Origin of the sequence: Janthinobacterium sp. OK676, from assembly GCF_900103595.1 — a bacterium.
In the GTDB taxonomy this organism is placed as follows: domain Bacteria; phylum Pseudomonadota; class Gammaproteobacteria; order Burkholderiales; family Burkholderiaceae_D; genus Janthinobacterium.
In genome coordinates this window covers 1-56,377 of record NZ_FNHA01000018.1, presented here as the reverse complement: position 1 = coordinate 56,377, position 56,377 = coordinate 1, and the positions used below count along the sequence as shown (strand labels likewise).

The window sequence follows — 56,377 nt, the reverse complement described above, 5'->3', positions numbered from 1 at the left end:
ATGCTGGCGCAGATGCGCCATCAGTTCGTCCATCTGCTTTTCGCTCAGGTAAGTGGGCGTGCCGCCGCCGAAGTGCAATTGCTCGATCTGGTTCATGCCGGCAAACAGCTTGCCCTGCATGGCGATTTCCTGCTTCAGATAGCTGAGATAAGTGGCGGCCTTGCTGCGGTCTTTCGTGATGATCTTGTTGCAGGCGCAGTAGTAGCACAGGGTGTCGCAGAACGGCACGTGCACGTACAGCGACAGCGGACGGCGGCCGCCGCGCATGCGCAGGGCGGCCAGCGCTTCGAGGAAGTTGCCGTACCCAAAGTCCCCGTTGAAACGGTCGGCGGTCGGATAGGACGTGTAGCGCGGGCCGGACTGGCTCATCTTGCCGATGATGACCGGGTCGAATTCGACGACCGCATCCAGTTCGGCGGAAGCACTGCTGAGTAGTGTAGGCATGATGTGTATGAAGTCTTGAAAGGTTTAGGCGGCCAGGCGTTTCAGGGCGGTGGGCTTGCCGGCGTTCGCGGCGCCGCCCTTGCCGCCGGGCATGGCGACGCGGCGCGGTGGCGGCATCTTGCCGAAATTGAACAGGCTCACGGCTTGCGACAGGCTGGCCGCTTCTTCCGCCAGGCGGGTGGCCGCCGCGGCGGCTTCTTCCACCAGGGCCGCGTTCTGCTGCGTCACCTGGTCCATGTGGGCGATGGCCTGGTTGACCTGGTCGACGCCGATGCTCTGTTCGCGCGAGGCGATCGAGATTTCCTGCATGATGGCCGTCACCTGCTTGACGGAGCTGACCACCTGCTCCATGGTGGCGCCGGCGCGGTTCACCTGCAGCATGCCGGCGCCCACCTTGCCGACGGAAATTTCAATCAGTTGCTTGATGTCCTTGGCCGCCACGGACGAGCGCTGCGCCAGGTTGCGCACTTCGCCCGCCACGACGGCAAAGCCCCTGCCCTGCTCGCCGGCGCGGGCCGCTTCCACGGCCGCGTTCAGGGCCAGGATGTTGGTCTGGAAGGCGATGCCTTCAATCAGGCCGATGATGTCGACGATTTTCTTCGACGAGGTATTGATGTCGTCCATGGTGGTGATCACTTCGGAGACGATCTCGCCGCCCTGCACGGCCACTTTCGAGGCGGCCACGGCCAGCTCGTTCGCCTGCACGGAATTGTCCGCGTTCTGTTTCACGGTCGACGAGAATTCCTCGATGCTCGAAGCCGTCTCTTCCAGGCTGGCCGCCTGCGATTCCGTGCGGCCCGAGAGGTCCATATTGCCGACGGCGATCTGCTTGGTGGCCACGGCCATGGTTTCCACGTTGATGCGCACGTCGCGGATGGTGGCGATCAGGTTGCTGTTCATCTGTTGCAGCGCGCGCAGCAATTGCCCCATTTCATCCGTGCTGTCCGTCTCGAAACTGCCCGACAGGTCGCCGGCGGCAATCGCCCGCGCGCCGTTCAGGGCCTTGCCCAGCGGCTTGAGCACGGACATGCGCAAGGTGTACCAGAGGAAAACGTTGATCAGGAAGCCGAACAGGGTGGCGCCGAAGATGGCGTAATTGGTGATCTTGCCGCCGCTGGCGAACAGGCTGATGACGCACACCAGCAACTGCAAGCAGTTGACGATGGAGGTGGCGGCCCAGATGCGCAGGTTGAGCGACATGTGCGTCAGGTTGTGCAGCAGGTGCGCCAGGCCCGGGCGCACGATCTGGCCGTGCTTGATGACGATGTTGCCGCCTTCCTTGTTGCGGATGGCCGCGTAGGCTTCCTCGGCCGCTTTTACCTGGTCCTTGTCCGCTTTCACGCGCACGGACATGTAGCCGATGGTCTTGCCCGCTTCGCGGATGGGCGTGACGTTGGCGCGCACCCAGTAAAAGTCGCCGTTCTTGCAGCGGTTCTTGACCAGGCCCGTCCACGGTGTGCCGGCCTGGACCGAGGCCCACAGGTCGGCGAACGCTTCGGCCGGCATGTCCGGGTGGCGCACGATGTTCTGGGGCGAACCGAGCAGCTCGGCCTCGCTGAAGCCGCTGACCTGGCTGAAGTACGGATTCACATACACGATATTGCCGTTCATATCCGTTTTCGACACGATGGCCTGGTCGTCCAGGACGAGGACTTCACGGTTAGTCACTGGCAAATTTTGTCGCATGGTCGCGGCTTCCTGATCAGTTGAATAGCTAATTGGTGAGTAAGACTTGCACGATTGCAAGAATGGAGATCAGTGTAAGGAGTCGCCTGCGCAAATTTATTGATGTAGATCAAAATCCTCCAGATTGGTCGTGCTTGTACGCATTTAGCGATAGCAATGCGGCATTGTTGTAACGCTACTGGTTGCCAGCGGCGGCTAATCCACGCCCGCCGTCAGCGGCCGCAAACTGCCCACGGCGTAGCCTTGCGCGTAGTCGATGCCCAGCTCGCGGATGACGGCCAGGGTGGCATCGTCTTCCACGTATTCGGCCACCGTTTTCAAGCCCATCACGTGGCCCACTTCATTGATGGCCTTGACCATGGCGCGGTTGATGGCGTTGCTGGCGATGTCGCGCACGAAGACGCCGTCGATCTTCAGATAGTCGACGGGTAGCGCCTTCAGGTAGCCGAACGAGGAAAAGCCGCTGCCGAAGTCGTCGAGCGAGAAGCGGCAACCCATGGCCTTGAGCTGGCGCATGAATACTTGCGCCTTGGGCAGGTTGGCGATGACGGCCGTTTCCGTGATTTCAAAGCAGATTTGCTCGGGCGCAACGGCAAATTGCACGAACTGTTCGGTGATGTAGTCGTGCAAGCCCGTGTCGGCCAGCGACATGCCCGACAGGTTGACGGAATACAGGGCTGGGGCGCGGCGCCGGCTTTCCGCCATCGCTTCCATCGGCGGCAGGCTGTCGCGCACGCTCTCGATATGCGCGCAGACGGCGCGGATGACCCAGCGGTCGATGGACAGCATCATGTCGTAGCGTTCGGCGGCCGGGATGAAGGCGCCCGGCAAGATCAGGTCGCCCTTGCTGTTGCGGATGCGGATCAACACTTCGTCGTGGTGTTCCTGGCCGTCGTGCAGGTGCACGATGGGCATGGCGTACAGGCGGAAATAATCGTGGGCGAACGCTTCGTTCAGACGCGAAATCCACAGCATTTCGCCATGCCGCTGCGCCAGCATGACGTCGGACTCCTGGTAGACATGGATGCGGTTGCGGCCCTGCTCCTTGGCCAGGTAGCAGGCCTGGTCGGCCGCGCTCAGCAGCTCGCTCATGGACTTGCTGTCCTGGCTGATTTCCACCATGCCGATGCTCACGCCCAGCTCGAAGTTGCGGCTATCCCAGGCGAAGCGGAAATCGCGGATGGACTGGCGCAGCTGTTCGCCGATCACGCGCGCGTGATCGAGCGGGCAGTGCGGCAGCAGCACGCCCAGTTCGTCGCCACCGAGGCGGGCCAGGATGTCGCTGTCGCGCATTTGCGCCTGCAGCATTTTCGCCAGCAGCTGCAGCAGCACGTCGCCTGCGCCGTGGCCGCAGGTGTCGTTGATGACCTTGAACTGGTCCAGGTCCAGGTACAGCAGCGCATGCACGTGGCCCTCTTCCTTGGCCGTGTGCAGGGCGCCGGCCACCAGGTGTTCGAATTCGCGCCGGTTGATCAGGCCCGTCAGGGTGTCGTGCGTGGCGTGCCACGACAGTTGCTGGCTCAGCTTGCGCTCGTGGCTGACGTCGCGGAACACGACGACGGCGCCGAGGATGTTTCCGTCGTGCGACCAGATGGGCGCGGCCGACTCCTCGACGGCAATGCGCCGCCCGTCGCGCGTGACCAGCTGCGCATGCGTGGAAATGCCGATGGCCTGGCGCTGGCGCAGACACTTGATGGCCACGTGTTCGAGCGGCTCGCCCGTGTGTTCATCGATGAGGTTCAGGGTTTGCCAGATGTCGAGACCCTGGGCCAGTTCGTTGCTCCAGCCCGTCAATTGCTCGGCCACCCGGTTCAGGTAGCGTGTCTTGCCTTGCGGATCGGTGGTGATCACGCCGTCGCCGATGGAGCTGAGCGTCACTTCCGCCAGTTCCTTGCTTTCGGCGATCATCAGATCGCGCAAGGTGTGCTCGGTGATATCCCAGATGATGCCCAGGGTGCGGTCGGGGAGACCGTCGGCATTCGTGAACACTTGCGCCTTGGCCGCCAGCCAGCGTTCGCTGCCGTCGGGCCAGACGACGCGGTACTGCAATTCATAGCCGTCGTGCTGGCGCACGGCTTCCTGCATCACCTCGAGTACCTTGCTCTGGTCATCGACGTGGACGAAGCCGAGAAAGGCACGGAACGGCTGCGTCAGCGGCCGCTCTTCCAGGCCCAGCAGGGCCGCGCCGTTGGCCGACCAGCTGACCGTGCCGTCGATGATCTGGCCATCGACGATGCGCGAATCCCAGATCGCCATGTGCGCCGCATCCAGTGCCATCTGCAAACGTTTTTGCTGGTCGCTCATCGCCGCCCCCTCACGTGGATATACAGGTAGACGCGCTGGCGCGATTTAGGTTCCCGGCACCTCCGCCGGCGTTGCGGCCGAGGCGCGCGCCACGTCGCGCACATTCTTTTGCACGGCCACGGCGGCAAACAGGCTGAGCAGGAATGCCATGGCGTAGAAACCCTTTTCGCTGTTTTGCAGGGTGGCGTTCCACAGGCCGACCGTCAGCAGCAGCAAGGCCAGCAGCACGGAAATCCAGCACAGGCCAAAATAAATGCCCGTCACGGCGATGCCTTCGGCGCGGTCGCGCACGGATTTTTGCAGCGAGATGGCGGCGAACAGGCCGTACATGAGGATGGTGAAGTAATAGCCCTTCTCGTTGAGCGCCATGCTGGCGTTCCACAGGCCGGACAGGTAGGTGATGGCGCCGATCAGCAGGGCCGCCCAGGAGGCGCCGATGAAGGCGCTGCTGGGACGTTGGATGGGGGAAGTCTGCATAGGGTCTCCATGGACGGGCTGGCGCCGCGGCATGGCCGGGGCGGCAGGCACGGATGCGCCTGCCGCCCCATCAGACCAGAAAGTTTATTTGGCTGGCTTGACCATGCGCAACAAAGCCGACACGGCCGTGACGCCGGCCAGCACCAGGCCCCCGGCGATGACGCCGGCCACCGCGTTGATCAGGCTGGGCGTGACGGCTGCCAGCACGGGGCCGATGCCGGCCACGCTGCCGACGGCTTCTTCCGCGTGGTGCAGCATGCCGCTGGCCCACGGCCAGCCGTGCGTCAGAATGCCGCCGCCCACCATGAACATGGCCAGGGTACCCACGACGGACAGAAATTTCATCAGTTTCGGCGCCGCCGACACGAGCATGCGGCCAAAGCCGCGCACGCCGTCCATCAGCGCGCCCGCGCCCTTGCGCGCGGACAAATAAAAGCCCGCGTCGTCGAGCTTGACGATGCCCGCCACCAGGCCGTACACGCCCACCGTCATGATGATGGCGATGCCGACGACGACGGCCACCTGCTCGGCGAAGGTGGCCGCAGCCACCGTACCGAGGGCGATGACGATGATTTCCGCCGACAAAATGAAATCGGTGCGGATGGCGCCCTTGATCTTGTCCTTTTCCAGGGCGACGAGGTCGACCTGCGGGTCGCGCAGCGCCTGGGCCAGCTCGGCCTTGTGGCTGTCGTCCGGGTGCAGGTATTTGTGCGCGATCTTCTCGAAGCCTTCGAAGCACAGGTAGGCGCCGCCCACCATCAGGAGCGGCGTGATGGCCCACGGCGCAAACGCGCTGATGGCCAGCGCTGCGGGCACGAGGATGGCCTTGTTCTTCAGCGAACCGACGGCGACGGCCCAGACAACCGGCAGTTCGCGCTCGGCGCGCACGCCGGCCACTTGCTGCGCGTTCAGGGCCAGGTCGTCACCGAGCACGCCGGCCGTCTTCTTGGCGGCCACCTTGGTCATCAGGGAAACGTCGTCGAGAATGCTGGCGATGTCGTCGAGCAGGGCCAGCAGGCTGGAGCCGGCCATCTCAGCGCGCTCCCATGGCGGTGGCAGGGAATCGTGGAGCGAGGAAAGTGTTGTTTTTCATGATGTTATTCTTGGTTGTACGGCAAGGAGTGAGGTCGGTAAGACACGACCGCGATCTTACCCCAGGGATGGCCGGCAGGGCCGCACTGACCGGGGTAAAATTGCTCTTCATTACCATTTTTTGGGAAACCGCATGCCATTCGCCACCTGGATCACCTTTGTCATCGCCGCCTCCATCATCGCCGTCTCGCCCGGCTCGGGCGCCGTGCTGTCGATGTCGCACGGCCTGTCGTACGGGGTGAAAAAGGCCAGCGCCACGATTCTCGGCCTGCAACTGGGCTTGCTGGTGGTGCTGGGCATCGCGGGCGCCGGGGTGGGTTCCCTGCTGCTGGCCTCCGAAGTGGCGTTCAATATCGTCAAGACGGTGGGCGCCCTGTACCTGATCTACCTGGGCCTGTCGCAGTGGCGCGCCAAGGTGGCCGTGACGGGCGACCTGCACGCCGACGCCGTCGTGCCGTCCTGGCGCCGGCGCGTGCTGACGGGTTTTCTCACCAACGTGACGAATCCGAAAGGCATCATCTTCATGGTGGCGGTGTTGCCGCAATTCATCAGCCCGACCGCGCCCCTGCTGCCGCAACTGCTGATCCTGGCCGTCACCATGTGCACGATCGACCAGATCGTCATGCACAGCTATGCCTTCCTCGCTTCGTCAATGCAGCGCTTTTTCCACGACGCCAAGGCCGTGAAAAAGCAGAACCGCTTCTTTGGCGGCTTGCTGATGGCTGTCGGCGCGGCCCTGTTCTTCGTCAAGCGCGGCGGCCAGGCGGCATCCTGACCGAAGTCAAGATGCAAACATTTGTAAGCCCGCTTGCGATGCCCGCCTGAAGCGGATGTAATCGATACATGTCGTCATTGTAAGTCCTGCCTGGAGCGCTGCCATGCGTCCGACCCTGTCTTTCCCCTTTCTGAACGCCGTGTGCGCCGTGCTGCTGTCGTCGGCGTGCTCGCTGGTGCTGGCCGAGGATCCGCCCGCCCGCGTGGGCCGTATTTCCACCGTCGAAGGACAGGTGCTGGTGCGCGCCGGCGACGGCGACGCGCAAAACGCCCTGCTGAACTGGCCCGTCACGACGGATAACCGTTTGAGCACCATGCGCGGCGCGCTGGCGGAGTTTCGCGTGGGTGCGGCGGCCGTGCGTCTCGATGGCGATTCCGAGCTGGAAGTGAGCGAGCTCGATGACGACAGTTTCAAATTGCACCTCAGCTATGGCACGGTCAGCGTGCGCGTGCGCAATCCCGACGCGCTGCGCGGCTTCGAGCTGACCACCGCCCAGGCCCGCGTGATTCTGACGCAGCCGGGCTGGGTGCGCATCGAGGCGGGGCGCCAGCCCGGCACCAGCGTCGTCAGCGTGCTCGACGGCGCGGCCGACGTGGATGGCGCGACGGGCAGCGTCACCTTGCGCGCTGGCAAGCGTGCCGAGCTGACGGACGAGGAATTGCGCACGGGCGCCTTGCAGCGGATCGCCTTCGACAACTGGCCCGAAGCCTTGCCCGCCGCCGCGCCGGCCTTGCGCTATGTCACGGACGATACCACCGGCTATGAAGAGCTGGACCGCTATGGCGCCTGGCAGGAAGACGCGGAATACGGCCCCTTGTGGCTGCCCAGCGCCGTGCCGGCCGGCTGGGCGCCGTACAGCGACGGGCGCTGGACGTGGATCGCGCCGTGGGGCTGGACCTGGGTCGACAATGCGCCGTGGGGCTATGCCCCCTCGCACTACGGCCGCTGGGTGCTGCTGGGCCACCGCTGGGGCTGGGCGCCGGGACGCGAACGTGGCCGCGTGCCCTGGGCGCCGGCCCTGGTGGGCTGGGTCGGCGGCAACCACTGGCAGCAGCATGGCCAGCACCCGGGCGTCGGCTGGTTCCCCCTGTCGCCGCACGAGCGCTACGTGCCCGGCTACCGCGCCAGCGCCGAGTATGAACGCCGCATCAACCGCGTGGCCGAAGGGCGCCGCCCCGTGGCGGGCGAGCGCGAACGGCGCGAAGGCATGACGATGCTGCCCGGCGAGCGTTTTGGCGGCGCGCGCACGGTCGACGTGCCGCGCCGTAACCGCACCACCATGCCGCCACCTGTCATGCAAAGTTTGCCCTTGAGCACGGCCCCTGCGCCGGCCGGCAACTGGCAGCGTCCCGCCGAGCCGAGGGAGCCCCGGCGCGACTGGGTCAACCGTCCCGGCCGCTTGCAGACGGACGATGGCCAGACGCACATGGCGCCCCGTCCCATGCAGCCGAACCGGCCGCCCGTGCCGGCCCAGCCGCAACAGCCGCCGGTGCCGGCACAGCCCCGGATGCCGGCCATGCCGGCCTTGCCGCCCGTGCAAGATCATGTGGGTCACCCCGGGTGGCATGGCGAGGAGCGACCCCGCGCCGACTGGCACCGCGCCGAGCGTGGCCCCCGCCGCGAAGCGTTGCAGACGGCGCCGCCGCCATCCTTGCCTGCTTCGCCGCCCGTGGCCGTGCAGCGCCCCGCGCCGCCGCCTCCACCGGCTCCTGCGGCCCCTGCCGCACGGCCGCCCCAGGAAGCGCGCAGTGCCGAGCGCCCCAATCCGCCCCGGGAGCGCAACCATGAGCGCGGCAATCCCGGCCGCAACGGCCGGATGCAGGAAGTGGAGCGCTGACGGGCGTGCCGTCTGTCGCGCCGTATCGGCGTTCACGCCGCAAAATGCGCAGTTCGTCACATACCGGAGGTAAGGCGGCCGTCGTTTGGCTACAGTACGACTACTGCTTTTCCTCCAAGTCACAGCAGCGACTTTTCCGGCTATTTTGTCTCAACGAAATAGTTTTCCGCCAGCTTACCCAGCTGGCTTTTTTTTGCCTTGCCGTCTGCGCCATGGCGGCGGGCGCGCCCGCCCTCAAAGTTGGCTACAATACGCTTTTATGCAGCCGCCGCGCGATAAGCGTTGCCTGTTCTGACCTGCACTGATTGGATTTCCCATGCAAACGACGCCTCCCACCGAACACATTATTCCTCCCAGCGAATCGCTGATCGAATATCCGAGCGACTTTCCCATCAAGATCATGGGCCCGACGCATGTCGACTTCGCCCCGACCATGCTGGAACTGGTCATCAGCCACGATCCGACCTTCCACGCGGGCCGCATGGAAGAGCGTCCATCGGGCAAGGGCAACTACACGGGCCTGACCGTCACCGTGCGCGCCATCAGCCGCGAGCAGCTCGACGCCCTGTACACGGCGCTGTCGGGCCACCCGATGGTGAAGATCGTCATGTAAGCAAGGTGGGCGCTTCGCGTGCCTGGAAGGCGGCAATTTCTTCGCCCAGCCAGGCACGGAAGGCCCGCACTGGCTCGCGCTGCGCCGCGGCGGGCGGGCTGACCAGGTAATACGCGTCGGCGCAGGGCACGGCCATATCGAACAGGCGCACCAGCCGCCCCGCCGCCACCTCCTGCAGCGCCACCACATGGCGCACCAGCGCCACGCCGTCGCCATCGATGGCCGAGCGTATCAGCATCGACAAATCCTCGTACAGTACGCCGCCCACGGGCTCGGCCAGCGGCAAGCCGGCCGCCGCCAGCCATGGCCGCCACGGTTCGAGCGAGCGCAGCAAGGTCGCCTGCGCCAGTTCGCCCGGCGTGGCCGGCAAGTTGCCGCCCCGGTAATGGGGACTGCAGACGGGGTAATACACGTCGCCCATCAGCGGCTGCACCAGCAGGCCCGGATAATGGCCGCGGCCAAAGCGGATGCCCACGTCGATGCCTTCGCTTTCCAGGTCTTGCAAGGCGCCGCTCGTTTGCAGCACGACTTCGATGCCGGGATGGCGTTCGATGAAATGCCCGAGGCGCGGCGCCAGCCAGCGCGCCGCAAACGAGGGAATCGCCGTGATCGTCAGCCGCGTATTGGCGGGCGCCGGCCGCAGCGCTTGCGCCGCCGTGGCGATCTCCGTGAAAGCCTTGCCCAGCACCAGCGCAAATTGCCGCCCCTGCGGCGTGACCGTCACATGGCGGCCGTTGCGCTGGAACAGCAGCACGCCCAGTTCTTCTTCCAGCTTGCGCACCTGGTGGCTGATGGCGCCGTGCGTCAGGTGCAGTTCCTCGGCCGCGCGCGAAAAATTGCCATGGCGGGCAGCCGCCTCGAAGGCGCGCAATGCTGAAAAATTGGGCAGTCGGGACATGGCGTTTGATGTGAATAGAAGTAACCAGAACGCTGAATATAACTCGTTTTGAAGGCAGTGCACGGCGCTTTATGATGAATCCTGTTCACTTATCCACAGGAAGCCCGCCATGTCCCTCGTTTTGTATGTCGACCGCAACCGCATCAGCCCGTATGCCCTGTCCGCCTTTGTCGCCCTGAGCGAAAAGCGGCTTCCCTTCACCGTGCAGGACGTCGACCTGGACGCGGGCGCGGCGCGCCAGCCGCCGTTCAGCAAGGTCAGCCTGACGCAGCGCGTGCCCGCCATCGAGCATGACGGCTTTGTCCTGACGGAATCGAACGCCATCGCCGACTACCTCGACGACGTCTTTGCCGCGCCCGACTATCCATCGGTGCTGCCGCGCGACGTACGGCAGCGGGCGCGGGCGAGGCAAGTGCAGGCGTGGCTGCGCAGCGACCTGCTGGCGCTGCGCAACGAGCGCGATTCCACCGTCGTGTTCCATCCGCCCCGCGCGGACCACGCGCCGCTGTCGCCGGCGGCGCAGGCCGCGGCCGCCAAGCTGCTGCACATCGCGGGCGAACTCGTGCACGGTGACTACCTGGCTGGCGCCTGGAGCATCGCCGACACGGACCTGGCCCTGATGCTGTTGCGTTTGATCAAGAGCGGCGAGCCCGTGCCGCCTGTCCTGCGCGACTATGCGCTGGCCCAGTGGCAGCGCCCTGCCGTGCGGCAGTGGCTGGCGCAGGTGCCGTCGCCGCAGCCGGCTTAGTCAGCCCCCACACGAGGGCAAAGGCCGCGCTGGCCGCCGCCGTCACCCACAGCAGCGGCTTTTCGCTGCCGTCCGTGATGGCGGCGATGACGGCGCCGCACACGGCCGTGATGAGCATCTGCACGAAGAAGAACAGGCCCGAGGCGCTGCCCGCCTGGGCGCCATACGGCTGCAGCACGGCCAGCTGGCAGGCGGGAATGGCCATGCCCACCGACACCATCACCAGCAACATGGGCGCCACCAGCGAGGCCACGTGCTGCGGCGCCAACGTCCCCGCCAGCAACAGGCTGGCCGCGCCCGCCACATTGATCAGCACCGCCACGCCCAGCATGTAATCGGCGCCCAGGCGCGGTCCCAGGGCGCGAAACAGGCTCGATCCCGCGATATAGCCGCTGACCGTCAGCGCGAATACCAGCGCGTATGCGTGCGGCGACAGATGCATACCCCTTTGCAACAGCACGGACGATTCCGCAATGAAGGGGAAATACGTGCAATACACACAGCCGATGGCCAGCGCATAGCGCAGGAAATACCTGTCGCCCAGCAGGCGGCGGTACAGCGCGAGGGTATTTCCTTGTGGTACGACGCTGGCCGGCCTGGTTTCCGGCACGTAGGCGGCGATCAGCCCCAGCGACAGCGCGCCCAGTGCGCACAGCACGCCAAACACGGCGCGCCAGCCGAATGCCGCATCGAGCACGCTGCCCGCCAGCGGCGCCACGATCGGCGACAAGCCCATCGCCATCGAGATTTTCCCCAGCATGCGCGCCTGCGTGGCGGGATCGAAGCGGTCGCGCACCATGACCCGGCCGATGATGGTGCCGCTGCAGCCGCCGAACGCCTGCAGCACGCGCGCACCGATGAGCACGTACACGTCGCTGGTCACGGTGCAGACGATGCTGGCGAGCACAAAAATGCCCGTGCCGGCCAGCAGCACGGGGCGGCGTCCGTAGCGGTCGGCCAGCGGCCCGCAAGCGAGCATCGAGGCGGCCGAGCCGGCCATGAACAGGCTCAGGGTCAGTTGCAACTGGGCATCGCTGGCATGCAGGGCGTCGGCCATGGCCGGCAGCGAAGGCAGATAGATGTCGATGCTGATGCGCGACAGGCAGACCAGCAGCAGCACGATGGCGCCCCAGGCCCACAGGGGAAGTGTTGTTCGTTGATTCATGTTTTTTGGTATGCAAGAGATGACAAACGCACCGGAACGGTGAGAATAGGATGGTTGTGGTGTAATGCGAAGTGCCAGTCATCAGAAAACTCATTGGACCACTTGGACGATTATCATGCCGCGAGGAAAATCACCGCACACCCTGGACTTGCCTCGCCCGACCAGCTGGCTCGACAAGGCGGGCGTCAACAAGCAGGATGGCGCGTATGAAGCGCTGCGCTCGGCCATCCTGACGAAGATGCTGCCGGCGGGCAGCCGCTTGCCGTCCAGCCGCACCCTGGCCGAACGGTGGGAATTGTCGCGCGGCACCATCGAAACCGTGTTCGACCGTCTGCATGCGGAAGCGTACGTGACGCGCGTACCCGGTTCCGGCACGCGCGTGTGCGCCGTCGTGCCGGAACGTTTTTTGATGGCAGGCTTTGCCGATGCCGCCCCGGCCGTACCGGCCGCCGTGCCCCTGCCCGCTTCGGACACGGGCGTGCGCGACGGCTTGCCGTTTGTCGCGCGGCGCGCCGACGCCAGCCTGTTTCCCATGGCCGCCTGGTCCAAGTGCGCCACGCGGGCGCTGGCCGCCGCCACGCCGGAGCAGCTGTGCAGCGCCGATCCTGCCGGCCTGCTCCAGCTGCGCCAGCAGATCGCCGATTTCCTCGCCAAATACCGCGGCATCCGCTGCGACCCGCAAGACATCATCGTCACGACCGGCATCCGCCACGCGATCGACTTACTGGCGCGCGGCATCGTGCGCGATGGCGATAAAGTCTGCTTGGAAGAACCTGGCTACCCGGCCGCGCGCGCCCTGTTCGCCCTGGCCGGCGCCGTGCCGGTGGACATTGCCGTCGACGCCGAGGGCATCGATTGCGCTGCGCTGGCCGCGCACGCGGGCGCCTGCCTCGCCTACGTGACGCCGGCGCACCAGTCGCCGCTGGGCGTGACCATGTCCGTCACGCGCCGCCTGGCGTTATTGGAATGGGCGAACGACCACGGCGCCTGGGTGGTGGAAGACGATTACGACAGCGAATTCAATTACCACAGCGCCCCGCTGGCGGCCCTGAAGGCGCTGGACCAGTACCAGCGCGTGATTTACTGTGGCAGTTTCAACAAGACTCTGTTTGCGGGCCTGCGCGTGGGCTTCATGGTGCTGCCGCCTGCCTTGCGCCCGCAGTTGCTGGGCATCGTGCAATTGACGGGCCGCTCCGTAGGCGTGACGGAACAGCTGGCGCTGGCCGCCTGGATGGAGGAAGGCGCCTTCGTGCGCCATTTGCGCCAGGCGCGCCTGGCCTACAAGGAGCGGCGCGACCTGCTGCTGGCCTGCCTCGAGCAGACCGCGCCCGGGCGCTACACGATCACTGGACAGCAGGCGGGCTTCCATTGCGTGCTGTGGCTGCCGCCGGACAGCGACGAGCGGGCGTTTTGCGCGCGCGCGGCGCAGGACGGGCTGGCGCTGCAGCCGCTCGGCGACTTTTGCCACAGCGCCAGGCTGGCGCCGGCCGTGCTGCTCGGCTACACGGCCTTGAGCCTGGCCCAGGTACGCCATGCTGCACAAAAATTGGGCAGGTTGCTGCTGTTGCCAGAGTCCGCCCCGGAATGAAACGGCCGCCTGGCTTATAATCACGGCTTCGCCGCAGCGTCCGCAGGGCGCCGGCAGCTGATTACAGAATCCGTCATGACCACCACCCGCACCGAAAAGGCGCTGATCCGCGAGCTGGGCCGCGTCGATTACGAGCCCACCTTTGCCGCCATGCGCGCCTTTACCGATGCGCGTACGACGGACACGCGCGACGAACTGTGGATCGTCGAGCATCCGCCCGTGTTTACGTTGGGCCTGGCGGCCGACCGCGGCCATCTGCTGGCCGGCGCCGAAAACGTGCCCGTGGTGCAGACGGACCGGGGCGGCGAAGTGACGTTCCACGGCCCCGGCCAGGTGGTGATTTACCTGCTGATGGACTTGCGCCGCAACAAGCCGGGCGGCAAGCTGTACGCGCGCCAGTTCGTGCATAAAATCGAGCAAGCCATCATCAACGTGCTGGCGGCGTATAATCTCGCTGGCGAGCGCATCGATGGCGCGCCTGGCATCTATATCGCCGGCGGGCCAAGCAAGGGTGCGAAGATCGCCGCGCTGGGCTTGAAAGTGCGCGGCAACGGCTGCACCTACCATGGCGTATCGCTCAACGTGGCGATGGACCTGGCACCGTTTTCCTGGATTAACCCTTGCGGCTATTCCGGCCTGAAGACGGTGGACATGCGCAGCATGGGCGTGTTGGCGCCGCTGGCCGACGTGCAGCGGGCCCTGGCCCATGAATTGACCGTATTACTCGATGTAAGCGAAGTAAACAGCGCCGCAGGCGCGCCTCAGGCAGCGGATGCCTGAGCAAACAAACCAACATGCCCGTCAAGGGCTCGCAGCCATGACTTCTGAGACCATTTCCAGCACCGCACCCGCCGCTCCCGCCTACAACCCGAGCGAAAAGCAAAAAGGCGCCAGCAAGACGTCGCGCATCCCGATCAAGATCGTCCCGATCGAGCAGATCGAGCGCCTGAAAAAGCCGGACTGGATCCGCGTCAAGGCCGCGTCGGCATCGACCCGTTTCTATGAAATCAAGGATATCCTGCGCGAAAACAAACTCGTCACCGTGTGCGAGGAAGCCAGCTGCCCGAACATCGGCGAATGCTTCGGCAAGGGCACGGCCACCTTCATGATCATGGGCGACAAGTGCACGCGCCGCTGCCCGTTCTGCGACGTCGGCCACGGCCGCCCGGACCCGCTGGACAAGGACGAGCCATCGAATCTGTCGAAAACCATCGCCAAGCTGCGCCTGAACTACGTCGTCATCACTTCCGTCGACCGCGATGACTTGCGCGACGGCGGCGCCGGCCATTTCGTCGAGTGCATCCAGCAAACGCGCGCCCTGTCGCCGAACACCCGCATCGAAGTGCTGGTGCCCGACTTCCGTGGCCGCCTGGAAAAAGCGTTGCTGTTGTTCAAGGATGGCTTGCCTGACGTCATGAACCACAACCTGGAAACGGCGCCGCGCCTGTACAAGGAAGCGCGTCCCGGTTCCGATTACATGCACTCGCTGAAGCTGCTGAAAGACTTCAAGGCCATGTACCCGGACGTGAAAACCAAGTCCGGCATCATGGTGGGCCTGGGCGAGACGGACGAGGAAATCCTGCAAGTCATGCGCGACATGCGCGAGCACGACATCGACATGCTGACCATCGGCCAGTACCTGGCGCCATCGAACAGCCACCTGCCCGTGCGCCGCTACGTGCACCCGGACGTCTTTAAAATGTTCGAAGAGGAAGCGTACAAGATGGGCTTCACCCACGCCGCCGTGGGCGCCATGGTGCGCAGCTCCTACCACGCGGATGAACAGGCGCACAGCGCCGGCGTGGAATCGGCGCTGAATTTCTAAGCCACTTGTGCCGCATCAAGCCGCCCGCTGCAAAGCCGGGCGGCTTTTTTTTGCCTGTTCGTATCGTGCCCACCTCATGCGGCTGAGCGTCCTATACTGGCATGCTGAAAAAGCATGATTGACGGATAAGCTACGAGGTGACGCATGGACGTACGCATCGACGCATCGTGGAAGGCGCGGCTGGAAGGCGAGTTTGCCCAGCCCTACTGGGAACGCCTGGCCGCTTTCGTGAAGCAAGAGTATGCGGCGGGGCCGTGTTTTCCGCCGGGTAAAACGATCTTCCGCGCGTTCGACCTGACGCCGTTCGAGCAAGTCAAGGTCGTGATCCTGGGGCAGGACCCGTATCACACGCCGGGCGCGGCCATGGGCCTGTGTTTTTCGATTCCCGAAGGCACGCCGCCGCAGCCTAGCCTGCAAAATATCTTCAAGGAATTGCAGAGTGACCTGGGCGTGGCGCGCACGCGCACGGATTTGTCGGACTGGGCCGAACAAGGCGTGTTCCTGCTCAACAGCGTGCTGACGGTGCGCGCGGGCGCGGCCGGTTCGCATGCGGGCAAGGGCTGGGAAAAACTGACGGACAGCGCCATCCGCCACCTGTCCGCCGAGCGCAACAATCTCGTGTTCATGCTGTGGGGCGGCTATGCGCAAGCCAAGCGCACCCTGATCGATCCCGGCAAGCACCTGGTGCTGGCGGCGCCGCATCCATCCCCCTTGTCGGCCAGCAAAGGTTTCTTTGGCAGCAAGCCGTTCAGCCAGGCCAACGCCTATTTGCAGGCGCATGGCCAGGCGCCCATCGCCTGGGCCTAAATCAGATACGGCACGGCAACCGACAGCGGCAGGCGTTGCTCCCTGCCGCTGTCTTCGCGCGTAACGGTTAAAAGCTGGTCGACAGGCCCGCATAGATGCTGCGGCGGGCGCCGTACTGCGGCGCCCCCACGCCCACGCCGGAACCGTCGCGCAGCAGATACGATTTGTCGAACAGGTTGATCAGAGCCAATCGTCCCTCGATTCTGCCGAGCGGCGTGTGCTTCCACGTGTGCGTGAGCGCCGTGTTGACGGTGAAGTAGCTCGGCAGATGGCCGGAATTGGGCGCGCCGCCGTCCGGGGTCATGCGCAGGCCGCTGCCGTAGAGGAAGTCAGCGCTCACTTGCGAATCGCCAAAGTGATAGTGGCCGCCGCCCGACAAGGTGTATTTCTGGTCATGATCGAGGTAGACATAGTGCTTGCTGATGTAGTTCAACTCATCGGCGCCAAACAGGGCCTGGCCCGAATTGATGTTGCGGCCCTGCGCCTTTTGCGTGCTGGCGTTGAGGAACAGGCCCCAGTTTTTCTCGCTGTAGATGGCGGATAACTCCAGGCCCTTGGCGTAGCCGTCCGCATAGTTGAATGGCGTCAAAATCAATGCCTGGCCGAACTGGCCTTCGTCGAGCAGGTTGTTGATCTTTTTGTAGTACACATCGGCCGTCACGGTCAGTTTCGCATTCACCTGGTGGCTGATGCCCACGTCGTAGTAATGCGTGCGCTCGGCCTTGACGTTGTCGGACTGGCCGATTTCCGGCGCATTCGTCGTGTTCGCGTACAGGTCGATGCTGCCCTGGGCCGCCAGTTCCTGCGGCGGCGGCGTGAAGTAGCGCGAATAGCCGGCGTGCAGGGCCGTGCCCGGCGCGATCTGGTAGGCCAGATTGACGCGCGGGCTCCATTGCTGTTCGCTCGTGTAGGCCGAGACCTTGTCGAAGCGGGCGCCATAGTTCAGGGTCAGGGGCTTGCTGATGTGCCATTCATCCTGCAGGTAAAAACTGGCCAGGGTGCCCGTCTTGCCGCTGTTGTCGAGTATCGAGATGGGCGTGGTGGACGTTTGCGCGCCGTCCATGGCGGGGAAGACGGCCACCGTGTTGTCGCTCGTCGTCTTCTGGCGCGTATAGGCCAGGCCGGCGCGCACGGTGTGGTCCTGGTGCCATTTGTAGCTGATGTCGAACTGGGCACCGGAGGCGCTGTTCGCGCGGCGCGAGTCCGAGGCCACGCCGTTGTAGATCAGGTCGCCGATGGAGTCGGGCGTGAAGTGCAGCTCCGAATACTGGTGGAAAGCCGACACCTGGTAATTGACGTCGCCCAGGCTTTTTTGCAGCGACAGCACGAGGAAGCGGTTCACCTCGCGCTGGTTTTCATTGAGCTGCGACGACGGTAACGTGGACGTGCCCGCCTGCGCATCGCTGTGGCCAGCCAGCGAGAAGGCGGGCGCCTGGTTCGGGTTGTTCGGGATCTGGAAGCGGCCGTTATACGTGCCGAACATGGCACCCAGGCGCGTGTTGTCATCGAGGAAATACGACAAGCTGCCGAACGATTTGTTCTGGCGCGTCTTGTCGTGCAGGGCGCTGCGCGTGTCTTGCGGGTTTTCCACGCCCAGGGAATTACCGAGGTAGCTGCCGGACAGGTAGTAATTGAACTTGCCCACGCTGCCGAAAAATTCGGCACTCGGCTCCACGTGGTCGTGGCTGCCGACCATGATGCCGATGCGCCCGCCTGGCGTCATGCCACCCTCCTTCGTTTCAATATCGACGATGCCTGCCGTGCGCAGGCCGAACTGGGCCGGCAAGGCGCCCGTCATGAAATCCGTCTTGTCGATCAATCGCGTGTCGATCGATTGGCCAAAGCCGGTGATGCTTTCCGGCAGTTGCACGCCATTGATGCGGTATTGCACGTTGGCATGGTCGTCGCGCACGTGCAGGGCACCGGAACCCTTCGAGTCCTGCGATACGCCCGGCAAACGCAGCAGCACTTCATTGAATGGCGTGTTGTCGCCCTGGCCCAGCATGTCGACCATGTGGCTGTCGATGCTGTAGATGGTGGTGCCGACTTTTGGCGACAGCTCGATGCGGGCGCTTTTCAGGTGGGCGGACGTGACTTCGACCTTTTGCATCTCTTGTGGTGCGGCATCTGCCGCTGCGGTGGCTTCGGCGGCATGCGCGGAACTCGTAAACAGGCTGGCAAGGGCGAGCGACAGCGCGCTCAGGCGGGGAGTGTATTGCATGGTAAGCCTCAAAATAGTCAACGCCAGGCGGCCCGGCGCGCATGAACGCGCGACTAGGGGCAGCCTGAAAAAAAGGAAAAACAGCGTGGGAACTACAGTGAGGCGGCAGGCGGGCCGCGCACGGGCGGCAGGATGAGGGCGGCGACGGGCGCCAGGGGGGCGGGCGCGATGGCCAGCAAGCGGTACGGCAGTAACTGGGCGGGCGGCTCGGCGATGGCCGGCGGCACGGCGATGTCGGCCACCTTGTCGATGACCGTGGCGCACAGCGCGCACTCTTCCGCGTCGAGGGTGGTTTTGTGCAGGTGCGAGGCGGCCGTCGACAGCAGGAACACGAGGGCCAGCGCACTGAACAGTGCCACGCACAACTGCCACGGCGTGCGCGCGAAGGCGGCGGCACCGTGATGAGCAAGCTTGCGGGTGGGCTGGCGGGAAGACATGGGCGCATAGTAGCAAGAAAATCGCCCCGCTGTCAGCGCTTGTTGCAATTCAATTGCGCTGGACGAACATTACAGGGTAGCGCGCAGTTCGCGTGGCGACAGGCCGTAGTGCTGGCGGAAACGGGCTGCGAAGCGCGAGGGCGAGGCGTAGCCGCAGGCGGCCGCGATATCGCTGATGGGTAAGATGCCAGATTGCAATTCCTGCAAGGCCAGTCCCAGCCGTACGTCTTCCAGGATGGCGCGGAAATGCCGCTGTTCCAGTGCCAGCTGGCGGCGCAGGGTGGACGCGCCCAGGTGCAGATGGCGGGCAACTTTGGCCACGCTCCAGTCGGCGCCCGGGTCCAGCAGCAGCACTTGCTGCACGCGCGCGGCCAGCGGATCGCGGCGGTCCAGCAACAGCGGCCCGCAATGGCCGCCCAAGGCCAGGGCCAGCAGCAAGCCTTCCGCCTGGTGCGCCAGCAGCGCGGGCGGTGCGCCACTCGCCAGGCTGGCCATCAACTGGTCCCAGGCCTGCGCCGCGTGGGCATCGAGCGGCACGCACAGGCTGGCCGTGGCCGCATGGCGCAGCTGGGCATCGACGAGGCCGCCATGGCGCGCGCGGAAACGGGCGATCAGGGCCGGTGAAAAACTCAGCACTTCGGCCCGGTAGCCTTGCGCGCCGGGCAGGTTGGCCACGCCCAGTTCCTGTCCCGCCGGCATCAGCACCACGTCATGCGTGCCGGCGCGGGCCTGGCGAGCGCCCCATTCCAGCAGCTTCGTTCCCTGCCGCACGCGGCACAGGGCGCTCTGGAAGACGGGCACGCGGCGCAGGGTTTGCGCGCGGCGCGCCTCGATGGTGCCATGGGCGATGCGCAGTTCGCTCAGGGCGACCGCTTCCATCTCATCGGCCATACAGTCCCGTCAGTTGGGCCTTGCCCAGTGCGTTGGCGTTGAGCATGTAGCCGAGCATGGCGCCGCTGGCGTGCCGGTCCAGCGGCAACTTGTCCACGCTCAATGCCCACACGGTGATCTGGTAACGGTGCGCCTTGTCGCCCGGTGGCGGGCAGGCGCCGCCGTAGGCGCTGTCGCCGTAATCGTTGCGTCCTTGCATGGCGCCCGCAGGCAGGGTGCTGGCCGTTGCGGCGCCCGGCAAGGACGTGGTGCCGGCGGGCACATTGAACACGCTCCAGTGCCACCAGCCGCTGCCCGTGGGCGCGTCCGGGTCGTACAGGGTGACGGCGTAGCTTTTGGTGCCGGCCGGCGCGCCCTGCCATGACAATTGCGGCGACAGGTTGCCGCCCGTGCAGCCGAAGCCCTGGAATACTTGCGCCGGCGCCAGGGTCTGGCCCGGTGCGATGTCGCTGCTGGTGACTGTGAAATCGGCGGCGTGGGCGCCCAGGTGCAGAGCGAGACCCAGCGTGATGGCAAGCAAACGGGAGGTGGTCATGGTTTTCCTTTCGATGAAGTATAGGCGAAAGTGTATGTCGTACAACATTGACTGGCGATGCCGATGCGCTCGATGATGGTGCCGAAACGCTCGTTTTCGCCTGATTTCAACGTTCTCATGAGCATGTTGTTGCGTTTGCCGTTTCCTGCCTGCGCATGATTTTCACTGCCGGGCTTTCATGCTATCGTTCTGCAGCCCAAAATTCCCCGAGTCGCCTCCCATGTCCAAACGCCCGAGCAAGTGGTTGATCAGCAAACTGCATCTGTATGCGGGCCTGTGGTTCGGCGCCCTGTTCGTCCTGCTGGGCTTGACGGGATCGGCCATCGCCTGGATGCCGGAGCTCGACGCGTATCTGAATCCGACCTTGTTGCAGGCCAGTACGCCCGCGCCCGGCCAGGTGTTCCAGGTGACGCCGCGCACGGTGCAAGCGGTGGTCGATGGGCTCGCGGCCGATCCCGCCTACGGCAAGCCGGCCCAGCTCAATCCGCCCGCCGATGCCCGCGACGTGTACGTGGCCTCGTACCGCCAGGCGGACAAGCCGTCCCCTTTCAGCCAGGCCATCGTGCGCCAGGTGATGGTCGACCCCTACACCCTGCAAGTCAAAGGCGAGCGCGACTGGGGCCGTTTCGGCCTCACGCGCCCGCTGCTGATGTCGGGCATGTTTCATCTGCACCGTTATTTGTTGTCGGGCGAAGTGGGCAAGACCATCACGGGCATCTCGGGCGTAATGCTGCTGCTGATGGCCTTGAGCGGCGTCTATCTGTGGTGGCCGCGCCTGCAGTGGACGGCCATCAAGCGCGCTTTGACGGTGTCGCATGGCGGTTCCTGGCCCCGCTTCAACTACACCTTGCACAAGGCGGCCGGTTTTTTTGCCGCGCCCGTGCTGGCCGTGCTCGCCTTTTCCGGCATTTATTTCAATTTGCCGCAGCTGATCGTGCCGCTGGTGGAGCTCGTGTCGACGGCGCCGGACAAGGCCAAGCTGAAAAATCTGCGGCAGGACGGCGACCTGCTCGATGCGGGCCAGGCCATGGCCGCCGCGCAGCAGCTGTATCCGCAGGCACGCGTGTCGCGCATCGTGCTGCCGGCGAAAAAAGACCAGCCCTACGACGTGCGCGTGCGCCAGCCCGGCGAAATCGCCCAGGGCGACGGTGCCACGCGCATCACGCTGGACGCGCGCAGCGGCTTGCCCCTGCGCATACGCGATCCCCTGCAGGCGCCGGCCGGCGACGTCTTCCTGGGCTGGCAATTCCCCCTGCATTCGGGCCAGGCCTTCGGCGTGGCCGGCCGCGGTTTTATTACCGCCTTCGGCCTGATGCCGCTGCTGTTCCTGCTGACGGGGACATTGGTGTGGTGGAAACGGCGGCGCGGCCGGAAATAAGCGGCCGCCAGACCGATGCGGGGAAAGTTGCTATCATCATAGTATTTTCCGGCGTATCACGGACTCACCCGCACAAGGACCAGCATGAGCAATCCCGACATCACCGTAGCAATGTTGAATGAACGCGGCACGGGCCGCCTGCCCGGCCACCTGGGCATCGTCATCACGGAAGTGGGCGACGGCCAGCTGACGGCGGAATTGCCCGTGCTGCCGCATTTGCTGGCGCCGAACGGCTACCTGCACGCGGGCAGCGTGGTGACCCTGGCCGACACGGCTTCCGGCTACGGCTGCATCGTCAACCTGCCTGAAGGCGCCAGCAATTTCACGACCATCGAACTCAAATCGAACCACCTGGGCACGGCCCGCGAAGGCACGCTCACCTGCACGGCCAAGGTCGAGCACAAGGGCCGCAACACGCAAGTGTGGGATGCCGTGGTGAAAAGCAAGGACACGGGCAAGACGATAGCCTTGTTCCGCTGTACGCAGATGATTCTGTATCCTAAATAACCCAAGGGCAAAATCCGGGGTCGTACCCTGCAGGGTACGACCCCAGCCCTTGCTTTTGGGTTCGCTAGATTTTCACCCAGTTACCTTTATACAAAATCGGCCCCGTCGGTCCATTCGGATTCGGCGAACCGCCTTTCGGCTCCAGTGTGACGGCCAGCAGGGCCACGTCGTTGCCGATGGCGCGCTGGGACAAGGCCAGTTTTACATTGCCCTTGTCGGCCAATAAACCCAGGGAGCGCGGGTTGCCGCTCTTTGGCACGGCCCACAGTTCCAGATCCTTGTCGCTCGGCACGGGTGCGTTGCCCACCATGCGCACCTCGAGCGCGCCGTGGCGGCTGTCGGCCGTCAGCAACAGGGCCGTTTGCGCTTTCTCGTCCGTCAGGCTGGCGACATAGCTGATCTGCGGCGCGTCCATCACGCGGGTGGCCACGACGATGACCAGCAAGGCGGCGATGGCGCTCGAGGCCATGCCCAGACCACGCCAGAACGACAGCGAATCGCGCAACCACGACCAGCCGCCTTGCGGCGCCAGGTGCAAGCGCTGTTCGATCTGCTGCCACACGCGCTTGGGCGGCGCCACGGGCGTGGCGAATTCCGCCATCGGTTCCAGGCGCTGGCGCCATTCGGCCGTGATATTGCGCAAGTCGGCGTCGTTGTGCAGCCAGCCTTCGAAACGCCGCCGCGCGCCCCCTTTCAGCGTGCCCAGCACGTATTCGGACGCCAGTTTCTGGCGCAGCACGTCATTGCCGCGGATATTCATGATGCCTCCCGTTTCGCCAGACACGTGCGCAGCCGTTCCAGGCTGCGGCGTATCCAGGTCTTCACGGTGCCGATCGGCAGCGACATCTGCTGCGCCACTTCGCTGTGCGACAGGTCATGATAGAACGCCAGGGCGACCACCTGCCGGTGCAGCCCTTCCAGGGCGGACATGCAAAACGCCAGCGCCTTGGCGTCACCGCTCAGCTGCAGTGACTCGATCGGCGTGGCCTGGGGGTCTCGGAGTGCATTCATGACTTCGCTATCAAACTGTTCGGCATCGATTTCCACGGTATCGTCGCTGCGCCGCAGCACATCGAACGCCTTGTTGCGCACGATGGTGGCCATCCAGGTCATCGGCGCCGCCAGATGGCTTTGATACGTGGCGGCGTTGTTCCAGATGGCGACGAAACCCTCTTGCAAGGCTTCTTCAGCGAGCTCTTGCTTATGCAATATACGCAGCGCGAAGCCAAACAGTTTCGATGAGGTGGAGTGATAGAGCTGGCGGAACGCGCTGGCGTCCTTGTTGCCGGTGGCGAGCAGCCAGGTTTTCAGTTGCTGCGGGTCGAGCGATTGGGCGGCTAGGGGCACGGCTGGCCTTCACAAGGTGAGTGGGATCACGCCTGGGAAGGTTATAACAGGTTGATAACACTTGGCAACAAGGTTTTGTGCGGTGTTATCCTGCGATGGCCGTTTCGAGCAGCTTGTGCAGTTCGGCGAATTCCGGCTTGCCCACGTAGCGTTTCAGGATCTTGCCCTGCTTGTCGAGCACGAAGGTGGTGGGCGTGAGGGCCACGTCGCCGTAGGCCTTGGCCGCCTCGCCCGTGACGTCGAGCGCCACCTTGAACGGCAGCTGGCGCGTTTCGGCAAAGTTCAGCACGTAGTTGGCCGGATCGTATTTCATGGCCACGGCCACGAATTCCAGGCCCTGCCCCTTGTACTTGTTGTAGGTGTCGACCATGTCCGGCATTTCCGCCACGCAGGTGGTGCACGAGGTGGCCCAGAAATTGACCATCACGACCTTGCCGCGCAGGCTCGCCGAGGAAATCTTTTCGCCATGGATGCCGTGGAAGGTGACGTCCGGCGCGCTTTGCTTGTCATTGAGCGACAGATAGCCGGCCGCCGCCACGCCCGCCACGAGGACGGCGACGAGGGCTGGCTTGATCCAGGACTTGCTTGCGGATGGCGAAGTTGACATGGTTTTCACTTGAAAAGCGCGACGATGCGGCCATTATATCCGTATCGCCGCATCAAAGCCGTAGGTCAAACGGAGGAGGCGCTTATTGCTGCACCGTGTCGCTGACGGTGCTCCTCGTGCGCTGCTGCTGCGGCGGATCGGGTTGCAATTGCTTCAGTTCCGCTTCCGAAATGTAGTCGAACAGCTTGACCACTTTCTGCACGCCGCTCACGCCGCGCGCCACGTCGGAGGCGACGGTGCCTTCGCGCTGGGTCACGCGGCCCATCAGGAAGACGGTGCCGTTTTCCGTGACGACCTTGAACGAGGCGGCCGAGATGGTTTTCATGTCCACCAGGCTGGCCTTGACCTTGCCCGTGATCAGCGCGTCGTTCGAGCGCGAGGTGTAGCTGGCCGGACCGGCGATGATCAATTCATTGGCCACCGATTCCACGCCTTCGATATTGCGCACTTCGCGCTCGACGGCATTTTTCATCGCCTCGTCGCGCACTTCGCCCGTCAGCAGGACGCGGCGGTTGAAGCTGGTGACGTTCACGTGTCCCACGTCGCCGACGACGGAGGGGATGCGCGATTCGCCTTTCAGGGCGATCGACTTGTCTTCGGTCTGGGCGCCCAGGGTGCGGCGGTCCGCCGCGGCGACGCCGCCCATCACCGCGCCGCCGACCATCAATTCGATGCAGCCGGTGAGCGAAGTGAGCATGGCGCCGCACAGCAGTGCGGTGGCCAATGGGCGTTGTACGCGTTTCCAGCCTGGGCCAGTACCGAATTTAGTCATTCACGTCTCCTCCGAATAGGGCGACATCGATGCCGTCGCAGATGCAATGTATGGTGGTCAGGTGGACTTCCTGGATGCGCGCCGTGCGCTCGGCCGGCACGCAGATATGCACGTCGGCGTCCGTCAGCATCTTGCCGATGGCGCCGCCGTCCTTGCCCGTCAGCGCCACGACGCGCATTTCGCGCTCGAGCGCCGCTTCCACGGCGGCCATCACGTTGGCCGAATTGCCCGACGTGGAGATGGCCAGCAGGATGTCGCCAGCCTGGCCGAAAGCCTGCACCTGCTTCGAGAAGATGTCGCGGTAACTGTAGTCGTTGGCCACGGCCGTCAGGATCGACGTATCCGTCGTCAGCGCCAGGGCCGGCAGCGGAAAGCGCTCGCGTTCGAAGCGCCCGACCAGCTCGGCCGCGAAATGCTGGCAGTCGGCGGCGGAACCGCCGTTGCCGCAGGCGAGGATCTTGTTGCCGTTCGACAATGCATAAAACATCAGGTCGATCGCCTGCGCAATGGGTTGCGCCAGTACGGTGGCGGCCTGGATCTTGAGTTCGGCACTTTCGTGGAAGTGCGAGAGGATGCGTTGATTATTCATAGTCTGCCGATTATAGTGCAGGCGCGCGGCATGGCGGACAAGCACTGTTAAAAATGCTTACATATCGAGAATGTTCTTCAGCCAGCTGATGCGTCCGCCATCGATGGCCAGCGCGTCGAAGCGGCACGGCGGCATGGTTTTCTGCCCCAGCAGCCAGGTTTGCGCCGCCACCGTCATGCGCCGCTGCTTGGCTGGCGTGATGCTGGCCAGGGCGCCGCCGAAGGCTGCACTGCTGCGTAGCCGCACTTCGACGAAGACGACCGAAGCGCCATCGCGCATGATCAGGTCCAGCTCGCCCCCCTTGCACAGATAATTGCGTTCCAGCAGCACCAGGCCTTGCAGCAGCAGATACGCGAGCGCATCGTCCTCCCCTTGCCGTCCCCGTGCCTGTTTATTCTGGAAAGGCAGGGGTGGCATGGCATGTCCTTATTGGGCCGGCGGCACAGAGACAGGCGCCGGCGCGGCCGGTGGCCAGGTGCCCAGCACGCCCTGCTGATAGGTGGCGGCCTGTTCCGTGCGTTCGAACACGCTTTGATCATCGTCGAAGCGCACGGCCAGGCGGCCCGTCACGCCATCGAGCGTGAACGGCGCGTTCGGCCGCAGCGCCACTTCGCGCGCCACGCGGAAGGCATCGATGCCCAGCGCGTACAGGCGTTCCATGTCGCCCGTCAGGCGGGCATCGGCCGGTTGCGGCGGCTGCGGATACACCATCACTTGCGGATGGTCGCGCTGCACTTGCCATGGCAAGTCCAGCAGGCGCGCGCCGTCGAGTTCGGGGCCGCTGGCGCCGCGTCCGGCGCCGGGATTCAAGGACGAAGTGCCATACAGGGGCAGATCGCTGCCGATGGCCACGCGCAGCTGGCGTGCCTGGTCGGCGTCGAGCGCGGCAAACAGCAGGCCCGGCGGCGTGGCGGCCAGGCGCGCGCGCAGCTGCACCAGTTCCGCATCGCTCAGGTAGCCATTCGTGGCCGTCAAGTCCATCGTCTCGATCTTGCCTCCCTGGCGCAGCCATTCCTGCTTGAAGGCGGCGCTGATGCGGTGCTGCGAGGGCGAACCGGCCGACAGGATCAGCGCGCTGGCGCCAGGCTGTTCGCTGGCGGCCCAGGCGGCGACCTGGCGCGCTTCCGCTTCGATCGACAGGCCCATCACCAGCAGCTTGGCCGGCAGGCGCGCTTCGCCGCGGTTGTCCGGGTGGTTCAGGGCGATCGTCGGCTTGCGCACCAGGTTGCTGTTCGCCACGGCCGTCACGGCCGAGCGCGACAAAGGACCGACGACGATGTCCTGTTCCTCCTGCGCTTGGGCAAACTTGTTCAGCACGTCCGTACTGCCGTCGCCCGTGTCGATCACCGTCACTTCAAAGCCGCTGCGGTCGCGCTCGTACGCGGCCATGAAGCCGGCGCGCAGCAATTCGGCGGCCGGTCCCAGGGAAGCGGAGCGCAGCGGCAGCAGCAGGCCGATGTGATGGACATTGCCGTCGGACGGCGCCGGCGCCGTGGCGGCCGGCATGTCCTGCGGCGTGCCGGTGGCCGGCTTGGTATCGATGGGTGCCAACGGGGCGCCGTTGCCGTCGTAGGCGGTAATATCGGGTACGGCCACGGCAAACGTCACCGGTTCGGGCGCGGGCGGCTTGGGCGGCACGGGCGGTGGCAGCGGCTTCGGTGGCGGCAGCGCCCTTGTGTTAGATTCAATAGGCGCGCACAATTGCCCGGGCGCGTCGCAAGGCGTGCTGCAAGCGCTCAGCATGCCGGTCGCGGCACAAACAAGCAGTAACTTCACACTATTAGCAAGCATTTAACCTCCAAAATGACCGTACAAGAAATCAGTTCCATCGCCAGCCTGCCCATCATGACAGAGGCGGCGCACCAGGTCTATCCTATCGCAACATTGTATATAGTGGCCACGCCCATCGGTAATGTGACCGATATCAGCCTGCGCGCGCTGCACTTGCTGAGCCTTGCCGACGCCGTCGCCTGTGAAGATACGCGCAACACGGCGCACCTGCTGACGCGCTTTGGCTTGAACAAGCCATTGATTGCGGCGCATCAACATAACGAGCGCGAAGTGGCGCAAACCCTGATCGCCCGCCTGCACGCCGGCGAACGCATCGCCCTCGTTTCCGACGCCGGTACGCCCGCCGTGTCCGACCCCGGCGCGCGCATCGTCGACGCCGTGCGCGCGGCCGGCCTGCGCGTGCTGCCCCTGCCCGGCCCGTCGGCGGCGATTACCGCCATTTCCGCCAGCGGCCTGTTGAATGACCAGTTCTACTTTGTCGGCTTCCTGCCGGCAAAAGCCAAGCAGCGCGAAAACATGCTGCACAGCCTGCGCGGCGTGACGGCCACGATGGTGTTTTATGAAGCGCCGCACCGCATCCTCGATTGCGCCACGGCCCTGGCGGAAGCGTTCGAACCGACGCGCCAGGTGGTGTTCGCGCGCGAGCTGACGAAACTGTTCGAGGAAATCCACCGCTGCCCCCTGTCCGAGGCGGAAAGCTGGATACGCGCCGACGCGCACCGCGAAAAGGGAGAATTCGTCGTCCTGCTGGAAGGCGCCACGGAAGCGCAGGACGCGGAAGACGTGGAAGCGGAGCGCATCCTCAATATCCTGCTGGCCGAATGCAGCGTCAAGCAGGCAGCGAATCTGACGGCGCAAATCACGGGACGCAAGAAGAATGCGTTGTATGAGCGGGCCTTGCAGTTGAAGGGGCAGGAATAATTTGATAGCGGCCTGCCCCTGATGGGTGTGTTGTTAAACTATCACCACTTGCAGCCGCTATCCTTCTTGTCCAGCAACATCAACACGGGTGCCAGCAAGCCTGCGCCTGAGTAGGCGGTGCGGCAATCGCCGCGCTTGCCCTGCGCGATGTCGCGCGCCAGCTGGGTTTCCGTTTGCAGCGGCTTGTCGGGGATTTGCCCCACGGCCGTGCCTACCTTGGACGGGTCGCGCTCGCCGGCCATCTTGCGCGCCGTCCTCCTGGCCGCTTCCATGTCGAATTTCGGCGTCTCTTGCGTGAGGGTATCGGGACTGGCCGCCGGCGTGGCCGGTGACGCCGGGACGACCGTGATGGCTTGCGGGCTCGATGTCGGCGCCGTGGCTGCCGCCGGCGTTTCCCGGGCCGTAGAGAGTTTCGGCTTGCTGATGGGTTTTGGTTCGCGCTTCGGCTTGACGACTTCGACGGGCGGCGGGGGCGGCTTGGCGGCCAGTGGACGTATCCATACGGCGATCGACTCCACGCGCGGGGCCGTGTCCGGTGGCGCTGCCGGCTGCACGTGGCGCCACAGAGTGATCAAGGCGCCATGCAGCAGCACGGACACGGCGATGCCCAGCACGATGCCGCGGCGGTTCGGCATGGGTTGGCCGCTGCCGCTTCTTTCTATCCTGAACTCCATTGCCGTCGTCGCCTTCATGTCTGATCGGGAAAACTTGCCAAGCCAGTGTCGCATACTTCAATCGTTTTGAAAAATACATGCATCCGAGTGCCGCGCGTAAATAATTTACACAGAGTTTCACCTGACCCTTGACCGAAGTCGATACGGCCTGTATTATCTTGGTCTTCGGAGTGTGGCGCAGCCCGGTAGCGCACCTGGTTTGGGACCAGGGGGTCCAAGGTTCGAATCCTTGTACTCCGACCAAATTTGTAGAAAAAAACCCAAGAGTTTCGGCTCTTGGGTTTTTTTTCGTCCGTACGGTTTACGTACGGTCGGGGTAGGTCGGGTTAGCGCAAAGCGCGTAACCCGACAACACCGCAATGCCAACAATATTGTCGGATTACGCGTGGCGTCGCCACGCTAATCCGACCTACACCGCGGCGCGCTTCGCCGCAATGGCGTTGCCGGCGCGGCTCGATCCCTTGCGCCCCAGCTGCTGCGAGATGAACTGTCCCGCGTCCACCACCAGGTCCAGGTCGATGCCGGTGGCGATGCCCAGCCCTTGCATCATGTACAGCACGTCCTCGGTGGCCACGTTGCCGGTGGCGCCCTTGGCGTACGGGCAGCCGCCCAGGCCGGAGACGGACGAGTGATAGATCGCGATGCCCGTTTCCAGGCTGGCGTAGATATTTGCCAGCGCCTGGCCATAGGTATCGTGGAAGTGGCCGGACAGGCCGCCCACGTGGAAGGCGGCAATCGCGCGCTCCATCACCGCCTGCGTCTTGCGCGGCGTGGCCACGCCGATGGTGTCGGCGATGTCGATCTCGTCGCAACCGAGGTCGCGCATGCGGCCCACCACGTCGGCCACGGCGTCCAGCGGCACGTCTCCCTGGTAGGGGCAGCCGAAGGCGCAGCTGATGCTGCCGCGCAGGCGCAGGCCGTGTTCCTTGGCCGCCTTCGCCACGCCTTCGAAGCGGGCGATCGATTCGGCGATCGAGCAGTTGATGTTCTTTTGCGAGAACGCCTCCGACGCGGAACCGAAGATCACCACTTCATCGGCCTTCGCCGCCAGCGCCGCATCAAAGCCCTGCATGTTCGGCGTCAGCGCGGAATAGATGGTGCCGGCGCGGCGCGCGATTTTTTCCATCACTTCCGCGCTGGTGGCCATCTGCGGCACCCATTTCGGCGAGACGAAGGACGCCGCCTCGATATTGGCGAAGCCGGCCTGCGTCAGGCGGTCGACCAGCTCGATCTTGACGGCGGCGCTGATGGTTTCCTTCTCGTTTTGCAGGCCGTCGCGCGGTCCCACTTCGACGATCTTGACCTGCTTGGGCAAACTGGTAGTAGGGTTCATCTCAATATCCTTGCAAACGGTTGACGATGCCGGCGACGGAGTCTCCGGCTTGCAGGCGGCGCATCTTTGCGGCGATCTGCGCCACGCTTTCGCGGCGCAGGGTGGCGGCCGAAATATGCGGCGTGATGGTGATGCGGGGTTCTTGCCAGAACGGGTGCTGCTGCGGCAGCGGCTCGTTGCGGAACACGTCAAGTGTCGCGCCGGCGATATGGCCGGAGCGGATCAGGGTCAGCAGATCCGGTTCGGCGATATGCGCGCCGCGCGCCACGTTGATGACGTAGGCGCCCGGCAGCAGCATCGACAGGCGCGCGCGGTCGAGCAGGTTGTGCGTCTCCGGCGTGAGCGGCAGCATGCACACGAGCACGCGCGTGCCGCGCAAAAACGCTTCGAGTCCTTCGTCGCCCGCAAAACACGCCACGCCATCGGCATGTTTTGGACTGCGGCTCCATCCACGCAGCGGGAACTCGAACTGCGCCAGCGCTTGCAGCACGCGCATGCCCAGCACGCCCATGCCCAGTACGCCGACGGGAAAGTCCGCCTTGTCGAAGGCAGGCAGCGGCTGCCAGATGCCTGCGCGGCCCTGCGCCTCGTAATCGTCGAAACGGCGGAAGTGGCCCAGCACGGCGTGGCTCACATATTCGGCCATCTGCACGCCCATGCCCGCGTCATCGAGACGGATCAGCGGCACGTGGGCCGGCAGCGCGTCGCCAAATTTCAGCAGCGCGTCGACGCCGGCGCCCGTGTTGAAGATGGCCTTGACGTTCGCCAGCTCGGGCAGCATGGCGGCGGGCGGCTGCCACACGACGGCGTAGTCGCAGGGCGCGACCGCTTCGCCTTCGCGCCAGAAGTGGATTTCTGCCTCGGGCAGCAAGTCGCGCAAGTCGCTGATCCACGCCGCTTCCTTGCCGTCCGAACGTTGTAACAGGATGCGCATGTGCTTACCTCTATGCGGCGGCCTTGAAGGCCAGCAGCGGCGCGCCATCGGCCACCTGGTCGCCGACCGCATACAGCACGTCTTCCACCAGGCCGTCGTGCGGCGCGGCGATCGTGTGCTCCATCTTCATCGCTTCCATGATGACCAGAGGCTCGCCCTTCTTGACGTCCTGGCCCTTGTTCACCAGCACGGCGACGACCTTGCCCGGCATCGGCGCCGTCAGACGCCCGCCCTCCGCTTCCGCTTCGCCCGCATGCGCCATCGGGTCGTTGTAATGCAAGGTGTAGTGCAAGCCGTTGGTAAATACGTGGAACTGTTCGCCGTCGCGCAGCACGGTGCCGTGCACGGCACGCTCACCGAGCTTGATGTGCAGCTCGTTGCCTGTGTGCGCCGTCAGGGAGAGCGGCTGGCCGTTGAACAGCCAGCCATCCGTCTTGTAGGCGATGCGCGCCACGTAGGCCTTGCTGTCGCTGGCCAATGCGAATTCATCGGCGAACGACAGGCTGCGTCCCAGGGTGCTGTTCAAACGCCAGCCCAGGGCATTGCCCCACGGGTCGGCGCGGTTGGTCGATTGCGTTTCGGCCGCCGCTTTCTCTTCCATTAGCAGGGCGACGGACGCCAGCGCCAGGGCCGTGTCGGGCGCCGCCTGCAGGGCGGGGAACAGCGACGCCTGATTGCGCTCGATGAGGCCCGTATCGAGGTCCGCGCTGGCAAATGCCTGGCCTTCGACGAGGCGTTTCAAGAAGGCGATATTGCTGGCCAGGCCGACGATCTGGTAGTCGGACAGCGCCTGCGCCATGCGCGCCAGCGCCTCGCGGCGGTCCGCGCCCCAGACGATCAGCTTGGCGATCATCGGGTCGTAGAATGGCGAAATCGCGTCGCCTTCGCGCACGCCCGAATCGATGCGCACGGCGGCGGGAACTGTCGTGCCACCGAGTTCGAACGTGACGGCCGATGGCGACTGCATGTGGCGCAGGGTGCCGATCGATGGCAGGAAACCCTTCTCCGGATTTTCCGCGTAAATGCGCGCTTCGATGGCGTGGCCGTGGATGGCCAGTTCATTCTGTTTTTTCGGCAGCGGCTCGCCAAAGGCGACGCGCAACTGCCATTCCACGAGGTCCGTGCCGGTGATCATTTCCGTCACCGGGTGCTCGACCTGCAGGCGCGTGTTCATTTCCATGAAGTAGAACGAACCATCCTGGTTGGCGATGAATTCCACCGTGCCCGCGCCCACGTAACCGACGGCCTTGGCGGCGGCGACGGCCGCTTCGCCCATGGCCGCGCGGCGCTCGGCTGGCATGCCCGGCGCCGGCGCTTCTTCCAGCACCTTCTGATGACGGCGCTGCACCGAGCAATCACGCTCGAACAGGTAGATGCAGTTGCCCAAGGTGTCGGCAAACACCTGGATTTCGATATGCCGCGGGCGCGACAGGTATTTTTCGGCCAGCACCTTGTCGTCGCCGAAAGAGCTGATCGCTTCGCGCTTGCACGAGGCCAGCGCGGCCTTGAAATCATCGGAATGCTCGATGACTCTCATGCCCTTGCCGCCGCCGCCGGCCGACGCCTTCAGCAGCACGGGGTAGCCGATCTTGTCGGCTTGGCCGTGCAAAAAGTCAGCATCCTGTTCCTCGCCGTGGTAGCCGGGCACCAGGGGGACGTTGGCTTTTTCCATCAGCGACTTGGCCGCCGACTTCGAGCCCATGGCGCGCATGGCCGATGCCGGCGGGCCGATGAAGACCAGGCCCGCAGCGTGGCAGGCGTCGGCGAAGTCGGCGTTCTCGGAGAGGAAACCATAGCCGGGATGGATCGCCTGCGCCCCTGTCGCCAGCGCCACGGCGATGATCTTGTCGCCGCACAGATAGCTTTCCTTGGCCGGCGCGGGGCCGATCAAGACGGCTTCGTCGCAGACGGCGACGTGCTTGGCGTTGGCGTCCGCTTCCGAATACACGGCGACGGTCTGGATGCCCATGCGGCGCGCGGTAGCGGCGACACGGCAAGCGATTTCGCCGCGGTTGGCGATCAGGATTTTAGTGAACATGGTCTCTCTCTATTCTCTCAAAAAGGGGCAGCTGTCTCTTGGCGGACCTTGTCTGCTGGTTTGTCGGTTTACGCGCTACGCGCTAAACCGACCTACGCATGGTGAGGCTGGATATCGTAGGTCGGGTTAGCCGGCACGGCGTAACCCGACAAGGCTGTCATCAGCAGCCGCACTTTTCTTTCTGCACCGATTCGAGCATGGCGCCGCGCGTCTGCAAGCCCAGTTTGCCGAGCAAGACGCGGTCGTCTTCCGCTTCCGGATTGTCGGTGGTGAGCAGCTTGTCGCCGTAGAAGATGGAGTTGGCGCCAGCCAGGAAGCACATCGCCTGCACGGCTTCGCCCATCTGGCGGCGGCCGGCCGACAAACGCACGCGCGCTTTCGGCATGGTGATGCGGGCCACGGCGATCGTGCGCACGAATTCAAATGGATCCAGCGCTTCCAGGCCAAACAAGGGCGTGCCTTCCACCTGCACCAGGTGGTTGACGGGCACCGATTCCGGATATGGATTCAGGTTCGCTAACTGGGCGATCAGGCCCGCGCGTTGCAGGCGCGTTTCACCCATGCCGACGATGCCGCCGCAGCACACCTTCAAGCCCGCTTCACGCACGCGGCCCAGGGTGTCCAGGCGGTCCTGGTATTCGCGCGTCGAGATGACGTTGTCGTAGAACTCGGGCGCCGTATCGAGGTTGTGGTTGTAGAAGTCCAGGCCCGCGTTCTTCAGGCGGTCCGCTTGGCCTTCTTCCAGCATGCCCAGGGTGGCGCAGGTTTCCAGGCCCAGCGCTTTGACTTTGCTGACCATCTCTTCGACTTTGTCCATGTCGCGGTCTTTCGGGCCGCGCCAGGCGGCGCCCATGCAGAAGCGCGTGGCGCCATTGGCTTTCGCCTGGCGCGCTGCGTCGAGCACCGTGTCGATGTCGAGGATTTTTTTCGCTTCCACGCCCGTGTCGTAGCGGGCCGCCTGCGGGCAGTAGCCGCAGTCTTCCTCGCAGCCGCCCGTCTTGATCGACAACAGGGTCGCCAGTTCCACGTCGCCGTCCGGGAAGTTGGCGCGGTGCGTTTGCTGGGCCTGGAACATCAGGTCATTGAACGGCAGGTCGAACAGGGCCAGCACATCATCGATGGGCCAGGTGGCCGCTTCGGGCAGGGTGATGCGCGCTGTCGGACGGTGCAGTTCGACGGTTTTTGCTGCTTCTTGGACTACGGACATGGTGATTCCTTCGCTTCTATTTTTGGATACGATTAATTGTTTGGTTTAAGTGTTCGACTGTTGCGCCGGCCAGTTGGGCAAGCCGGTGAAATCGAGATACGCGGCCGCCGCTTCCGCGCTCGGCTGCGCCAGGCGCGGCACCCTGCCCAGTAGCGGCGCCGGGATGCGCTCGATCAGCGCATCGATATTTTCGTCGAGGAAGCGCATTTCCACTTCCAGGGTGTTGGCGACCCAGCCGATCACCGTCAAGCCGCGCGCTTCGACGGCTTCCACCGTCAGCAAAGCCTGGCTGATGCAGCCCAGACGCATGCCGACCACGAGGATCACGGGCAGATCGAGCTGCTGCGCCAGGTCGGCCGAATCGAAATCGCTGGAGAGCGGCACGCGGAAGCCGCCCACGCCTTCGACCACGACGGCGTCCGAGGCGGCGGCGATTTCCAGGTAGGCGGCCAGGATCGGCACGGACTCGATGCTCACGCCTTCGAGCGCGGCGGCGATGTGCGGCGCGGCCGGTTCCTTCAGCATATATGGCGTCGTCAGGCTGCGCAGCATGGTGACGTTGCCGGCGGCGATCAGGCTGTCGGCGTCTTCATTATGCAGTTCGCCGTCGCGCATTTCGGCGCCGGCGGCGACCGGCTTCATGCCGCAGGCGCGCACGCCGCGCGCGACCAGCGCGTGCAGCAGGGCCGACGACGTCAGGGTCTTGCCGATTTCCGTGTCGGTGCCGGTGACGAAACAGGCAAAGCGCGATGGCAGGCCGGTGGTTGCCGGCGCCGTTTGCACGGCTGGCGCCAGGTCCGCCAGCACGTCCGCCACGATAGGATCATCAAGGCTCATGGCGTGTCCTTTCCAGGGTGTTGACTGCGTTGATCAATTGCGCCACTTCCTGCGCCGTGTGGCCGGCCGACAGGGTCACGCGCAGGCGCGCCGACCCGGCCGGCACGGTGGGCGGGCGGATGGCGCCGACCCACAGTCCCTGTTCGTACAGTTGGGCGGCGACGGCCAGCATGTCCGCATTCTCGCCGATGATGACGGGCTGGATGGCGGTCACCGATGGCAAGGCTTGCCAGCGCCGCAGCTGCAAGCCCTCGTTCCATTGCGCCACCAGCGCGGCCAGGTGAGCCCGGCGTTGTTTTCCTTCTTCCCCGGCGATGATATCCAGGCTGGCCAGCAGTGCATGCGCGAGCGCGGGCGGGGCCGCCGTCGTGAAGATGTAGGGGCGCGCCTTCTGGATCAGGGTGTCGATCACGGCTTCGTGCGCGCACACAAAAGCGCCACCCACGCCAGCCGATTTGCCCAGCGTGCCCACATATACGAGGTAGGGCGAATGCAGGTCGAAGTGTTCGAGCGCGCCGCGGCCATCGGCTCCCAGCGCGCCGAAGCCGTGCGCGTCGTCGACCACCAGCCAGGCGCCATATCGTTCGCACAGGGCCAGCAGCGCGGGCAGCGGCGCCAGGTCGCCATCCATGCTGAAGACGCTGTCGGTGACGACGATTTTCGTCTGTGCCGTGCTGGCCGCCAGCAGGATCGCCAGGGCATCGAGGTCGGCATGCGGATACACGCGCGTCTTGACGCGGGCCAGGCGCGTGCCGTCGATCAGCGAGGCGTGGTTCAGCGCTTCCGAAAAAATCTCGGTATCCGCATCGCCCGCCGACAGGGCCGTCAGCACGGCCAGGTTGGCCATGTAGCCGGTGCAAAAATACAGGGCGCGGGCGTTTTCCAGGTTGGCGCCCACGAAAGCGGCCAGCCGTTCTTCCAGCTGTGCGTGCGCACGGCTGTGACCACTGATCAGGTGCGAAGCGCCGCTGCCGGCGCCATACAGGTCGGCGCCCTCTTTCAGCGCGGCGACGATGCGCGGATGCGCGGCCAGGCCCAGGTAGTCGTTGCTGCAAAAGGCCAGCATCTCGCGGCCATCGACCGTCAGGCGCGGCGCGCACGGCGTGTCGACGGTGCGGCGGCGGCGGATCAGGCTACGCTCTTCCAGCCCTTGCAGCTGCTGTTGTAATCGCGCGATCAGTTCCATCTCAGGCTCCGATCACATGATTGAAGACGGCCAGGGTCTGCTGGCCCAGTCCCGCGATTTCCTCGTCGTCGAGGATGTACGGCGGCATCAGGTAGACGGTGGAGCCGATGGGGCGCATCAACAGTTCGTGTTCCAGCGCCGTGCTGAAGAAGCGGCGCGAAAAATCGGGTGCCGCGTCCACCGCATCGAAGGCCCAGATCATGCCCTGCTGGCGGAAGTGTTTTACGCGCTCGTGCTGCGCCAGCTGCGCCAGGGCACGCGTTATCTTGGCGGCGCGTGCGCGGTTGGCCACCAGCACGTCGTCTTCCTCGAAAATCGACAAGGTCGCCAGCGCGGCGCGGCAGGCCAGCGGGTTGCCCGTGTACGAATGCGAATGCAAAAAGCCGCGGCGCACGTCGGTGCTGTAGAACGCCTGGTAGATGTCTTCGCGCGTCATCACCAGAGATAAAGGCAGATAGCCGCCGCTGATGCCCTTCGACAGGCAGACGAAATCGGGCCAGATGCCGGCCTGCTCGCACGCAAAGAAGGTGCCCGTGCGGCCGCAGCCGACGGCGATTTCATCGAGTATCAAATGGACTTGATAGCGGTCGCACAAGGCGCGCACCAGGGACAAATACAGCGGATCGTGCATGGCCATGCCGGTGGCGCACTGCACCAGCGGCTCGATGATGATGGCGGCGATCTTGTCCGCTTTTTGCTGGAACAGCTGCTCGACTTCGGCGGCCGCGCGGCGCGCCACGTCCTCGGCGGTCTCGCCCTCGGCTGCCTGGCGGAAGTCGGGCGACATCACCGTCTGCGTGGCGCGCAGCAGGGGGCCGTAGGCATCCTTGAACAGGGCCACGTCCGTGACGGCCAGGGCGCCGATGGTTTCGCCGTGGTAGCTGCCCTTCAGGCAGACGAATTCCTGTTTCTCGCTCTTGCCGCTGTTGCGCCAGGCGTGAAAACTCATCTTCAGAGCGATTTCCACGGCCGATGCCCCGTCGGACGCGTAAAAGCTGTGACCGAGCACGCCGCCGGTTAATGCGGAGAGTTTTTCCGACAGCTCGATCACCGGTTCATGCGTGAAGCCGGCCAGCATGGCGTGTTCCAGGCGGTCCAGCTGGTCCTTGAGTTCCGCATTGATGCGCGGATTCGCATGGCCGAACAGGTTCACCCACCAGGAGCTGATGGCGTCCAGGTAGCGTCGGCCTTCGTGGTCGTACAGCCAGGCGCCGCGGCCATGGCTGACGGGGATGAGCGGTACAGTCTCGTGATGCTGCATTTGCGTGCACGGATGCCACACGCTGCGCAGACTGCGTTCGACCCAGCCCGATTGTTTTTCTGCTTTCAAAACTGCTCCAATGATATTTCTTAGACCATGCGCTAACCCATGAGCCAACTCGGCTTGCGCTTGTCGAGGAAGGACTGCACGCCTTCGCGTCCCTGCTCCGAGGCGCGGATCTGCGCGATGCGCTCGGCGGTATCCGCCAGCAGCGCGTCATCGACCGGCTGGCCGACGATCTCGCGCACCAGCGTTTTCGCTTGCGCCACGGCGTGCGGGCTGTTGCCCGTCAACGCCTTGAGCACGTCAAAGGTTTTCGCGTCCAGTGCGTTCGCTGCGACTACCTCGTGGGCAAAGCCGATGCGTAGCGCTTCCTGGGCGGAGAATCGCTCCGCGGTCAGGAAATAGCGGCGTGCCGCGTTTTCGCCCATGGCCTTGATGACATACGGTGAAATAGTGGCCGGGATCAGTCCCAGGCGCACCTCGCTCAGGCAGAAATGCACGTCTTCCGCAGCCAGAATGATATCGCATGCGGCGACGAGGCCCATGCCGCCCGCATAACAGTCGCCCTGGATCTTCGCCACGACGGGCTTGGGACACAGGTAAATCGTGCGCAGCATCTGCGCCAGCTGCAGCGCGTCGGCCTGATTTTCGGCATGCGTGTAGCCTGCCATCTTCTTCATCCAGTTCAGGTCCGCGCCGGCGCAGAAGGCCGCGCCATTCGCCGCCAGTACGATGGCGCGCACCATGTCGCTGCGTCCCAGGCCCTCGAAGGCGCGCGCCAGTTCGGCGATCGTCGTCTCGTTGAAGGCATTGCGCACGTCGGGGCGGTTCAGGGTCACGGTGGCGACATTGCCCTCGATGACCAGCTTTAAGGTTTCAAATTCCATGGTCTTCTCCCCCTTACATGCGGAATACGCCGAACTTCGTGTCCGGGATTTCGGCGTTGAGCGCCGCCGACAGGCCCAGGCCCAGCACCATGCGGGTGTCGGCCGGGTCGATCACGCCATCGTCCCACAGGCGCGCGGTGGCGTAGTAGGGGTGGCCCTGGTGTTCGTATTGATCCTTGATCGGCTGCTTGAAAGCCGCTTCCTCGTCCGCGCTCCACTGCCCGCCCTTGCCCTCGATGCCGTCGCGCTTGACGGTCGCCAGCACGGAAGCGGCCTGGTCGCCGCCCATGACGGAGATGCGCGCATTGGGCCACATCCACATGAAACGCGGGGAAAACGCGCGGCCGCACATGCCGTAATTGCCGGCGCCGAAGCTGCCGCCGATGATGACCGTGAATTTCGGCACGGCGGCCGTCGCCACGGCCGTCACCATCTTGGCGCCGTTGCGGGCGATGCCCTCGTTTTCGTATTTGCGGCCCACCATGAAGCCCGTGATATTTTGCAAAAACACCAGCGGGATCTTGCGCTGGCAGCACAATTCAATGAAGTGCGTGCCTTTCAGCGCCGATTCCGAGAACAAGATGCCGTTGTTGGCGATGATGCCCACCTTGACGCCATAGATGTGCGCAAAGCCGCAGATCAGGGTGGTGCCGTAGCGGGCCTTGAATTCGTCGAAATCGCTGCCGTCGACGATGCGCGCGATCACTTCGCGCACGTCGAACGGTTTGCGCGTATCGACGGGGATCACGCCATACAGTTCCTGCGTCGGGTATTTCGGTTCGACCGATGCGCGCAAGTCCATCTGCTGCGGTTTTTTACGATTCAGGTTCGAGACGATGGTGCGCGCCAGCGACAGCGCATGCAGATCGTTCTGCGCCAGGTGGTCGACCACGCCGGACAAGCGCGTGTGCACGTCGCCGCCGCCCAGGTCTTCGGCCGTCACCACTTCACCGGTGGCCGCTTTCACCAGCGGCGGGCCGCCGAGGAAAATCGTGCCTTGCTCCTTGACGATGATCGATTCGTCGCTCATGGCCGGCACGTAGGCGCCGCCGGCCGTGCAAGAACCCATCACGACGGCGATTTGCGGAATGCCCTTGGCCGACAGATTCGCCTGGTTGTAGAAGATGCGCCCGAAATGGTCGCGGTCGGGGAAGACGTCGTCCTGGTTCGGCAGGTTGGCGCCGCCCGAGTCGACCAGGTAGATGCACGGCAGGTTGTTCTGGTCGGCGATTTCCTGGGCGCGCAAATGTTTTTTCACCGTCATCGGATAATACGTGCCGCCCTTGACGGTGGCGTCGTTGCAGACGATGACGCATTCCTGGCCCGAGACCCGGCCGATGCCGGTGATGATGCCGGCGGCGGGCGCCGCATCGACGCCCTTGGCGTCCTGGTACATGGCGTAGGCCGCCATCTGGGAAAACTCGAGGAAGGGCGTGCCGGGATCGAGCAGCATCTGCACTCTGTCGCGCGGCAGCAGCTTGCCGCGCGCCAGGTGCTTGGCGGCAGCCGCTTCGCCACCGCCGGCCGCGATCTTTTCCACCTTGTCGCGCAAATCGTCGACGATGGCTTGCATGGCCGCGGCATTGGCCTTGAAATCTTCACTGCGCGGATTGAGTTTGCTTTCGATGTGCGGCATTGCGGTTCCTTTTTATTATCGCCCGGTCTCTCGGGTCGCGCTATTCGGGAAAACTGCCGTCGAGATAAAACCAGCGCATGCCACCGTCACCAGCTTCACGCACGAAGCGGCTCACTTCATGCAGGCGGTGCGCGCGGCCGTTGACCTTGTAGCGGGCCACGAATTCGACGCTGTCACGGTGTATCTCTTCGGCTTGATCTGCTGATGTTGCTTTACGTTGACGTAAACGTAAAGCAGATTTTACCTCAAGTCCCAGCCAATGGACTTTTTCTTCTTCGGCAAATAAAGCATCGGTGGGACGGGTGCTGGCATGCCAGGTGGCAAGCAGATACGACTCGTCGCGCAGGGTGAACGCCGTGTAGCGCGAACGCATCAGGGTTTCGGCCGTCGGCGGCAAGGCCTCGCCTGCGATATACGGGCCGCAGCAGCTGGCGTAGGAGGCGCCGCCACAGGGGCAGGCGGCAGATGTCGAGAGTGTGGGCATGCGTTGGCAAATAGGGGAACTGAAAAGTTCCGCAATTATCCGCCATAACGGCGGCGCCGGTCGCCGCAGCCGCCGGTTCGCCTATTTTTGAGGCGCGAGGAAGTCCAGCGCGAACGGCGGCGCCTTGCCGGCCATCAGGTCGGCCAGGATGCGCGCCGTGCCGGCGGCAAAGGTAAAGCCCAGCGGGCCGTGGCCCACGTTCAGCCACAAGTTCGCAACTTTGCTGGCGCCCACCAGCGGCGCGCTGTTCGGCGTGGCGGGGCGCAGGCCGGCCCAGGCCGTGGCCTGGTCGTAGTCGGCGCCGTGCGGCATGGCTTCGCGCGCCAGCCGCGTCAGGCCGGCGATGCGGCCCCAGGCTATGCTGTTGTCGGCGCCCACCATGTCGACCATGGCGGCCACGCGCAAGTCGCTGCCGATGCGCGCATACAGCACCTTGCGCTCGAAATCCGTGATGCTGATCTCGGGCGCCCGGTGCTGGGCGCGGATGGGCGCCGTCAGGCTGTAGCCCTTCAGCGGGTACAGGGGCAGGTAGATGCCCGCCGTGGCGGCCAGGTCGCGGCTCTGGATGCCTGCCGCCAGCACGTAATGGTCCGCTTGCAACAGGCCCAGGCTGGTGTCGACGCCCGTGATCCTGCCCTTGTGCATGACGAGGCGGCGCGCCTCGCCTTTTAATATGAGCGAACAATTCGGATGCTGCAGCAGGCGCGCTTCCAGGGCCAGGCAAAAGGCGTGGCAATCGGCCACCGCTTCGCCCTGCGTAAAAATGCCGCCCGCCAGGGAACCCTGCAAGGCGGCCAGCGCCGGTTCGCGCTGTACGGCTTCCTGCGGCGACAGGACGATGCGTGCCTCTTCCGATTCGGGCCGCGCCACAGCGCGCTGAAAGATGGCGGGCGAGCGGTAGACGATGAGCTTGCCCGCATCGCGCCGGGCATACGCTTCCGGCGGCACCGTCAATTCCAGCTGGGCCATGCCGGCGCGGCTCCATTCTCCCAGTTGCAGCAGCTTGGCCGTCGTGCGCGCATTGCTGGCGCTGTTGCAATTGCGCAGGAAACTGGCCAGCCAGCGCCACTGGCGCCAGTCGGCCTCGGGACGGAAACGCAGCGGACCGTCTTTCTGCAGCAGCCATTGCAGGGCCTTGAAGGGTACGCCCGCGTCCGCCAAGGGCGCCACATAGCGATAGCTGAGCTGGCCGCCATTGCGGTAGCTGGCGGCGATCGCCACTTGTTCATTGCGCTCCAGTAAGGTGACCCTGTAGCCGGCCTCGGCCAGCCACCAGGCCGATGTCAGACCGACGACGCCGCCGCCGATGATGATGACTTGTTGCTGCATGTAGCCTCGCTGCGTTGCGCTCCCATGGTGCGGGAGCATTCGGGAAGAGCTTAGAGGCTGGCCGCCAACGCAGCCAATGAAACATCATGGTGCAGCCATAACTTTCAGGAATGCACCATTTCAATGCAAGGATGGATTGTTGTCCATCGCACCACGGTATAGGGCGGTGAGTATCCGTTCCTCGCTGCGCCCCATGGCGGAATACGTGCCCGGATACCGTTCCGGGTCGCTGCCCGTGCCGCCCACCAGCATCACCATGCCGTTCCTGTTCTTGAAATCGAGCACGAAGGCGGAGACGAGGCCATACGCGTCACCCAGATGGCCCGCGGCCGTGAAGCTGGCACCCTCGACCAGACGGTTGCCCTGCCCCGTCACCGCATCGAACTGCTGGTTGCCCAGGCCCCAGGCGCGGTACAGGCCCCGCTCGCTGTCGCCATTGCTGGCATCGGGCGCCAGCTGCCATTGCCGGCCAAACATCAGCGCGATGCTGGCCGGCTGCAATAGCTGCTGATGTTGGTAGCGGCCGCCGTCGAGCAGCATCTGCATGACCTTGCCCAGTCCTGCGGCGGAAATGCGCAAGCCGCCCGTGGGGCTGAAGACGGTGGCGTTGCTGCCGATCACATAATTGGCCAGGCCGGTCGGCGGGCGTGCATGAAAATCGTCGGCCTGGGCGATCCACGGCCCTTGCGGCTGCCAGGTTTCCGTGTCCAGGGTGCGCTTGCGGTACAGGGTGGCCGTGTTCGCCACGTCTTCCGCCGAAAATGCGGCCGGGTGATAGCCGCCGAGCACGTCGAGGGGATCGAGCAGCAAGCGCCGCATCAGCAGGTCGAAGCGCTCGCCCGTGACCTTTTCCATCACGGTGCCGATCACGCCCCAGTTCAGGTTGGCGTACGTAAAATAGCGGCCCGGCGCCGTTTGCTTGTCCCACATGCTGTCGCCACCGGCCGTAAACACGTCGCGCAGGCTGCGTTCGGGTCCCCATGCATAGCCGCCCGCGTCGCGCAGCGAGGAGGTGTGGCTGAGCAGGCTGCGCAAGGTCAGCGCTTGCTGGGGGAAATGCGGGTTGCGCAGGGAAAAGCCCAGGTAGATGCCCACGTCCTGGTCCAGGCTCAACCTGCCCTGCTCGACCAGCCGCATCAGCCCCACGGTGGTCATCATTTTTGAAACGGAGGCGATGCGGAACAGGGTGGCTGGCGTCACGGGCAAGCTGTCCGCCGGCGTGGCGCCGATGTGCCGGTAGCCAAATTGTTGCTGATACGACACTTTGCCGTGGCGTATGGCCAGTACGGACAGGCTGGCCAGGGGGTGGACGGGGTCATCGGCAATGGCGGCCAGGGCCGTGTCGAGCGCCCGCTGCTGCTCCTTGCCGTTGCCGCTGCCGGGCGGGGCGGCCAGCGCGCTCCAGGTCGTACCCAGCAGCAGCAAGCCCAACAAACCCGTCATTTTATTGTGCATGTTTCCCTGTTCACGGCGTAGTGGAGGCATCGCCAGCATAGGGCGGGATGCTTCACGACGCCAATGAAAATTGCATATTTATCTATAATGCAAAGCTATACGTACGGTAAAACATTGTTTTTTTAAATGTATAACCGTTATTTATGGTCATTTTCCATTTATTCATGGGTGGACGGGCTACGCACAAGCGCCATCGCTATTACACTAGGAGGACAAGGAGAACTGTATGAGCCAGACCAGCGTAGAACTCAAGGTCGATTTAAATGACAATTCGCCTTTATATATGCAGATCGCCCGCAAGCTGAGCGATGACGTACGCAACGGCCGCTACCAGGTAGACCAGGCCCTGCCATCTGAACGTACCCTGTCCGAACTGCTCGACGTATCGCGCGTGACCGCCCGCAAGGCCATCGACCAGCTCGTTGAGCAAGGCCTCGTCGTGCGCCGCCGTGGTTCGGGCAACTATATTGCCCCGCGCATCGAGCAGCCGCTGTCGAACCTGTCGAGCTTTTCCGAGCAGCTGCAGCAGCGCGGCTACCGCCCCGGCTCGCGCTGGCTCAAGCGTGAAGTCGTCATCGCCAGCAGCGATGAACAGCTGAGCCTGGGCCTGGCGCAGAACACGAAAGTGGCGCGCCTCGAGCGTTTGCGCCTGGCCGACGATGTGGTGATGGCGTATGAAGTGAGCGTGCTGCCGTTCAGCGTGGTGCCTGACCCGGACGCCATGGGCGACTCGCTGTATGAATACTTGAGCAGCATCAAGAAGGCCCCCGTGCGCGCCTTGCAGCACATCCGCGCCATGAATGCGACGGACGTGCTGGCCAAGCAACTGGGCATCCCCGATGGCCAGGCCGTGCTGTTCATCACGCGCATCGCCTACCTGGAGACGGGCGAAGCGGTGGAACTCACGCATTCTTATTGCCGCAGCGACCATTACGATTTCGTGGCGGAAATGCGCCGCGCGCCATAAAACTACTGCTCGATCAGGCGGATCATGGATTCCGCCACGCCGACGGACGACTCCCAGCTCATGCCGGTCACCAGCCGGCCATCGACCTCGACGTGGCTCTTGCCGTTGGCGCCGTGCCTGAATATGCCGCCATGGCCCTTGATGCTGCCTTCCGCCGAAAAGGGATAGGCCTTGTAGATCGGCGATTCCCTGTTGAGAAACGCATCGGGGAACGAGGTAAGCACCTTGCCCTGGATGAGGAAAGTACCGTCGCTGAGCTTCAGGTTCTTGATGCCCTCGGTGCCATGGCAGATGGCCGCGATCACCCCGCCCTGTTGTTCGTAGATACGCAAGGCGATGTCCTGCAGCGGCTTGTTGTCCGGGACGCCGACGATGGCCGCGCCGCCGCCGACGAAAGCCATGCCCGCATACTCGTCCGCCCTGACCTCCGCGACGGGCCTGGTATGGGCCAGTGCCCACATGAAGTCACTGTCGTACAGATGCTTCTTCAGCAGCTCGTCCGACGTGACGATCATTTCCAGGGGAACGGCGCCGCCCTCGGGACTGACGAAGTCGACCGCGTACCCTGCTTTGCGAAAGGCATCATAGGTATAGGCCAGCTCCGGAAAATTATTGCCGGCGTTGATTTTTGTGCCGGGATATTGATGCACATTCGACACGACCAGCAGCACCTTGCGTGCCTGGCGCGCAGCTGCTGGCTCGCGATGGGCCGACTTGCTGACGATCTTCCAGTTGCCGGCGATCTTTTTCAACAGAAAGACATCCACATAGCGGATCCCTTGCTGGGGAATGTGGATCTCTGCCTTGGCGGTGGCTACCTTGCCGCTCACCTCCACCTTGATCAGCCGCCCGTGGCGTCCATTGAATTGCCCTTTTTTCTCATCGGAAAAGAGTTTGGCGTATTCGGGACCGCTCAACTGCCATTGCGCATCGTCTTTACCGTCCAGGTAAAGGCGGGCGTTGGCATCGAAGGCCTGCTTGATCTCGTCCTGCACGTTGAAACTGGTGCCATGCAGATACAAGCGCACGGTTTCCCGAATGGCATGTTCGTCCTGGTCCGCGGTGGCGGCGGTGCCGACAGCGGTGATGCAAAAAAAAGCAACAGGCGAGTAACGTTCGCACTAAAAACTGGATCATGGTTTTACCCTGCATGAAGAATGTCGTTTATCGGAGCAACGACCATTTCAGGTCGCTGGTGGTCGATAATTTAGCCAAATGCAGGGGAATGGATGTCGCCAAACAGGATGTCAGACTCCGGAATGGCGATTCCGGAGTGGTTTTACGCGGAAACGGCCCTGATGGCCTGGCTGGATTGGGCCCGGAAGCTGGCGGGCGTCTGCCCAGCCACTTTCTTGAAGGTCGAGTAGAAGGTGGAACTGGAATTGAAGCCGCAGCGCTCGGCAACGAGATCCATGTTCAGTTGCGGTTCGCCCATCAACACCTGTTTCGCTTCGGCGATACGGTATTCGTTGACGTAGGTGTTGAAACTCTTGCTCAGCTTGTCATTGAGTACCTGCGATACCTGCGCCTGCGTGCGTCCCGCCCGCTTGGCCAGTTGGGCCAGGGTCAGGTTCGGGTTCAGATAGGATTTTTGCCCGCTCATCTGTTGTTCCAGGGCAGTGAGCACGGCAAGCGCATCGTCGTGCGCCAGGCGGTTATGCTGGTACTTCGGCTTCGGCTCGGCAGGCGTCGAGGTTTCTTTTCTCAGCAGAAAGACCATGACCGCGACGTGCAGCGAGAAGGTGAACGACAAGGCGCCGACGATATAGGACGTGAACGGCGTGCTCGCGTACGCCGCCAGCATGACACTGCTGCCTGCGAAGACGCTCAAGAGGAGCACGCTGCTGGTCGCCATCCGCTGTCCGTCGTTCCACCATGCACGGCGGGTTTGCCAGAGCAGCCTGGCGGTCGCCAGCAGATAGCCTAGCCAGAACACATGAATGGCATGGCTCGAACGGTCCCACACGGGACGATAGGCGGAATACGGAAAGGCAACGCCAATGCCAATGAGCAGGAAGGACAAGCCCAGATGCCAGCGCCATTGTTGTCCGGCAGGTTGTTGCCCGAGCCCGGCCAGGAAAGCGCGCGCATAGAGATAGGTCAAGGGACCGATCAGCAGGCAGGCCGACAGGCCCAGCTGGCGGAATTCGATGGCGATCGCCGGGTTGAAGTAGAGAAAGGCGGATTTGGCGGTGCGCACCCCGACGGCCAGCAGCAATGCCCCGAGCATGCAGTCGGCCAGGCAGCGGGGCCGGCGGCTGAAAAAATAGACGGCCAGGAAAATGCCGTTGATGGCGCCAAGGGCGCTAAACAGGAACAGCAATTGGCGAGCGATCATGGGGATGTCGTTGATATTGGCGTCGAAGCCAAGTATAGACACAAACGGGAGCGTATCGAAGTACAAGTGGTACACCACGTTCCTGCGCCAGCCATAAACGCCCGTTATGCCCGCCCGCCAACCTTTCATGGCTGATCTTGCTCGTTGGTATTAAACTGGTTTCACCTTCAACCATGTTCTGAAATCATGTTGAAAACTGAAACCCCGAGCCGGCGGCATCCGGATCTGGACCTGTATCCGGTGGAGCAACTGGTGGCGGCGCTGGTCGATGACCAGTTCTGGGCCGTCGAGGCCGTGCGGCTGGCGTCGCCCGACATCGCTGCCGCCATCACGGCCGCCCTGCCCCGCATCGCGGCCGGCGGACGGCTGCTGTACGTGGGCGCGGGCACGTCGGGCCGCCTGGGCGTACTCGACAGCGTTGAATTGCATCCCACGTTTTCCTGGCCGCCCGAGCGGGCCGTCGCCATCCTGGCCGGCGGAACGGGCGCCATGTTTACGGCTGTGGAAGGCGCGGAAGACGATTTGCAGCAAGGCGAGGCGGATTTACTGGCCTTGCAGCCGCAAACAAATGATGTCGTGATCCTGCTGGCCGCTTCTGGCGCCACGCCATATGTGCTGGGCGCCTTGCTGGCCGCGCGCCAGGCGGGTGCCTTGACGATAGGCATCGCCAACAATGTGGATGCCCCCGTGGCGCACGAGGCGCAATGCGGCATCGTGCTCGACACGGGCACGGAAGTCATTTCCGGCAGCACGCGCTTGAAAGCGGGCACGGCGCAAAAAATCACCCTGAACACGATTTCCAGCGCCCTGATGGTGGGTTTGCACAAGACTTACGGAAACTTGATGGTAGACTTGAAGCCGACCAACGCCAAGCTGATCTGGCGGGCGGTGCGTCTGACCATGCATGCCACCGGCGCCAGCGAGGCGCAGGCCAGGACCGTGCTGGAGCAATGCCACTATCACGTCAAGGTGGCGATTGTTGCCTTGATCAAAAAAATCAACACAAACCAGGCACAGGCATTGTTGGCCGGCGCGGACGGCAGTGTGCGGGCGGCACTGGCGGCGTGATCCGATGGCGCGGCATTCTTCTGTCTGGGAGACAAAGAAGGATGTATGGAGCTTGTGAAACAAATCGCTTCGGCGCGCGCGAATAAGCCGTCAAATAAGCCGTGGCTGTGGATCCCTTCCCTGTATTTCGGCCAGGGCATCCCCTATGTAGTGGTCATGACCTTGTCCGTGATCATGTACAAGAACTACGGTTTCAGTAATACCGATATCGCGCTGTATACCAGTTGGCTGTACTTGCCGTGGGTGATCAAGCCGCTGTGGTCGCCTTTCATCGATATGTTCCGCACCAAGCGTTTCTGGATCGTCGGCTTGCAGCTGGTGATCGGCGCCGCGCTGGCGCTGGTGGCCCTGACGACGTCCTTGCCGCACTTTTTCCAGATCAGCCTGGCCATTTTCTGGCTGATGGCATTCAGTTCCGCCACGCATGACATTGCCGCCGACGGCTTTTATATGCTGGGCCTGGAAGAGCATCAGCAGGCAGCCTTCGTCGGCGTGCGCAGCACTTTCTATCGCCTGGCCATGATCGCCGGCCAGGGCGGCCTCGTGTATCTGGCCGGCTATTTGACGCATGCGACGGGCAATGTGCAGCTGGCCTGGTCCGTCGTGTTCGCCATCCTGGCGGGCCTGTTCATCACCCTCTTCCTGTACCACTATTTTGTCTTGCCGAAACCTAAAGACGACCGCTCCAGCATCCAGGGCGCCGGCGTTTCTCCGCTGCAAGAATTCGTCGCCACCTTTGCTTCTTTTTTCAAGAAGAAGGATATTTTCGTCATCTTGGGCTTCTTGCTGCTGTTCCGTCTCGGCGAAGCGCAACTGCTCAAATTGGCCGCGCCCTTCCTGCTCGATCCGGTCGCCAAGGGCGGCCTGGGCCTCAGCACGGAACAGGTGGGCCTCGTCTACGGCACCATCGGCGTGATTGCCCTCACCCTCGGTGGCTTGCTGGGCGGATTCATCATTTCCCGCTTCGGCTTGAAACGCTGCCTGTGGATCATGGTGCTGTCCGTCCACTTGCCCGACCTGGTCTTCGTCTACCTGGCCAGCGCCTTGCCCAGCAGCATCTATGTGATCGCCGGTGGCATTGCGCTGGAGCAATTTGGCTATGGCTTCGGTTTCGCCTCCTACATGTTGTACATGATCATGGTCTCCGATGGCGCGCATAAAACGGCCCATTACGCCATCTGCACGGGTTTCATGGCCCTGGGCATGATGTTGCCGGGCATGGCCAGCGGCTGGATACAGCAAATGCTCGGTTACCAGCATTTCTTCATCTGGGTCTGCATCGCCACCATTCCTGCTTTCATCATGGCTGCGCTAGTCAAGATCGATCCCGAATTCGGCAAGAAGGCCGAGGCCTGATTCTTTTGAAGCGTGCGCCCGCATGGATGGCGGGCGCACAGTAAAATGCCCGCACCGATAGACCTGCGCTCCACCACTGCAAGGAATTGTTTTGTTGTCTACTTTCAAAAAACGCCTGGGCGCCAGCGCCGGCGTATTGGCCGCGCTGGCCACCGCCACATTGCTCAGCAGCTGTACCAGCACCAAGCTGCCATCGACAGTGACACCGGGCGAAGCGGGTTTGCCTGCCGTGCCGCCCGTGCAGCACATCACGGGCGAAGTGCCGCCGCCGGCGCCGCGCGAATTCCGCGCCGCCTGGGTCTCGACGGTCGCCAATATCGACTGGCCCAGCCGCAGCAATTTGCCTGTCGCCAAGCAGCAAGCGGAAGCGCTGGCCATCCTCGACCGTGCCAAGTCCTTGAATCTGAATGCGATTGTGCTGCAAGTGCGGCCCAGCGCCGACACGATTTACCCATCGCAACTGGAGCCGTGGTCGGAATACCTGACCGGCAAGCAAGGCCAGCCGCCATTACCGATGTATGACCCGCTGGCTTTCTGGGTGGCACAAGCGCATGCGCGCGGCCTGGAATTGCATGCCTGGTTCAACCCCTACCGGGCCCGTCACGCGACGGCCAAGTCGCCGCTGGCGCGCGACAGTTTCGCTTCCACCAACCCGGCGTCCGTCAAACAATACGGCCGCTACCTGTGGATGGACCCGGGCGACGCCGCCGCCTCCAAGCACACGACGGACGTGGTGCTGGACGTGGTGCGCCGCTACGATATCGATGGCGTGCACATCGACGATTACTTTTACCCGTACCCGATCGACGCGCCCGGCGCCGGTGCGGGGGCCGAAACAGCCGCGCTGGACGCGGGCAATGGCGGCGCCAAGCGCGAATTGCCGTTTCCCGATGAGCCTTCCTGGCAGCAATATCTGCTGGCCGGTGGCCAGCTGGACCGCGCTTCCTGGCGCCGCCAGAACGTCAACCAGCTGATCGAGGCTTTGTATACAGGCATCCACCGCGAAAAGAGCTGGGTGCGCTTCGGCATCAGCCCGTTCGGCATCGGCCGCCCGGACCGCCGCCCTGCCGGCATCGTCGGCTTCAGCCAGTACGATAAATTGTATGCGGACGCGGAACTGTGGCTGGCCAAGGGCTGGCTCGATTACCTGTCGCCGCAGCTGTACTGGCCCGTGGCGCAGGCGCCGCAAGCGTTTGGCGTGCTGCTCGACTACTGGCTGGCGCAAAATCCGTATGGCCGCCACGTGTGGCCGGGTTTATATACGAGCCGCATCGACAATTCCGCCAAGTCCTTCACGCCGCAAGAGATCATCAAGCAGATCGAAGTGACGCGCACGCGTCCCGGCGCGAATGGACAAGTGCATTTCAGCATGGTGCCCCTGATGCAGAATCGCAAGGGTGTCAGCGAGCAACTCAAGGCGGCCGTGTATCAAAGCCCTGCCCTGGTTCCCGCCACGCCGTGGCTGGGCAAGGAAGCGCCCGGTACGCCCGTGCTGGCGTTGCGCCGCGATTCCAGCAGCCTGAACCTCAAATTGACGGCGGGCGGCGGCAAGCCCGTGGCGCAATACGCCGTCTGGGCCCGCTACGGCGAAGACTGGCGTTTTACCGTGGTTACGGGCGTGCAAGGCGAGCTGACCCTGGTCGACGATGCCATTGGTAAAGTCAATGCGGTGGTGGTCAGCGCCGTGGACCGCCTCGGCAATGAAAGCCCCCGCGTTACCGTGCGCGCACCGTTTACAGTCGCCACCAAGTAATTTTGCCGGTTTACCGGCAATCCATAACCTGCAGGCATGAAACATGCGCAAGCTTTCATGCCTGCAAGCTCCGCTTGGCTTTACACTCATGCCATGATTTCCTTCCCTGCAATCAATACTGACACTGCCGTGCTCGGGCTGGGCATCGACGCGGGCGGCACGCAAACACGCTGGGCTTTGGCCGGCGCGGATGGCGCCATTGTGGCGGACGGTGCCGTGGAAGGCTTGTCTGCCTTGCAAATGAGCAGCGATGCGGGCCGCGCAGCCGTGCACGCCACGTTTGCGAAACTGTCTCGGGCTGTGCTGGCCATCGGCCAGCCGCGCGCCGTGGTGGCGGGCTTGACGGGCTTTGGCGGCGACGATGTGACGCTGGCGCACATGCTGGCCGACTTGCTGGCGCTGGACGCCGGCGACGTCCGCTTGGGCAACGATATCGATATCGCCTATCGCGACAGTTTTGAACCAGGCGAAGGTTACCTGGTCTACGCTGGCACGGGCTCGATTGCCGCCTGGATCGACACGGATGGCGGCTTTCACCGCGCAGGCGGGCGCGGCGTGCTGCTCGACGATGGCGGCGGCGGCTACTGGATCGCGCGCGAAGCCTTGCGCCACATCTGGCGCCGCGAAGACGAGGCGCCCGGCAGCTGGCAAGCCTCGCCCATGGCCGAGGCCGTGTTTGCGCAACTGGGCGGCAGTGACTGGTCGCTGTCGCGCGCCTTCATGTATGGCCAGGACCGGGGCGCCATCGGCCGGCTGGCGCTGGCCGTGGCCGCCAGTGCCGATGCCGACCCGCTGGCGCTGGACATCTTGCAGCGCGCGGGACAGGAACTGGCCCGTCTGGCCCTGGCATTGGTATCGCGCCATGGTCCGCGTCCCGTGGTGCTGGCGGGCCGCGCGGCGCAATTGCACCCGGCCATCGCGTCAGCCATGCGCGCCGCTTTGCCTGTATCGTTGACGATGGAACAGAAAGTTGCCCGTCCACATGACGCGGCGGCCAGGATAGCCGTCAAGACGGCGGTCAGGAAACAGGCCAACACTGAACATTTTATTAACCCGAACATGGATCTTTCATGAAAAAAATCGCCCTCGCCCTGCTGGTGGCCCTGCTTTCCGCCTGTACCACGCCCGCGCCGCACCTCGACCACAGTTTGAATGCACGCAGCCAGAGCCCGCGCGTCAAATTCATCGTCATCCATTACACGGTCAGCGACCTGCCACGCTCGATCAAGATCCTGACGGAACAAGTAGTGAGCAGCCATTATTTGCTGACGGACACGGACAAGCCGAAGTTTTACGTGCTGGTCGACGAATCGCGCCAGGCCAACCACGCGGGCGTGAGTAACTGGAAGACTTATACACAGTTGAATGTCAGCTCGATCGGCATCGAGATCGTCAACCCCGGCTACAAGGACACGCCGGAAGGCCGCCTCTGGTATCCGTTTCCCCAGGCGCAGATCGATGAGCTGATTCCACTGCTGAAAGATATCCAGGCCCGCTACAACATCGCGCCGGAAAATATCCTCGGCCATAACGAAATCGCCCCGCAGCGCAAGCAGGACCCGGGCCCGCTGTTCCCATGGCGCCAGCTGGCCGATGCGGGCCTGATCGTTTGGCCCGATGCGAACCGCGTTGCCGCGCAGCGAATCATTTTTGAGCAGCAAGTACCGGACGCCGTCTGGTTCCAGAAAAAGCTGGCCCAGCACGGTTATGCGACGCCGAATACGGGCGTTTTCGACGAAGCGACGCGCAATGTGCTGATCGCCTTCCAGATGAAATACCGCAACACCTTGTTTGACGGCACGCCCGACGGCGAAACGGCGGCCCTGCTGGAAGTGCTGACGACGCCGGCCCCGGCTGTTGTTGCAAAATAGCATAGCCGTTCCAGCCCATGACTTTTTCTTATATGCTGAACGTTGACGGCCCAGGCGGCCACGGCAAGGTAAAGGAATAGCTCATGCGGCTGCGTCATATCGAAGTATTTCACGCCATCATGCAAGTTGGCACCATCAGCGGCGCCGCGCAAGTGCTGCATATCTCGCAACCGGCCGTGACCAAGGTCTTGCAACATTGCGAGTTGCAACTGGGCATGCCGCTGTTCGAGCGCGTGCGGGGCAAGCTGTACCCGAAACCCGAGGCGCATCGCCTGTTTGTCGAGACGGAAAAGCTCAACCGCGATTTATTGGGCATCCGCCGCCTGGCGGCCAGCCTGAAGGGCCATGCGGTGGAAACCATCCGCCTGGTGTCCACGCCGACGATTGCCATCAGCGTCTTGCCGTTCGCCATGACGGAGTGGCGGCGCGATTTCCCCCACACGCGTTGCCAGCTGGCCACCCATCACACGGGCGAGATCGTCAATACCTTGCGCCTCGGTGAAGCGGACCTGGCCGTGTCGCTGCAAGACCCGCGCCATCCCGGCATCGTGGCCGAACCGCTGGCGCACGGCGTCATGACGGCGATCGCACCGGCCGGCACCTGGCGCGGGGCCGATTGCGGCACCCCGCTGACGGCGCATGGCCTGAACGGCGAGCTGATCGGTCATGCGGATAACGATCCGCTGGGCGAACTGGTGGTCGCCGCCTGCGAAGCGCAGGACATCCACCCCGTTTTTTCCACCGTGGTGCAGACCTATCAAATCGCCCGGTCCCTGGTGGAAGCGGGCGCCGGCATGGCCGTGGTCGATCCATTTACGGCTGCGTCCGGTTCGCCCGAGCGGCTGCAGCGCCGTCCCTGGGCGCCGACGATACCGATCCAACTGTATTTATTGACGGCGAGCCACTCGCCGCTGTCGCATGGCGCGCGGCGCCTGGCCGACAGCATCGGCGTGGCGGCGCGCAATTGCCTGGAAAGAGGAGTCTGATGTCTGTTGCAAGTTTGCAATTAGAAGCAGTTGGCAGCGATCCGCAATTTCGCCACCTGAGCAGCATTGCCGGCATCGCCGTCGACTTGCGCTATGCCACGCCCGACAATTTTGTCGGCCGCGACTTATACAGCCCCGTCGATTGCGCCTGGCTGCACCGCGATGCGGCAGTGGCGCTGGAGAAAGCCGTGGCGTGGCTGGCCGAGCGGCGGCCCGATCATCATCTGCTGGTACTTGACGCCCTGCGCCCGCAGCGGGTGCAGCAGCAACTGTGGGATGCGCTGCAGGGAACGGAGTTGCTCGGTTATATCGCGGAGCCGTCGCGCGGCTCGATCCACTCGTTCGGCATGGCGCTCGACATCACCATCGTCGGACCGGACGGGCAGGAACTGGATATGGGCACGGGCTTTGATGATCTGAGTGAGCGCTCGCACCCGGCACTGGAGCTGGTGATGCTGGAGAAGGGAGAAATTACGCAGGAGCAAGTGGAACATCGCCGATTGTTGCGTGACGCCATGTTCCAGGCGGGTTTCTTCGGCATCAACAGCGAATGGTGGCATTTCGATTGCGGCGACCGGGTGCTGGTGCGCCAGACCTACACCCGGGTACTCTGATTAAAAGGCCTTCAGACCCTTCAGCATCACGATCAGGATCAAGACGGGCGAGACAAAGCGCAGCAGGAACAGCAGCACATGCGCCAGCTTTCTATTTTGCAACTGGCCATGATTGCTGATCGCATCGATGAAATGGTCTTTGCCCCAGGCCCAGCCGGTAAACAAGGCAATCGCGATGCCGCCCACCGGCAAGAAGATATTCGACGAGACGAAGTCGAACAGATCAAACATATTCAAATCAAACAGCTTGAAGTCCGCCAGGGTGCTGTTGCTCAGCGCGCATACGGAACCGAGCACGGCCAGCAGCAGCATGGTCACGATGGTGGCCTTGGTGCGGGTCCAGCCGAAGCGTTCATGGAAAATTACCACGGGCACTTCCATCAGCGACAGCATCGCCCCTGTGGCGGCCACGGCGGCGAGGATGAAGAACACCACCATCAGGACTTGCCCCATGGGGATTTGCGAGAACACGGCGGGAATGGTGATGAACACCAGCGATGGTCCTGCGCTGGGCGCGAAGCCGAACGTGAACACGGCGGGAAAGATGGCAATGCCCGCCAGCATCGATACACCGAGGTCGGCCGCCATCACGCGCAAGGTCGTGACGGGAATATTCTGGTCGTCGCGGAAATAGCTGCCGTAGGTCATCATCGTGCCCATGCCGACGGACAATTTGAAGAAAGCCAGGCCCATGGCCGTCAGTACGACGGAAGCCGTCAACTTGGAAAAATCGGGACGGAACAGGAATGCCAGGCCTTCGCCCGCTTTATCGAGCGACAGGCTGACCGCGCAGAGCAGTAGGAGTAACAGGAACAGCAGCGGCATGAGTTTCTTGGCGATCGCCTCGATGCCCTTGGTTACGCCCAGCATCAAGATGCCGCCAATAAACAGCAGCACGCCCCATTGCCACAACAGCGATTGGAGGGGATTGGTGATCAGCGAAGCGAAGGCCGCTTCCGTCACCAGTTTGTCGCTGCTGAGAATGGAGCCATCGATGGCCTTGGCAATATAGGCGAATACCCAGCCCACCACTTCCGAATAGAACGCGACGATCAGGAAGGCGGCGATCATGCCGATGAAGCCGACCAGCCACCAGGGCTTGCCCTTCGGTGCCAGCTGCTCCATGGTCGAGATGGGATTGACCTTGGCCCGGCGTCCCAGGGTGATTTCCGCGATCATCACGGGCAGTCCCACTAATAAGGTAGCGAGTAAATAAATGAGCAGGAAGCCGGCGCCGCCATTGGCGCCTGTCAGATAGGGGAACTTCCAGATGTTACCGAGACCGACTGCGGAACCGAGGGTGGCGGCGAGTACGCCGAAGCCAGTGGTAAAGCCAGCCCGTTTCAGGGTCAGGCCTGATCCTTGAGCTTGTTGTTTCATGGTGAATCTTCTATGGTGGGACGCGAATTTGCGCTGAGGGGGCGAAATTGTAGCAGTTGGCCGCAAATACCCGGGAAAAGCCTTGCTACTCCCGGGGCGCTTTGCTATAGTTCGCCTCCCCAATGAGACGCACTAGTTTGCGACACAAAAGGAACAGCCTTCAGGGGCTGGGTAGTAAAAAAGAAGGAGTTGACGGACGTAGCAAATTGCTTCATACTCTTCCTTCTTCGCAGCTGACAAACACAACGCTTTGTCGATAGCGCGAGAGTAGTAAATAAGCAGTACCGAATACAGTTCTTTAACAATTAACAGTCGATAAGTGTGGGCATTTGATGTAAGTGCAGCGTCAATCTTCGGATTGGCGTCTAACTTAAAATATCAAATGTTCACAAGAAATAATGAAATAGGATACTTCTTCGGAAGTAGCCTGTCAGTTTTTTGAGTGAGCGACCCGTCAGCAATGACGGTGCCGGTAAAACGGCAAAGTAACAGAGATTAAACTGAAGAGTTTGATCCTGGCTCAGA

General features: G+C 63.7%; 53 protein-coding genes and 1 tRNA gene (1 of these 54 cut by a window edge). 20 read left to right on the top strand and 34 right to left on the bottom strand.

What is annotated here, in order from left to right; translation table 11 throughout:
- The 5 genes from hemN to BLU39_RS26820 form a co-directional block, all read right to left on the bottom strand.
- Positions 1 to 444 carry the 5' end (the start) of an oxygen-independent coproporphyrinogen III oxidase gene (hemN, locus tag BLU39_RS26840; RefSeq protein ID WP_092719182.1) on the bottom strand. Its footprint begins 1,005 nt before the window's first position, so 444 of the gene's 1,449 nt are visible here — the first part of the coding sequence; its start codon is at positions 442 to 444; its stop codon lies off the left edge, out of view.
- A gap of 24 nt (positions 445 to 468) precedes the next feature.
- On the bottom strand, positions 469 to 2,130 hold the full coding sequence (locus BLU39_RS26835; protein ID WP_092719179.1) for a methyl-accepting chemotaxis protein: 1,662 nt from the start codon (positions 2,128 to 2,130) through the stop codon (positions 469 to 471).
- Positions 2,131 to 2,325: 195 nt separating this feature from the next.
- Positions 2,326 to 4,434, bottom strand: coding sequence for an EAL domain-containing protein (locus tag BLU39_RS26830; protein ID WP_092719176.1), 2,109 nt, complete (start codon positions 4,432 to 4,434; stop codon positions 2,326 to 2,328).
- Between the two features lie 45 nt (positions 4,435 to 4,479).
- Positions 4,480 to 4,911, bottom strand: coding sequence for an inner membrane protein YiaA (yiaA, locus tag BLU39_RS26825; RefSeq protein ID WP_092719172.1), 432 nt, complete (start codon positions 4,909 to 4,911; stop codon positions 4,480 to 4,482).
- An 84-nt stretch (positions 4,912 to 4,995) separates the two neighbouring features.
- Positions 4,996 to 5,943, bottom strand: coding sequence for a DUF808 domain-containing protein (locus BLU39_RS26820; protein WP_092719169.1), 948 nt, complete (start codon positions 5,941 to 5,943; stop codon positions 4,996 to 4,998).
- Positions 5,944 to 6,136: 193 nt separating this feature from the next.
- Between BLU39_RS26820 and BLU39_RS26815 the strand changes: the two genes are divergently transcribed.
- The 3 genes from BLU39_RS26815 to BLU39_RS26805 all read left to right on the top strand — a co-directional run bounded on the left by BLU39_RS26815 (position 6,137) and on the right by BLU39_RS26805 (position 9,228).
- On the top strand, positions 6,137 to 6,778 hold the full coding sequence (locus BLU39_RS26815) for a LysE family transporter (RefSeq protein WP_092719166.1): 642 nt from the start codon (positions 6,137 to 6,139) through the stop codon (positions 6,776 to 6,778).
- A gap of 103 nt (positions 6,779 to 6,881) precedes the next feature.
- Positions 6,882 to 8,615, top strand: coding sequence for a DUF6600 domain-containing protein (locus tag BLU39_RS26810; RefSeq protein ID WP_092719163.1), 1,734 nt, complete (start codon positions 6,882 to 6,884; stop codon positions 8,613 to 8,615).
- 316 nt (positions 8,616 to 8,931) lie between these two features.
- Entirely contained in the window at positions 8,932 to 9,228 is a 297-nt protein-coding gene (locus BLU39_RS26805; RefSeq protein ID WP_086140485.1) for a DUF493 family protein, read from the top strand.
- Here BLU39_RS26805 and gcvA read toward each other — a convergent pair.
- Complete coding sequence (gene gcvA, locus BLU39_RS26800) at positions 9,221 to 10,126, bottom strand: transcriptional regulator GcvA (RefSeq protein ID WP_092719160.1); 906 nt, start codon at positions 10,124 to 10,126, stop codon at positions 9,221 to 9,223. The two genes, BLU39_RS26805 and gcvA, sit on opposite strands and share 8 nt — an antisense overlap.
- Positions 10,127 to 10,235: 109 nt before the next feature.
- Here gcvA and yfcF point away from each other — a divergent pair, with 109 nt between their 5' ends.
- Positions 10,236 to 10,874: a glutathione transferase gene (gene yfcF, locus BLU39_RS26795; protein WP_092719157.1), complete on the top strand. Its 639-nt coding sequence runs from the start codon at positions 10,236 to 10,238 to the stop codon at positions 10,872 to 10,874.
- Here yfcF and BLU39_RS26790 read toward each other — a convergent pair.
- Positions 10,762 to 12,039 carry a multidrug effflux MFS transporter gene (locus BLU39_RS26790; RefSeq protein WP_092719155.1) on the bottom strand — a complete coding sequence of 426 codons (1,278 nt, stop codon included), beginning with the start codon at positions 12,037 to 12,039 and terminating at the stop codon, positions 10,762 to 10,764. The genes yfcF and BLU39_RS26790 overlap by 113 nt on opposite strands.
- Before the next feature lie 115 nt (positions 12,040 to 12,154).
- On the opposite strand from BLU39_RS26790, the gene BLU39_RS26785 reads away from it, so the two are divergent.
- The 4 genes from BLU39_RS26785 to ung all read left to right on the top strand — a co-directional run bounded on the left by BLU39_RS26785 (position 12,155) and on the right by ung (position 16,259).
- Complete coding sequence (locus BLU39_RS26785; protein ID WP_092719152.1) at positions 12,155 to 13,627, top strand: MocR-like pyridoxine biosynthesis transcription factor PdxR; 1,473 nt, start codon at positions 12,155 to 12,157, stop codon at positions 13,625 to 13,627.
- A 75-nt stretch (positions 13,628 to 13,702) separates the two neighbouring features.
- Positions 13,703 to 14,407, top strand: coding sequence for a lipoyl(octanoyl) transferase LipB (gene lipB / locus BLU39_RS26780; protein WP_092719149.1), 705 nt, complete (start codon positions 13,703 to 13,705; stop codon positions 14,405 to 14,407).
- A 37-nt stretch (positions 14,408 to 14,444) separates the two neighbouring features.
- Positions 14,445 to 15,452: a lipoyl synthase gene (lipA, locus tag BLU39_RS26775; RefSeq protein ID WP_092719146.1), complete on the top strand. Its 1,008-nt coding sequence runs from the start codon at positions 14,445 to 14,447 to the stop codon at positions 15,450 to 15,452.
- Positions 15,453 to 15,596: 144 nt separating this feature from the next.
- Positions 15,597 to 16,259, top strand: coding sequence for a uracil-DNA glycosylase (ung, locus tag BLU39_RS26770; protein WP_092719144.1), 663 nt, complete (start codon positions 15,597 to 15,599; stop codon positions 16,257 to 16,259).
- A gap of 67 nt (positions 16,260 to 16,326) precedes the next feature.
- On the opposite strand, the gene BLU39_RS26765 is transcribed toward ung, so the two are convergent.
- The 4 genes from BLU39_RS26765 to BLU39_RS26750 all read right to left on the bottom strand — a co-directional run bounded on the left by BLU39_RS26765 (position 16,327) and on the right by BLU39_RS26750 (position 20,343).
- Positions 16,327 to 18,480: a TonB-dependent receptor gene (locus BLU39_RS26765; RefSeq protein WP_092719142.1), complete on the bottom strand. Its 2,154-nt coding sequence runs from the start codon at positions 18,478 to 18,480 to the stop codon at positions 16,327 to 16,329.
- A gap of 92 nt (positions 18,481 to 18,572) precedes the next feature.
- Complete coding sequence (locus BLU39_RS26760; RefSeq protein ID WP_092719140.1) at positions 18,573 to 18,917, bottom strand: hypothetical protein; 345 nt, start codon at positions 18,915 to 18,917, stop codon at positions 18,573 to 18,575.
- 69 nt (positions 18,918 to 18,986) lie between these two features.
- Positions 18,987 to 19,808, bottom strand: coding sequence for a helix-turn-helix transcriptional regulator (locus tag BLU39_RS26755; RefSeq protein WP_217635117.1), 822 nt, complete (start codon positions 19,806 to 19,808; stop codon positions 18,987 to 18,989).
- Entirely contained in the window at positions 19,798 to 20,343 is a 546-nt protein-coding gene (locus tag BLU39_RS26750) for a YbhB/YbcL family Raf kinase inhibitor-like protein (RefSeq protein WP_092719138.1), read from the bottom strand. The genes BLU39_RS26755 and BLU39_RS26750 overlap by 11 nt, the downstream gene beginning before the upstream one ends.
- 220 nt (positions 20,344 to 20,563) lie before the next feature.
- On the opposite strand from BLU39_RS26750, the gene BLU39_RS26745 reads away from it, so the two are divergent.
- Together BLU39_RS26745 and BLU39_RS26740 are read left to right on the top strand one after the other, a co-directional pair.
- A complete protein-coding gene (locus BLU39_RS26745) occupies positions 20,564 to 21,721 on the top strand; it encodes a PepSY-associated TM helix domain-containing protein (RefSeq protein ID WP_092719135.1) in 1,158 nt (385 codons plus the stop codon).
- Positions 21,722 to 21,805: 84 nt separating this feature from the next.
- Complete coding sequence (locus BLU39_RS26740) at positions 21,806 to 22,228, top strand: PaaI family thioesterase (protein WP_092719133.1); 423 nt, start codon at positions 21,806 to 21,808, stop codon at positions 22,226 to 22,228.
- Between the two features lie 64 nt (positions 22,229 to 22,292).
- On the opposite strand, the gene BLU39_RS26735 is transcribed toward BLU39_RS26740, so the two are convergent.
- From BLU39_RS26735 to BLU39_RS26705, 7 genes are all read right to left on the bottom strand, one after another.
- A complete protein-coding gene (locus BLU39_RS26735; RefSeq protein WP_092719130.1) occupies positions 22,293 to 22,988 on the bottom strand; it encodes an anti-sigma factor in 696 nt (231 codons plus the stop codon).
- The gene (locus BLU39_RS26730) at positions 22,985 to 23,575 is read right to left on the bottom strand and encodes a sigma-70 family RNA polymerase sigma factor (RefSeq protein ID WP_092719127.1); all 591 of its coding nucleotides are present in this window, start codon (positions 23,573 to 23,575) and stop codon (positions 22,985 to 22,987) included. Before BLU39_RS26730 ends, BLU39_RS26735 begins: the two co-directional genes overlap by 4 nt.
- A gap of 85 nt (positions 23,576 to 23,660) precedes the next feature.
- Positions 23,661 to 24,182: a peroxiredoxin family protein gene (locus tag BLU39_RS26725; protein ID WP_092719124.1), complete on the bottom strand. Its 522-nt coding sequence runs from the start codon at positions 24,180 to 24,182 to the stop codon at positions 23,661 to 23,663.
- Positions 24,183 to 24,264: 82 nt separating this feature from the next.
- Positions 24,265 to 24,954: a BON domain-containing protein gene (locus BLU39_RS26720; protein ID WP_092719122.1), complete on the bottom strand. Its 690-nt coding sequence runs from the start codon at positions 24,952 to 24,954 to the stop codon at positions 24,265 to 24,267.
- Positions 24,947 to 25,543, bottom strand: coding sequence for a phosphoheptose isomerase (locus tag BLU39_RS26715; protein ID WP_071325998.1), 597 nt, complete (start codon positions 25,541 to 25,543; stop codon positions 24,947 to 24,949). The genes BLU39_RS26720 and BLU39_RS26715 overlap by 8 nt, the downstream gene beginning before the upstream one ends.
- A 57-nt stretch (positions 25,544 to 25,600) precedes the next feature.
- Positions 25,601 to 25,960 carry a YraN family protein gene (locus BLU39_RS26710; RefSeq protein ID WP_092719119.1) on the bottom strand — a complete coding sequence of 120 codons (360 nt, stop codon included), beginning with the start codon at positions 25,958 to 25,960 and terminating at the stop codon, positions 25,601 to 25,603.
- A gap of 9 nt (positions 25,961 to 25,969) precedes the next feature.
- Complete coding sequence (locus BLU39_RS26705) at positions 25,970 to 27,181, bottom strand: penicillin-binding protein activator (protein ID WP_092719116.1); 1,212 nt, start codon at positions 27,179 to 27,181, stop codon at positions 25,970 to 25,972.
- Positions 27,182 to 27,346: 165 nt separating this feature from the next.
- Here BLU39_RS26705 and rsmI point away from each other — a divergent pair, with 165 nt between their 5' ends.
- The gene (rsmI, locus tag BLU39_RS26700) at positions 27,347 to 28,255 is read left to right on the top strand and encodes a 16S rRNA (cytidine(1402)-2'-O)-methyltransferase (protein ID WP_092719113.1); all 909 of its coding nucleotides are present in this window, start codon (positions 27,347 to 27,349) and stop codon (positions 28,253 to 28,255) included.
- Between the two features lie 41 nt (positions 28,256 to 28,296).
- On the opposite strand, the gene BLU39_RS26695 is transcribed toward rsmI, so the two are convergent.
- Positions 28,297 to 28,890, bottom strand: a complete 594-nt coding sequence (locus tag BLU39_RS26695; RefSeq protein WP_092719110.1) for a hypothetical protein — start codon at positions 28,888 to 28,890, stop codon at positions 28,297 to 28,299.
- 205 nt (positions 28,891 to 29,095) lie between these two features.
- Between BLU39_RS26695 and BLU39_RS26690 the strand changes: the two genes are divergently transcribed.
- Positions 29,096 to 29,172: transfer RNA gene (locus tag BLU39_RS26690), tRNA-Pro, on the top strand.
- A gap of 166 nt (positions 29,173 to 29,338) precedes the next feature.
- On the opposite strand, the gene BLU39_RS26685 is transcribed toward BLU39_RS26690, so the two are convergent.
- The 12 genes from BLU39_RS26685 to BLU39_RS26630 form a co-directional block, all read right to left on the bottom strand.
- Complete coding sequence (locus BLU39_RS26685; RefSeq protein ID WP_092719107.1) at positions 29,339 to 30,262, bottom strand: hydroxymethylglutaryl-CoA lyase; 924 nt, start codon at positions 30,260 to 30,262, stop codon at positions 29,339 to 29,341.
- Between the two features lies 1 nt (position 30,263).
- Positions 30,264 to 31,196: a 2-hydroxyacid dehydrogenase gene (locus tag BLU39_RS26680; protein ID WP_092719105.1), complete on the bottom strand. Its 933-nt coding sequence runs from the start codon at positions 31,194 to 31,196 to the stop codon at positions 30,264 to 30,266.
- Between the two features lie 10 nt (positions 31,197 to 31,206).
- Positions 31,207 to 33,234 carry an acetyl/propionyl/methylcrotonyl-CoA carboxylase subunit alpha gene (locus BLU39_RS26675; RefSeq protein WP_092719102.1) on the bottom strand — a complete coding sequence of 676 codons (2,028 nt, stop codon included), beginning with the start codon at positions 33,232 to 33,234 and terminating at the stop codon, positions 31,207 to 31,209.
- A gap of 160 nt (positions 33,235 to 33,394) precedes the next feature.
- Positions 33,395 to 34,441, bottom strand: a complete 1,047-nt coding sequence (gene bioB, locus BLU39_RS26670; RefSeq protein ID WP_092719099.1) for a biotin synthase BioB — start codon at positions 34,439 to 34,441, stop codon at positions 33,395 to 33,397.
- A 45-nt stretch (positions 34,442 to 34,486) separates the two neighbouring features.
- A complete protein-coding gene (gene bioD / locus BLU39_RS26665) occupies positions 34,487 to 35,278 on the bottom strand; it encodes a dethiobiotin synthase (protein ID WP_092719096.1) in 792 nt (263 codons plus the stop codon).
- Positions 35,268 to 36,464: an 8-amino-7-oxononanoate synthase gene (gene bioF / locus BLU39_RS26660; protein ID WP_092719094.1), complete on the bottom strand. Its 1,197-nt coding sequence runs from the start codon at positions 36,462 to 36,464 to the stop codon at positions 35,268 to 35,270. Before bioF ends, bioD begins: the two co-directional genes overlap by 11 nt.
- A 1-nt stretch (position 36,465) precedes the next feature.
- A complete protein-coding gene (gene bioA / locus BLU39_RS26655) occupies positions 36,466 to 37,794 on the bottom strand; it encodes an adenosylmethionine--8-amino-7-oxononanoate transaminase (protein WP_092719091.1) in 1,329 nt (442 codons plus the stop codon).
- A gap of 32 nt (positions 37,795 to 37,826) precedes the next feature.
- Positions 37,827 to 38,615, bottom strand: a complete 789-nt coding sequence (locus tag BLU39_RS26650; RefSeq protein ID WP_092719089.1) for an enoyl-CoA hydratase/isomerase family protein — start codon at positions 38,613 to 38,615, stop codon at positions 37,827 to 37,829.
- A 13-nt stretch (positions 38,616 to 38,628) separates the two neighbouring features.
- A complete protein-coding gene (locus tag BLU39_RS26645; RefSeq protein ID WP_092719086.1) occupies positions 38,629 to 40,251 on the bottom strand; it encodes a carboxyl transferase domain-containing protein in 1,623 nt (540 codons plus the stop codon).
- Between the two features lie 40 nt (positions 40,252 to 40,291).
- Entirely contained in the window at positions 40,292 to 40,735 is a 444-nt protein-coding gene (locus BLU39_RS26640) for a YchJ family protein (protein ID WP_092719084.1), read from the bottom strand.
- Positions 40,736 to 40,816: 81 nt separating this feature from the next.
- The gene (locus BLU39_RS26635; protein WP_368087035.1) at positions 40,817 to 42,103 is read right to left on the bottom strand and encodes a D-amino acid dehydrogenase; all 1,287 of its coding nucleotides are present in this window, start codon (positions 42,101 to 42,103) and stop codon (positions 40,817 to 40,819) included.
- Positions 42,104 to 42,184: 81 nt separating this feature from the next.
- Positions 42,185 to 43,519: a serine hydrolase domain-containing protein gene (locus tag BLU39_RS26630; protein WP_254789073.1), complete on the bottom strand. Its 1,335-nt coding sequence runs from the start codon at positions 43,517 to 43,519 to the stop codon at positions 42,185 to 42,187.
- Positions 43,520 to 43,745: 226 nt separating this feature from the next.
- Between BLU39_RS26630 and BLU39_RS26625 the strand changes: the two genes are divergently transcribed.
- Positions 43,746 to 44,486, top strand: a complete 741-nt coding sequence (locus tag BLU39_RS26625; protein ID WP_034752424.1) for a GntR family transcriptional regulator — start codon at positions 43,746 to 43,748, stop codon at positions 44,484 to 44,486.
- Positions 44,487 to 44,488: 2 nt separating this feature from the next.
- On the opposite strand, the gene BLU39_RS26620 is transcribed toward BLU39_RS26625, so the two are convergent.
- Both BLU39_RS26620 and BLU39_RS26615 read right to left on the bottom strand, forming a co-directional pair.
- Positions 44,489 to 45,526, bottom strand: a complete 1,038-nt coding sequence (locus BLU39_RS26620; RefSeq protein WP_368087036.1) for a nuclear transport factor 2 family protein — start codon at positions 45,524 to 45,526, stop codon at positions 44,489 to 44,491.
- A gap of 239 nt (positions 45,527 to 45,765) precedes the next feature.
- Entirely contained in the window at positions 45,766 to 46,953 is a 1,188-nt protein-coding gene (locus BLU39_RS26615; RefSeq protein ID WP_092719076.1) for a helix-turn-helix transcriptional regulator, read from the bottom strand.
- Positions 46,954 to 47,010: 57 nt separating this feature from the next.
- Here BLU39_RS26615 and BLU39_RS26610 point away from each other — a divergent pair, with 57 nt between their 5' ends.
- The 7 genes from BLU39_RS26610 to BLU39_RS26580 all read left to right on the top strand — a co-directional run bounded on the left by BLU39_RS26610 (position 47,011) and on the right by BLU39_RS26580 (position 54,472).
- Complete coding sequence (locus BLU39_RS26610) at positions 47,011 to 47,892, top strand: N-acetylmuramic acid 6-phosphate etherase (RefSeq protein WP_092719073.1); 882 nt, start codon at positions 47,011 to 47,013, stop codon at positions 47,890 to 47,892.
- Positions 47,893 to 47,937: 45 nt separating this feature from the next.
- Positions 47,938 to 49,248, top strand: a complete 1,311-nt coding sequence (locus tag BLU39_RS26605) for an MFS transporter (RefSeq protein WP_092719071.1) — start codon at positions 47,938 to 47,940, stop codon at positions 49,246 to 49,248.
- Positions 49,249 to 49,339: 91 nt separating this feature from the next.
- Positions 49,340 to 51,001, top strand: coding sequence for a glycoside hydrolase family 10-like protein (locus tag BLU39_RS26600; protein WP_092719068.1), 1,662 nt, complete (start codon positions 49,340 to 49,342; stop codon positions 50,999 to 51,001).
- A 93-nt stretch (positions 51,002 to 51,094) separates the two neighbouring features.
- Entirely contained in the window at positions 51,095 to 52,075 is a 981-nt protein-coding gene (locus tag BLU39_RS26595; RefSeq protein ID WP_232731250.1) for an N-acetylglucosamine kinase, read from the top strand.
- On the top strand, positions 52,072 to 52,872 hold the full coding sequence (locus BLU39_RS26590; protein ID WP_092719063.1) for an N-acetylmuramoyl-L-alanine amidase: 801 nt from the start codon (positions 52,072 to 52,074) through the stop codon (positions 52,870 to 52,872). Before BLU39_RS26595 ends, BLU39_RS26590 begins: the two co-directional genes overlap by 4 nt.
- A gap of 83 nt (positions 52,873 to 52,955) precedes the next feature.
- The gene (locus tag BLU39_RS26585; protein WP_092719061.1) at positions 52,956 to 53,858 is read left to right on the top strand and encodes a LysR family transcriptional regulator; all 903 of its coding nucleotides are present in this window, start codon (positions 52,956 to 52,958) and stop codon (positions 53,856 to 53,858) included.
- On the top strand, positions 53,858 to 54,472 hold the full coding sequence (locus BLU39_RS26580) for a M15 family metallopeptidase (protein WP_092719058.1): 615 nt from the start codon (positions 53,858 to 53,860) through the stop codon (positions 54,470 to 54,472). The genes BLU39_RS26585 and BLU39_RS26580 overlap by 1 nt, the downstream gene beginning before the upstream one ends.
- On the opposite strand, the gene BLU39_RS26575 is transcribed toward BLU39_RS26580, so the two are convergent.
- A complete protein-coding gene (locus BLU39_RS26575; RefSeq protein ID WP_092719055.1) occupies positions 54,473 to 55,852 on the bottom strand; it encodes a sodium-dependent transporter in 1,380 nt (459 codons plus the stop codon).
- Positions 55,853 to 56,377: the final 525 nt, after the last annotated feature.

Coding starts and splice junctions, on each gene's coding strand:
- lipB (WP_092719149.1), top strand. CDS start 13,703: ATGACCACCACCCGCACCGAAAAGGCGCTGATCCGCGAGCTGGGCCGC.
- BLU39_RS26715 (WP_071325998.1), bottom strand. CDS start 25,543: ATGAATAATCAACGCATCCTCTCGCACTTCCACGAAAGTGCCGAACTC.
- BLU39_RS26585 (WP_092719061.1), top strand. CDS start 52,956: ATGCGGCTGCGTCATATCGAAGTATTTCACGCCATCATGCAAGTTGGC.
- lipA (WP_092719146.1), top strand. CDS start 14,445: ATGACTTCTGAGACCATTTCCAGCACCGCACCCGCCGCTCCCGCCTAC.
- BLU39_RS26685 (WP_092719107.1), bottom strand. CDS start 30,262: ATGAACCCTACTACCAGTTTGCCCAAGCAGGTCAAGATCGTCGAAGTG.
- BLU39_RS26635 (WP_368087035.1), bottom strand. CDS start 42,103: ATGCTCCCGCACCATGGGAGCGCAACGCAGCGAGGCTACATGCAGCAA.
- BLU39_RS26755 (WP_217635117.1), bottom strand. CDS start 19,808: ATGGCCGATGAGATGGAAGCGGTCGCCCTGAGCGAACTGCGCATCGCC.
- BLU39_RS26640 (WP_092719084.1), bottom strand. CDS start 40,735: ATGCCCACACTCTCGACATCTGCCGCCTGCCCCTGTGGCGGCGCCTCC.
- yiaA (WP_092719172.1), bottom strand. CDS start 4,911: ATGCAGACTTCCCCCATCCAACGTCCCAGCAGCGCCTTCATCGGCGCC.
- bioF (WP_092719094.1), bottom strand. CDS start 36,464: ATGGAACTGATCGCGCGATTACAACAGCAGCTGCAAGGGCTGGAAGAG.
- BLU39_RS26815 (WP_092719166.1), top strand. CDS start 6,137: ATGCCATTCGCCACCTGGATCACCTTTGTCATCGCCGCCTCCATCATC.
- BLU39_RS26805 (WP_086140485.1), top strand. CDS start 8,932: ATGCAAACGACGCCTCCCACCGAACACATTATTCCTCCCAGCGAATCG.
- BLU39_RS26790 (WP_092719155.1), bottom strand. CDS start 12,039: ATGAATCAACGAACAACACTTCCCCTGTGGGCCTGGGGCGCCATCGTG.
- BLU39_RS26610 (WP_092719073.1), top strand. CDS start 47,011: ATGTTGAAAACTGAAACCCCGAGCCGGCGGCATCCGGATCTGGACCTG.
- gcvA (WP_092719160.1), bottom strand. CDS start 10,126: ATGTCCCGACTGCCCAATTTTTCAGCATTGCGCGCCTTCGAGGCGGCT.
- BLU39_RS26590 (WP_092719063.1), top strand. CDS start 52,072: ATGAAAAAAATCGCCCTCGCCCTGCTGGTGGCCCTGCTTTCCGCCTGT.
- BLU39_RS26595 (WP_232731250.1), top strand. CDS start 51,095: ATGATTTCCTTCCCTGCAATCAATACTGACACTGCCGTGCTCGGGCTG.
- BLU39_RS26580 (WP_092719058.1), top strand. CDS start 53,858: ATGTCTGTTGCAAGTTTGCAATTAGAAGCAGTTGGCAGCGATCCGCAA.
- yfcF (WP_092719157.1), top strand. CDS start 10,236: ATGTCCCTCGTTTTGTATGTCGACCGCAACCGCATCAGCCCGTATGCC.
- BLU39_RS26765 (WP_092719142.1), bottom strand. CDS start 18,480: ATGCAATACACTCCCCGCCTGAGCGCGCTGTCGCTCGCCCTTGCCAGC.
- rsmI (WP_092719113.1), top strand. CDS start 27,347: ATGACCGTACAAGAAATCAGTTCCATCGCCAGCCTGCCCATCATGACA.
- BLU39_RS26675 (WP_092719102.1), bottom strand. CDS start 33,234: ATGTTCACTAAAATCCTGATCGCCAACCGCGGCGAAATCGCTTGCCGT.
- BLU39_RS26725 (WP_092719124.1), bottom strand. CDS start 24,182: ATGTCAACTTCGCCATCCGCAAGCAAGTCCTGGATCAAGCCAGCCCTC.
- BLU39_RS26745 (WP_092719135.1), top strand. CDS start 20,564: ATGTCCAAACGCCCGAGCAAGTGGTTGATCAGCAAACTGCATCTGTAT.
- BLU39_RS26695 (WP_092719110.1), bottom strand. CDS start 28,890: ATGCCGAACCGCCGCGGCATCGTGCTGGGCATCGCCGTGTCCGTGCTG.
- BLU39_RS26605 (WP_092719071.1), top strand. CDS start 47,938: ATGGAGCTTGTGAAACAAATCGCTTCGGCGCGCGCGAATAAGCCGTCA.
- ung (WP_092719144.1), top strand. CDS start 15,597: ATGGACGTACGCATCGACGCATCGTGGAAGGCGCGGCTGGAAGGCGAG.
- BLU39_RS26615 (WP_092719076.1), bottom strand. CDS start 46,953: ATGAAAGGTTGGCGGGCGGGCATAACGGGCGTTTATGGCTGGCGCAGG.
- BLU39_RS26735 (WP_092719130.1), bottom strand. CDS start 22,988: ATGAATATCCGCGGCAATGACGTGCTGCGCCAGAAACTGGCGTCCGAA.
- BLU39_RS26575 (WP_092719055.1), bottom strand. CDS start 55,852: ATGAAACAACAAGCTCAAGGATCAGGCCTGACCCTGAAACGGGCTGGC.
- BLU39_RS26710 (WP_092719119.1), bottom strand. CDS start 25,960: ATGCCACCCCTGCCTTTCCAGAATAAACAGGCACGGGGACGGCAAGGG.
- BLU39_RS26760 (WP_092719140.1), bottom strand. CDS start 18,917: ATGTCTTCCCGCCAGCCCACCCGCAAGCTTGCTCATCACGGTGCCGCC.
- BLU39_RS26750 (WP_092719138.1), bottom strand. CDS start 20,343: ATGACCACCTCCCGTTTGCTTGCCATCACGCTGGGTCTCGCTCTGCAC.
- BLU39_RS26625 (WP_034752424.1), top strand. CDS start 43,746: ATGAGCCAGACCAGCGTAGAACTCAAGGTCGATTTAAATGACAATTCG.
- bioD (WP_092719096.1), bottom strand. CDS start 35,278: ATGAGCCTTGATGATCCTATCGTGGCGGACGTGCTGGCGGACCTGGCG.
- BLU39_RS26645 (WP_092719086.1), bottom strand. CDS start 40,251: ATGCCGCACATCGAAAGCAAACTCAATCCGCGCAGTGAAGATTTCAAG.
- BLU39_RS26680 (WP_092719105.1), bottom strand. CDS start 31,196: ATGCGCATCCTGTTACAACGTTCGGACGGCAAGGAAGCGGCGTGGATC.
- BLU39_RS26720 (WP_092719122.1), bottom strand. CDS start 24,954: ATGACTAAATTCGGTACTGGCCCAGGCTGGAAACGCGTACAACGCCCA.
- BLU39_RS26820 (WP_092719169.1), bottom strand. CDS start 5,943: ATGGCCGGCTCCAGCCTGCTGGCCCTGCTCGACGACATCGCCAGCATT.
- BLU39_RS26650 (WP_092719089.1), bottom strand. CDS start 38,615: ATGGAATTTGAAACCTTAAAGCTGGTCATCGAGGGCAATGTCGCCACC.
- BLU39_RS26810 (WP_092719163.1), top strand. CDS start 6,882: ATGCGTCCGACCCTGTCTTTCCCCTTTCTGAACGCCGTGTGCGCCGTG.
- BLU39_RS26630 (WP_254789073.1), bottom strand. CDS start 43,519: ATGCACAATAAAATGACGGGTTTGTTGGGCTTGCTGCTGCTGGGTACG.
- BLU39_RS26740 (WP_092719133.1), top strand. CDS start 21,806: ATGAGCAATCCCGACATCACCGTAGCAATGTTGAATGAACGCGGCACG.
- BLU39_RS26835 (WP_092719179.1), bottom strand. CDS start 2,130: ATGCGACAAAATTTGCCAGTGACTAACCGTGAAGTCCTCGTCCTGGAC.
- bioB (WP_092719099.1), bottom strand. CDS start 34,441: ATGTCCGTAGTCCAAGAAGCAGCAAAAACCGTCGAACTGCACCGTCCG.
- BLU39_RS26830 (WP_092719176.1), bottom strand. CDS start 4,434: ATGAGCGACCAGCAAAAACGTTTGCAGATGGCACTGGATGCGGCGCAC.
- BLU39_RS26785 (WP_092719152.1), top strand. CDS start 12,155: ATGCCGCGAGGAAAATCACCGCACACCCTGGACTTGCCTCGCCCGACC.